General features: G+C 40.4%; 52 protein-coding genes (1 of these 52 running past the window's edge). 30 read left to right on the top strand and 22 right to left on the bottom strand.

The features are described 5' to 3' along the window. The 7 genes from GARC_RS10920 to GARC_RS10890 all read right to left on the bottom strand — a co-directional run. Positions 1–1,795: the 5' portion of a tetratricopeptide repeat protein gene (locus tag GARC_RS10920; protein WP_007619859.1), read on the bottom strand. The gene continues 359 nt to the left of window position 1, outside the view; the window shows 1,795 of its 2,154 coding nt (coding positions 1–1,795); the start codon lies at positions 1,793–1,795; its stop codon lies beyond the left edge, outside the window. 365 nt (positions 1,796–2,160) lie between these two features. Continuing rightward, the gene (gene purD / locus GARC_RS10915; RefSeq protein WP_007619857.1) at positions 2,161–3,450 is read right to left on the bottom strand and encodes a phosphoribosylamine--glycine ligase; all 1,290 of its coding nucleotides are present in this window, start codon (positions 3,448–3,450) and stop codon (positions 2,161–2,163) included. Between the two features lie 27 nt (positions 3,451–3,477). Next, positions 3,478–4,287 (bottom strand): class I SAM-dependent methyltransferase, encoded by an 810-nt coding sequence (locus tag GARC_RS10910; RefSeq protein ID WP_007619855.1) that lies wholly within the window; start codon positions 4,285–4,287, stop codon positions 3,478–3,480. Between the two features lie 119 nt (positions 4,288–4,406). Continuing rightward, the gene (gene purH / locus GARC_RS10905) at positions 4,407–6,014 is read right to left on the bottom strand and encodes a bifunctional phosphoribosylaminoimidazolecarboxamide formyltransferase/IMP cyclohydrolase (protein ID WP_007619853.1); all 1,608 of its coding nucleotides are present in this window, start codon (positions 6,012–6,014) and stop codon (positions 4,407–4,409) included. Positions 6,015–6,141: 127 nt separating this feature from the next. Next, positions 6,142–6,435 (bottom strand): DNA-binding transcriptional regulator Fis, encoded by a 294-nt coding sequence (fis, locus tag GARC_RS10900; RefSeq protein WP_007619851.1) that lies wholly within the window; start codon positions 6,433–6,435, stop codon positions 6,142–6,144. A gap of 29 nt (positions 6,436–6,464) precedes the next feature. Beyond that, on the bottom strand, positions 6,465–7,478 hold the full coding sequence (gene dusB, locus GARC_RS10895) for a tRNA dihydrouridine synthase DusB (protein WP_007619846.1): 1,014 nt from the start codon (positions 7,476–7,478) through the stop codon (positions 6,465–6,467). Between the two features lie 230 nt (positions 7,479–7,708). After that, positions 7,709–8,026, bottom strand: a complete 318-nt coding sequence (locus GARC_RS10890) for a DUF962 domain-containing protein (protein WP_007619844.1) — start codon at positions 8,024–8,026, stop codon at positions 7,709–7,711. A 166-nt stretch (positions 8,027–8,192) separates the two neighbouring features. On the opposite strand from GARC_RS10890, the gene GARC_RS10885 reads away from it, so the two are divergent. Beyond that, positions 8,193–9,038 carry a thioredoxin family protein gene (locus GARC_RS10885; RefSeq protein WP_007619842.1) on the top strand — a complete coding sequence of 282 codons (846 nt, stop codon included), beginning with the start codon at positions 8,193–8,195 and terminating at the stop codon, positions 9,036–9,038. Between the two features lie 237 nt (positions 9,039–9,275). Here the strand turns inward: GARC_RS10885 and GARC_RS10880 are convergent, their stop codons facing one another. Beyond that, a complete protein-coding gene (locus tag GARC_RS10880; RefSeq protein WP_007619840.1) occupies positions 9,276–9,671 on the bottom strand; it encodes a PaaI family thioesterase in 396 nt (131 codons plus the stop codon). Positions 9,672–10,197: 526 nt separating this feature from the next. Here GARC_RS10880 and GARC_RS10875 point away from each other — a divergent pair. Continuing rightward, on the top strand, positions 10,198–10,386 hold the full coding sequence (locus GARC_RS10875) for a hypothetical protein (RefSeq protein WP_007619836.1): 189 nt from the start codon (positions 10,198–10,200) through the stop codon (positions 10,384–10,386). Between the two features lie 141 nt (positions 10,387–10,527). On the opposite strand, the gene GARC_RS26740 is transcribed toward GARC_RS10875, so the two are convergent. Together GARC_RS26740 and GARC_RS10870 are read right to left on the bottom strand one after the other, a co-directional pair. Continuing rightward, the gene (locus GARC_RS26740; RefSeq protein WP_153810913.1) at positions 10,528–10,728 is read right to left on the bottom strand and encodes a hypothetical protein; all 201 of its coding nucleotides are present in this window, start codon (positions 10,726–10,728) and stop codon (positions 10,528–10,530) included. A 352-nt stretch (positions 10,729–11,080) separates the two neighbouring features. After that, complete coding sequence (locus GARC_RS10870) at positions 11,081–11,296, bottom strand: hypothetical protein (protein WP_007619830.1); 216 nt, start codon at positions 11,294–11,296, stop codon at positions 11,081–11,083. A gap of 503 nt (positions 11,297–11,799) precedes the next feature. Here GARC_RS10870 and dauA point away from each other — a divergent pair. The 5 genes from dauA to GARC_RS10845 all read left to right on the top strand — a co-directional run bounded on the left by dauA (position 11,800) and on the right by GARC_RS10845 (position 16,897). After that, positions 11,800–13,491, top strand: a complete 1,692-nt coding sequence (dauA, locus tag GARC_RS10865) for a C4-dicarboxylic acid transporter DauA (protein WP_007619828.1) — start codon at positions 11,800–11,802, stop codon at positions 13,489–13,491. A gap of 135 nt (positions 13,492–13,626) precedes the next feature. Then, positions 13,627–14,397: an EAL domain-containing protein gene (locus tag GARC_RS10860; RefSeq protein ID WP_007619826.1), complete on the top strand. Its 771-nt coding sequence runs from the start codon at positions 13,627–13,629 to the stop codon at positions 14,395–14,397. Positions 14,398–14,561: 164 nt separating this feature from the next. Then, positions 14,562–15,545: an HPP family protein gene (locus GARC_RS10855; protein ID WP_007619824.1), complete on the top strand. Its 984-nt coding sequence runs from the start codon at positions 14,562–14,564 to the stop codon at positions 15,543–15,545. A 237-nt stretch (positions 15,546–15,782) separates the two neighbouring features. Beyond that, positions 15,783–16,184 carry a Dabb family protein gene (locus GARC_RS10850; protein ID WP_007619822.1) on the top strand — a complete coding sequence of 134 codons (402 nt, stop codon included), beginning with the start codon at positions 15,783–15,785 and terminating at the stop codon, positions 16,182–16,184. A 182-nt stretch (positions 16,185–16,366) separates the two neighbouring features. Then, a complete protein-coding gene (locus GARC_RS10845) occupies positions 16,367–16,897 on the top strand; it encodes a DUF3750 domain-containing protein (protein ID WP_007619820.1) in 531 nt (176 codons plus the stop codon). 2 nt (positions 16,898–16,899) lie between these two features. On the opposite strand, the gene agaR is transcribed toward GARC_RS10845, so the two are convergent. Beyond that, positions 16,900–17,676, bottom strand: a complete 777-nt coding sequence (agaR, locus tag GARC_RS10840; RefSeq protein WP_007619818.1) for a transcriptional repressor AgaR — start codon at positions 17,674–17,676, stop codon at positions 16,900–16,902. A 359-nt stretch (positions 17,677–18,035) separates the two neighbouring features. Between agaR and GARC_RS10835 the strand changes: the two genes are divergently transcribed. Further along, positions 18,036–19,313, top strand: a complete 1,278-nt coding sequence (locus GARC_RS10835) for a D-tagatose-bisphosphate aldolase, class II, non-catalytic subunit (protein WP_039989361.1) — start codon at positions 18,036–18,038, stop codon at positions 19,311–19,313. A gap of 28 nt (positions 19,314–19,341) precedes the next feature. Next, on the top strand, positions 19,342–20,493 hold the full coding sequence (locus GARC_RS10830; protein ID WP_007619814.1) for an SIS domain-containing protein: 1,152 nt from the start codon (positions 19,342–19,344) through the stop codon (positions 20,491–20,493). A gap of 67 nt (positions 20,494–20,560) precedes the next feature. Here GARC_RS10830 and GARC_RS10825 read toward each other — a convergent pair whose 3' ends face one another. Beyond that, positions 20,561–20,782 carry a hypothetical protein gene (locus GARC_RS10825; protein WP_007619812.1) on the bottom strand — a complete coding sequence of 74 codons (222 nt, stop codon included), beginning with the start codon at positions 20,780–20,782 and terminating at the stop codon, positions 20,561–20,563. 47 nt (positions 20,783–20,829) lie between these two features. On the opposite strand from GARC_RS10825, the gene GARC_RS10820 reads away from it, so the two are divergent. The 5 genes from GARC_RS10820 (at position 20,830) to GARC_RS10800 (ending at position 24,803) form a co-directional block, all read left to right on the top strand. Beyond that, the gene (locus tag GARC_RS10820; RefSeq protein ID WP_007619806.1) at positions 20,830–21,528 is read left to right on the top strand and encodes a spondin domain-containing protein; all 699 of its coding nucleotides are present in this window, start codon (positions 20,830–20,832) and stop codon (positions 21,526–21,528) included. 13 nt (positions 21,529–21,541) lie between these two features. After that, positions 21,542–22,276, top strand: a complete 735-nt coding sequence (locus GARC_RS10815; RefSeq protein ID WP_007619796.1) for a spondin domain-containing protein — start codon at positions 21,542–21,544, stop codon at positions 22,274–22,276. A 100-nt stretch (positions 22,277–22,376) separates the two neighbouring features. Next, positions 22,377–23,099: a response regulator transcription factor gene (locus GARC_RS10810; protein WP_007619794.1), complete on the top strand. Its 723-nt coding sequence runs from the start codon at positions 22,377–22,379 to the stop codon at positions 23,097–23,099. Between the two features lie 329 nt (positions 23,100–23,428). Continuing rightward, a complete protein-coding gene (locus GARC_RS10805; RefSeq protein WP_039989360.1) occupies positions 23,429–24,010 on the top strand; it encodes a hypothetical protein in 582 nt (193 codons plus the stop codon). A 139-nt stretch (positions 24,011–24,149) separates the two neighbouring features. Further along, entirely contained in the window at positions 24,150–24,803 is a 654-nt protein-coding gene (locus GARC_RS10800) for a response regulator (RefSeq protein WP_007619792.1), read from the top strand. A 27-nt stretch (positions 24,804–24,830) separates the two neighbouring features. Here the strand turns inward: GARC_RS10800 and GARC_RS10795 are convergent, their stop codons facing one another. Continuing rightward, entirely contained in the window at positions 24,831–27,398 is a 2,568-nt protein-coding gene (locus tag GARC_RS10795) for an ATP-binding response regulator (protein WP_007619791.1), read from the bottom strand. 115 nt (positions 27,399–27,513) lie between these two features. Between GARC_RS10795 and GARC_RS10790 the strand changes: the two genes are divergently transcribed. After that, entirely contained in the window at positions 27,514–27,699 is a 186-nt protein-coding gene (locus tag GARC_RS10790; RefSeq protein ID WP_039989371.1) for a DUF2065 domain-containing protein, read from the top strand. Between the two features lie 120 nt (positions 27,700–27,819). After that, the gene (locus tag GARC_RS10785) at positions 27,820–29,118 is read left to right on the top strand and encodes an adenylosuccinate synthase (RefSeq protein ID WP_007619788.1); all 1,299 of its coding nucleotides are present in this window, start codon (positions 27,820–27,822) and stop codon (positions 29,116–29,118) included. A 129-nt stretch (positions 29,119–29,247) separates the two neighbouring features. Here GARC_RS10785 and GARC_RS10780 read toward each other — a convergent pair whose 3' ends face one another. Further along, complete coding sequence (locus GARC_RS10780) at positions 29,248–30,888, bottom strand: methyl-accepting chemotaxis protein (RefSeq protein ID WP_007619786.1); 1,641 nt, start codon at positions 30,886–30,888, stop codon at positions 29,248–29,250. A 238-nt stretch (positions 30,889–31,126) separates the two neighbouring features. Between GARC_RS10780 and GARC_RS10775 the strand changes: the two genes are divergently transcribed. The 3 genes from GARC_RS10775 (at position 31,127) to GARC_RS10765 (ending at position 33,571) form a co-directional block, all read left to right on the top strand. Continuing rightward, on the top strand, positions 31,127–32,539 hold the full coding sequence (locus GARC_RS10775; protein ID WP_007619784.1) for an aldehyde dehydrogenase family protein: 1,413 nt from the start codon (positions 31,127–31,129) through the stop codon (positions 32,537–32,539). Between the two features lie 12 nt (positions 32,540–32,551). Next, positions 32,552–32,971: a VOC family protein gene (locus tag GARC_RS10770; RefSeq protein ID WP_007619782.1), complete on the top strand. Its 420-nt coding sequence runs from the start codon at positions 32,552–32,554 to the stop codon at positions 32,969–32,971. Positions 32,972–33,103: 132 nt separating this feature from the next. Then, positions 33,104–33,571, top strand: coding sequence for a Dps family protein (locus tag GARC_RS10765; protein ID WP_007619780.1), 468 nt, complete (start codon positions 33,104–33,106; stop codon positions 33,569–33,571). An 81-nt stretch (positions 33,572–33,652) separates the two neighbouring features. Here the strand turns inward: GARC_RS10765 and GARC_RS10760 are convergent, their stop codons facing one another. Then, positions 33,653–34,315: a YitT family protein gene (locus GARC_RS10760; RefSeq protein ID WP_007619778.1), complete on the bottom strand. Its 663-nt coding sequence runs from the start codon at positions 34,313–34,315 to the stop codon at positions 33,653–33,655. A gap of 340 nt (positions 34,316–34,655) precedes the next feature. Between GARC_RS10760 and GARC_RS10755 the strand changes: the two genes are divergently transcribed. The 3 genes from GARC_RS10755 (at position 34,656) to GARC_RS10745 (ending at position 36,456) form a co-directional block, all read left to right on the top strand. Continuing rightward, entirely contained in the window at positions 34,656–35,546 is an 891-nt protein-coding gene (locus GARC_RS10755) for a dienelactone hydrolase family protein (protein ID WP_007619776.1), read from the top strand. 114 nt (positions 35,547–35,660) lie between these two features. After that, positions 35,661–35,882 carry a hypothetical protein gene (locus GARC_RS10750; RefSeq protein ID WP_007619774.1) on the top strand — a complete coding sequence of 74 codons (222 nt, stop codon included), beginning with the start codon at positions 35,661–35,663 and terminating at the stop codon, positions 35,880–35,882. Between the two features lie 112 nt (positions 35,883–35,994). Further along, a complete protein-coding gene (locus GARC_RS10745; protein WP_007619773.1) occupies positions 35,995–36,456 on the top strand; it encodes an LEA type 2 family protein in 462 nt (153 codons plus the stop codon). A 90-nt stretch (positions 36,457–36,546) separates the two neighbouring features. On the opposite strand, the gene fadA is transcribed toward GARC_RS10745, so the two are convergent. Together fadA and fadB are read right to left on the bottom strand one after the other, a co-directional pair. Then, positions 36,547–37,710, bottom strand: a complete 1,164-nt coding sequence (fadA, locus tag GARC_RS10740) for an acetyl-CoA C-acyltransferase FadA (protein WP_007619771.1) — start codon at positions 37,708–37,710, stop codon at positions 36,547–36,549. 20 nt (positions 37,711–37,730) lie between these two features. Then, the gene (fadB, locus tag GARC_RS10735; RefSeq protein ID WP_007619770.1) at positions 37,731–39,890 is read right to left on the bottom strand and encodes a fatty acid oxidation complex subunit alpha FadB; all 2,160 of its coding nucleotides are present in this window, start codon (positions 39,888–39,890) and stop codon (positions 37,731–37,733) included. Positions 39,891–40,177: 287 nt separating this feature from the next. Between fadB and GARC_RS27290 the strand changes: the two genes are divergently transcribed. From GARC_RS27290 to GARC_RS10705, 7 genes are all read left to right on the top strand, one after another. Continuing rightward, on the top strand, positions 40,178–41,098 hold the full coding sequence (locus GARC_RS27290; RefSeq protein ID WP_226989123.1) for a hypothetical protein: 921 nt from the start codon (positions 40,178–40,180) through the stop codon (positions 41,096–41,098). Then, positions 41,028–42,107, top strand: coding sequence for a transglycosylase SLT domain-containing protein (locus tag GARC_RS27285; RefSeq protein WP_226989121.1), 1,080 nt, complete (start codon positions 41,028–41,030; stop codon positions 42,105–42,107). The genes GARC_RS27290 and GARC_RS27285 overlap by 71 nt, the downstream gene beginning before the upstream one ends. Positions 42,108–42,212: 105 nt before the next feature. Next, on the top strand, positions 42,213–43,532 hold the full coding sequence (pepQ, locus tag GARC_RS10725) for a Xaa-Pro dipeptidase (protein WP_039989370.1): 1,320 nt from the start codon (positions 42,213–42,215) through the stop codon (positions 43,530–43,532). A gap of 41 nt (positions 43,533–43,573) precedes the next feature. Further along, complete coding sequence (locus tag GARC_RS10720; RefSeq protein ID WP_007619768.1) at positions 43,574–44,647, top strand: GGDEF domain-containing protein; 1,074 nt, start codon at positions 43,574–43,576, stop codon at positions 44,645–44,647. A gap of 66 nt (positions 44,648–44,713) precedes the next feature. Then, on the top strand, positions 44,714–45,103 hold the full coding sequence (locus GARC_RS10715) for a hypothetical protein (RefSeq protein WP_039989354.1): 390 nt from the start codon (positions 44,714–44,716) through the stop codon (positions 45,101–45,103). A gap of 87 nt (positions 45,104–45,190) precedes the next feature. Further along, the gene (locus GARC_RS10710; RefSeq protein WP_007619766.1) at positions 45,191–46,126 is read left to right on the top strand and encodes an SPFH domain-containing protein; all 936 of its coding nucleotides are present in this window, start codon (positions 45,191–45,193) and stop codon (positions 46,124–46,126) included. 3 nt (positions 46,127–46,129) lie between these two features. After that, positions 46,130–46,582 carry an NfeD family protein gene (locus GARC_RS10705; RefSeq protein WP_007619763.1) on the top strand — a complete coding sequence of 151 codons (453 nt, stop codon included), beginning with the start codon at positions 46,130–46,132 and terminating at the stop codon, positions 46,580–46,582. A 279-nt stretch (positions 46,583–46,861) separates the two neighbouring features. On the opposite strand, the gene GARC_RS10700 is transcribed toward GARC_RS10705, so the two are convergent. From GARC_RS10700 to GARC_RS10680, 5 genes are read right to left on the bottom strand one after another with little or no spacing between them, the layout of a single operon-like run. Next, positions 46,862–48,187 (bottom strand): MFS transporter, encoded by a 1,326-nt coding sequence (locus GARC_RS10700; protein ID WP_039989352.1) that lies wholly within the window; start codon positions 48,185–48,187, stop codon positions 46,862–46,864. Between the two features lie 50 nt (positions 48,188–48,237). Beyond that, positions 48,238–48,807: a peptidylprolyl isomerase gene (locus tag GARC_RS10695; RefSeq protein WP_052151491.1), complete on the bottom strand. Its 570-nt coding sequence runs from the start codon at positions 48,805–48,807 to the stop codon at positions 48,238–48,240. Continuing rightward, entirely contained in the window at positions 48,758–50,416 is a 1,659-nt protein-coding gene (locus GARC_RS10690; protein WP_007619758.1) for a hydantoinase B/oxoprolinase family protein, read from the bottom strand. The genes GARC_RS10695 and GARC_RS10690 overlap by 50 nt, the downstream gene beginning before the upstream one ends. Continuing rightward, positions 50,409–52,490, bottom strand: coding sequence for a hydantoinase/oxoprolinase family protein (locus GARC_RS10685; protein ID WP_007619757.1), 2,082 nt, complete (start codon positions 52,488–52,490; stop codon positions 50,409–50,411). Before GARC_RS10685 ends, GARC_RS10690 begins: the two co-directional genes overlap by 8 nt. A 59-nt stretch (positions 52,491–52,549) precedes the next feature. Further along, on the bottom strand, positions 52,550–54,820 hold the full coding sequence (locus tag GARC_RS10680) for a TonB-dependent receptor (RefSeq protein ID WP_007619756.1): 2,271 nt from the start codon (positions 54,818–54,820) through the stop codon (positions 52,550–52,552). Between the two features lie 314 nt (positions 54,821–55,134). Between GARC_RS10680 and GARC_RS10675 the strand changes: the two genes are divergently transcribed. After that, a partial coding sequence (locus tag GARC_RS10675) for a LuxR C-terminal-related transcriptional regulator (RefSeq protein ID WP_039989351.1) occupies positions 55,135–57,671 on the top strand: 2,537 nt, incomplete at its 3' end.

Below are 57,671 nucleotides of genomic sequence, written 5' to 3'. Positions count from 1 at the left end.
GATATATACTGGCTACATTTGACCATAACTGATATAAGCCTGGACCACCTGATTGCTGTAACTGTTTGATCTGTGGTTCATAAATTGCTAAAGCCTGTTCGTTTTCTTCTAAATAGAAATGTAGAGTCGCAATATTAGAAAGTAATACGGCATATTCGGGTCGCAAGGCAAACGCTTGCTGGTAGTTTGATTTAGCGCTGAGCAAATCACCAACGCAAAACTGCAATGTGCCTAAGTTATTTAGTGTCTGAAAATTGACTGACAAACGGGCTGCATATTCAAATTGTTCAATAGCAGCGTATTGATCACCTGAAAAATAATATGCTCTGCCTAAGGTAAAGGGTAATTTCCAGTTATCTGGTTCTATTTTATTGGCAAAAGTCAGTCTATTTTTAATATCTTCCATTACGGCAGGATCATGACTTTTTAAAAACTCTCGCAGCTGATTTTCTGAGTATTTTTGTATTGCTGGTATACTATTTGGTTCAATGTCCAGTGCCTGCAGGTAGTGTTCGCGAGCTTCAGAAAACTCCCCTTTTGCACGCGCCAGATTTCCTAGTGCTACATTAATAAAAAGTGAGTTTGGTGCAATTTCGGCACCCTTGTCACAGTAGCGAGCTGCTTCTTCTAAATAGCTCTTACTGCTTGTTTCTATGCTTTGTTCTACGGATGCGAAACACATGCCGGCATATCCATAAACTAAGTTTGGCGCGCTACCAATTACTCCTTGAAATTCAGCCATACCCCGCAAAATAGCTTGTTCTGATCGCTCTCCTCCAAAATGCCTCATGCCACGTAAAAAACGCTGCAAAATCTGCCAATCGGCACTTTCAGTCTGAGGGGATTCGTTAACTAGTGTATTAATGCCACCTTCGAGTTGATCCTGTATATATTTTTCTGACGCTGATTTAGCAACAATAGCTGACAATAATTGTCGCTTGTTTTGATCTTGAGATAAAAATAAGCGCACGGCAAGATAGCGACCCACTTCAACTATTTCACCACTAATAACCAAATCAGCTTTTTTGCCACTGAGCAATTCTTGGGGGTTCCCAATACTGGCGTGCAACGCTGAACTGCCTGCAATATATTGAGTTTTGTTAGCTAATAGTTGCTCAACGTGGCGAGTTATGTCGACTCCACGGGGGCCTTTTATCGGGATCACAGCCACGACTTTATTTCTAAAATCGATAATGCCAGCAGGTAAAGGGTTATCTTCGAGACCGACGTTGGAAGACCAAAAACGGTCAATGACAATACTCCCTAGCACTACAAGTAAGACAACAACTAATGTGGTTTTAGATTTTTTAATTTTTAGGCCAAATATAGTGAACTCAGCATTCGATATTTTAGACGTAGGATAGGTGGGAGACTGTGTTGCAGGCTGCAAGGCTTGTGAGTGAGCAGTTAGCGTGGAGTTTGTATTAGGCGTGTGGTTATTATCTGGCTTTGGGTTATCAATCAGTTCGCCGCTGTCTTTGGGAACACTGCTATTATTGGGATAGTATTCCTCCAATTCCGCAGAGTCTAGATACAGTGTCCAGGCTTCTTTGTTCAATGCTTTGGCTACCCGCTCGATACTCAAAGGGTCGACAGAATCACCATGAAATACACGTCTGACTAATGAGCGAGGAGGTTTTTTTAAACCCTCTATTTTTTGAATTTTATCACTCACTTCCGTTTGCGACTTAAATCCTGCAGCTAATAGCGCTGCACGCAATTTTTTCTGTGACGCTCGGATACCTCTGGAGCGGGGATTATTGTTTGAAGTATCTGAGTCTTGTCCTTTAGTCACAAGATTATCCATTCTAATTGTATTAAACAAACATAACACAACCATTATTAAATTCACGTGCGAGAAATTTAACTACTTTTGACGTTTTTCTAACACCGTTAAATTTAACTAGCTTGAGTGTATTAAAGCCAATTAATATTACGGCTATTGTATTGATGTAACAATGACACCTATTTTTTATTCTAGAGTCATTTACCAAGGTTGGAAAAGTGAAAAGATAATCAGAATGAATTATCAGGATACGCAGGAAATTTGAGCAAGCATAAAAAATAGTCTGATCATTAGATCTTACAAGGCTAATGTATTTAAGTTTTAGCGGCTAACTACTATAAGGCTATAGTAGTTAGCCTATTAGCTTAGAGGGTTTAGCTAACTAACTTCTCACGAGCAATCGCACGATAAGCAATATCATCACGATAAAACATGCCGTTGCAGTTAATAGTTTTAGCCAACTTATAAGCATTTTGTTGGGCTTCGGTAACAGTATTACCTAAAGCAGTTGCGCAAAGTACACGGCCGCCATTGGTTGTCACTTTGCCATCAATATTCTTAGTGCCGGCATGAAAGATTTTACTATTGGCATCACCAAGTTCTAAACCGTTAATCACGTCACCTTTGTTGTAACTGCCAGGATAACCGCCTGCAGCAAGTACCACACCTACAGCCGCTCTGGTGTCAAAGGCAGCTCGAATATGGTCAAGTTTGCCGTCTAGGGCTGCTTCGATCAATTCGACTAAGTCAGACTGCAAACGCATCATGATAGGTTGGGTTTCTGGATCACCAAAACGACAATTGTATTCAATTACTTTTGGTGTGCCGTCGGCCATAATCATTAAACCCGCGTACAAAAAGCCTACGTAAGTATTACCTTCAGCAGCCATGCCTTCTACTGTGGGGTAAATGACTTCTTCCATTACACGTTGGTGAATATCGGGTGTGACTACCGGTGCCGGTGAATAAGCACCCATACCACCAGTGTTAGGCCCAGTATCACCATTACCTACACGTTTATGATCTTGGCTGGTTGCAAAAGGTAAAACATTTTTGCCATCGACCATAACTATAAAGCTAGCTTCTTCACCATCGAGGAATTCTTCGATAACTACGCGACTGCCTGCTTCACCAAAGGCGTTACCGGCTAACATGTCACGGATCGCATCTTCTGCTTCGGTTAATGTCATGGCAACAATGACACCTTTACCTGCGGCAAGGCCATCGGCTTTGACCACAATAGGTGCGCCTTTTTGTTGCACATAGGCAAGAGCAGGCTCAATTTCGGTAAAGTTTTGGTATTCACCTGTTGGGATATTGTGACGCTCTAAAAAGTCTTTAGTAAAAGCTTTTGAGCCTTCTAACTGAGCTGCCGCTTGAGAAGGGCCAAAGATGCTTAACCCTTTAGCTTGAAACGCATCCACTACGCCAAGAACAAGCGGCACTTCTGGACCTACTATGGTCAAGTCGATTTGGTTTTGTTCTGCAAAGGCTACCAAAGCAGGCACGTCTTCTGCGCCTACATCAACATTGGTGAGTTTGTCTTCAAGGGCAGTTCCAGCATTACCTGGTGCCAAAAATACCTGAGTTACTTTTGCCGATTGCGCTACTTTCCAAGCTAACGCATGTTCGCGACCACCGCCGCCAATAATTAATACATTCATAGGGATAGTTATTCTTTAGTGTTTTATTTAAGGCTTAACAAATTTAAGTGTCATACGTGAGCTTTCACCGATAGCTAGATATTTAGCTTGGTCTTTGTCACCCAAACGTAAACTAGGAGGAAGTGTCCATACGCCTTTTTCATGATCAGTAGTATCCAGTGAGTTATGATTAACATCACTCTGGGCAACTAACTTAAAGCCTGCTTTTTCAGCAGCAGCAACCACATAAGACTGTTTCATATAACCTGATTTTTTCTGCACTTCGTCAGCAAAACTTTCTGGTAGTTGGTGTTCAACCACACCTAATACGCCACCTTTTTTAAGGGCTTTAAAAAAGCTTGAGAACGCGCTATCAATACCTTCTTGTCCCGTTTGCATATACCAATTGTGTACGTTACGAAAGGTTAGCACTCGATCCAGTGAATTTGCAGGAGCAAAATCTGTCGCTTTGGTTGGGTGAAACGCTGTTACCTTAGTATTTTTGTAGTTAGCATCTTGACTAACTTTCTGCATAAAACTATCAACAGATTTTTTGTAGAAAGAGCTGCCGCCTTCTTCAATATAAAAATGCGCGGCATAAAACTGACCTTTCTCCTTTAAAAGAGGCGCAAGAATATTACTGTACCAACCGCCACCAGGGGAAATTTCCGCCACGGCCATATCTGGCTGCACATCGAAGAAGCGTAAGGTTTGTTGAGGATGACGGTATTCATCTCTAGAGCGTTCTGTAATTGAACGGTTTTCATGGTTAACGGCATCGCTAAGGGCGTCAGCAAATACTAGAGGTGAACTGAGTAAAGATAAGGCAATAGCAACTTTTAAGGTTCGTTTAAACATATTATTCTCTCATTTAGGTAAAAATGGATTTGAATAGATTGTAACGGTATTGCGCGTGATAGGTAACTAAAACCGGAGTCAATATTTCGCGCTATGACTCCGGTTTTTAATTCACAATATTAGTGTTTAAAGTGACGCATACCAGTAAAGACCATGGCAATACCATGTTCGTCAGCAGCGTCTATCACTTCTTGGTCACGCATTGAGCCGCCTGGTTGAATAATCGCACTGATACCAGCAGCAGCTGCTGCGTCAATGCCATCACGGAATGGGAAGAATGCATCAGACGCCATTACCGAACCTTCAACCTGCAAGCCTTCATCAGCTGCTTTTATTCCAGCGATTTTAGCTGAGTAAACACGGCTCATTTGCCCTGCGCCTACGCCGATAGTCATGCTGTCGTTGCAATACACAATCGCGTTAGATTTAACGTATTTGGCTACTTTCCAAGTGAACATCAAGTCTTTTAACTGTTGTTCAGTGGGTTGTACTTTAGTAACTACTTGTAGTTCGTCTTCTTCGACCATACCAAAATCGCGATCTTGGACTAATAAACCGCCATTAACACGCTTGAAGTCATGACCTTCAGTTAACTGACCTTGCCAATCGCCGCAGGCTAACAAACGTACATTTTTCTTGGCAGACACAACTTTAACGGCTTCATCACTAATAGTTGGGGCAATAATCACTTCAACAAATTGACGATCAACTATAGCTTGCGCTGTGGCTGCATCAAGTTCGCGGTTAAAGGCGATAATACCGCCAAAAGCCGAAGTTGGGTCAGTTTGATAGGCACGATTGTACGCACTTAAAATGTCATCACCTAAAGCAACACCACAAGGGTTGGCATGTTTAACAATAACGCAGGCGGGTACATCAAATTCTTTAACACACTCTAAGGCTGCATCGGTATCGGCAATATTGTTAAAAGACAATTCTTTACCTTGCAACTGAGTCGCTGTGGCAACCGATGCTTCTTGAATAGTATTTTCAACATAAAAAGCGGCACTTTGATGACTGTTTTCACCATAGCGCAAATCTTGTTTTTTAGTGAATTGCATATTGTAAGTGCGTGGAAATTCGCTGTGCTGATGACCACAGTTTGTTTCACATTCACTTGATTCAATCATGGCGCCAAAATAGTTAGCAATCATGCCGTCGTATTCAGCTGTGTGTTCAAATGCGGCAATGGCTAAGTCAAAACGTGTGGTTTTGGTAACTGAATTGTTGTTAGCCTGCATTTCTGTGATGACACGAGCATAATCTTTAGTGTTAACCACAATAGTGACATCGTTATGGTTTTTAGCAGCAGCACGCACCATAGTGGGGCCACCGATATCAATGTTTTCAATGGCGTCTTCTAAGCTGCAATCGTCATTAGCAACAGTGGCTGCGAAGGGGTACAAGTTCACTACTACTAAATCGATAGGTTGAATGTTGTTATCAGCCATAACTTGTTCGTCTTGTCCACGGCGAGCCAGAATGCCGCCATGGATTTTCGGATGCAAGGTTTTAACCCGGCCATCCATTATTTCTGGGTGACCTGTGTAATCCGATGCTTCAATTACAGTTAGGCCATTGTCACTTAATAATTTTGCTGTGCCACCGGTAGATAATAGCTCGATACCTTGGCTAGCCAAAAATTGGGCAAACTCAAGTAGTCCGGATTTATCAGATACGCTTAACAGGGCGCGACGAATAGGTGTTGCTGGTAAGTCTTGTTGCATGTTTGTTCCACTATAAAGGGCAAAGATAAAGGCAAAGATTTTGTATGCTTGTTTGTGGACTATTTGGTCATGCTTGTCACAAACAAAAAGAGCACCATAAGGTGCTCTTTAAATAAGACAAAACGTTTTAGTTCATGCCGTATTGTTTAAGCTTCTTACGCAAAGTGCCACGGTTGATACCTAACATAGTTGACGCTTTAGTTTGGTTGCCACGTGTGAAAGTCATTATTTCTTCTAACATTGGCGCTTCTACTTCGGCCATGACTAGCTCATATAAATTTTCGATGTTGGTGTTATCAAGTTGTTTAAGATACTTGTTTACCGCTTGTTTAACAGAATCACGAAGAGGTTTTTGAGCCTGTGTTTGCGAAGGAGTTGTTACCGTAGTGGTAAATGGAGAAGTTACATTTTGTTCGAACATATACAATCGAGCTCTTTAAGTTAGTCATATTAAGCAGCAGGTGAAACGAGTTCAGACACCGATGAAAGTGCTGGTTCACCTGCCAATTTATCAAAGTACATAGTTAACGCATCAAGTTGCTGCCTTGCATCTTCAATGGCGTTGAACTTTGCACGGAACAGCCTTTGCTGGTCGTGTTCGGCCAAATACCAGCCCACATGTTTGCGGGCAATTCTGCATCCCGTAAACTCACCATAAAACTGGTGAACATTGGCGACGTGTTCAAGCAAAACGCTGCTCACTTCTTCAATGCTAGGGGCAGCCAGTACTTGGCCTGTTTGCAAATAGTGTAAGATCTCGCGGAATATCCAAGGGTGACCCTGTGCTCCGCGACCGATCATCAGCGCATCTGCTCCGGTGTATTCCAATACGTGCTTAGCTTTTAGCGCGCTGGTTATATCACCGTTGGCAACAACAGGTATGGACACGGCTTGTTTAATTGCCTTAATGGTGTCGTATTCTGCGTCGCCTTTGTACATACAGGCTTTGGTGCGACCATGCACCGCTAATGATTGAATACCGTTGTCTTGCGCAATTTTGGCTATTAATAAGCCATTGCGGTTTTCAACATTCCAACCTGTGCGTATTTTTAAGGTAACAGGCACATCGACTGCTTTAACTACCGCCTGAATGATTTTCTCAACCAGTGGTGGATCTTGCAGCAATGCCGAGCCTGCTAACTTTTTATTCACTTTTTTAGCCGGACAACCCATATTGATATCAACAATTTGCGCGCCGTTACTTACATTAAATTGTGCCGCTTGTGCCATTAATTCAGGATCAGACCCTGCAATTTGCACCGAACGCACCCCCTCTTCACCTTCATGATCCATCCGTTGCTTGGATTTATCTGAATTCCATACCCTAGGGTTGGAAGAGAGCATCTCTGATACCACCAACCCAGCCCCTAGACGTTTACATAATTGTCTAAAAGGTCGGTCGGTAACTCCCGCCATGGGAGCCAGTATCAAATTGTTTTCTAAAGCATATGGACCAATCTGCATAATATAGAATGATTATCCTTCACATTTAATTGTGCAAAAATCGACCGTGCTCTAAAAAGGGGCGCAAGTTTAAGGGTTTTTTGTTGGCTTGGAAAGGCTAGTAATCAAACAATTTTGTACTTTTTTTAAGCAAATCATATTGACATTATAAAAAGAAGCTATTTATAACTGGTTAACCAGTAGTTGAAATAAAATCGTTATCAATTTGTAAATTATTAGGTTAAAAAATGCTAACGCTTGATGTTACCTAATAAGATATCTTTAAACATGACCCAATCACCTAATAAGCTGTAAAGGGGATATTTGAAGGTGGCGGGTTTGTTATGTTCAAAAAAGAAATGCCCTGTCCAAGCAAAGCCATATCCCAAAACAGGTAATAACCATAACAATGCCCATTGCTCTGTAAGTGCAACGTATGCGATTAAAACTAAAATCAAAGTTGAGCCAATAAAATGCAAACGTCGGCAGGTTAAGTTTTGATGTTCGGCTAGGTAATAAGGATAAAATTCAGCAAAACTGTTAAATTGTAGAGGCGCTTGTTGGGTCATGGCGGTTAACTTTTAGCTTGTTATTTAATTATAAAGTTAGCATAGCGAATCTCCGCAAAATGTCTACTAGGCGACATTTTAACATTTGCATCTAAATCAACGAATTGCTTGAGTTTCAATGATTTGACCCCATCCAAAGTTCAAGCAAAAGTATACGGACTCTATTATGAATAATGTGGTTGATATTACCCCAGAAAATTTCCAGCAAGTTATTTTGCAGGACTCGCAAACTCAAGTAGTGATGGTGGAGTTTTGGGCCGAAGGTTATGAACCAAGCCAACAATTGGCTCCAGTGCTAGCCAATGTAGCCGCTAAATTCAGTGGCAACCTGCTGCACGCTCGAGTGGACTGTCAACAACAGCAAGAAATCGCCGGGCAATTTGGTGTGCAAAATTTACCTACGGTGATTTTGGTAAAAGAAGGTCAACCCATAGACGGCTTTGCCGGTGTGCAAACCGAAGCAGAAATTATTGCCATCTTTGAAAAACATTTACCCAAGCCAGAAGACGCCTTATATGAACAAGCGGTTGAGCTAGTTAGCGCAGGCGATTACCAGCAAGCTTATACTGTGCTAAAACAAGCCCATGATATGAATGCGCAGCGCGCTGATATCAAGTTGTTACTTGCCGACTGCCAAGTTGAGCTAGGTCAAATAAAACAAGCCAAAGCTATATTAGAAACCATTGGTTTGGTTGACCAAGACGCCTTATACAATAGTATTTTGGGTAAAATTGAATTGGCCGAACAAGCTGCAGATTCACCTGAAATCAAAGCCTTACAAGAGCAATTGACGGCAAATCCTGATGATCTGGAACTTAAAGTGAAACTTGCGGTGCAATTGCATCAAGCCAATCAAATAGAAGAAGCCTTAGAGCTGATTTTGTCGGTTTTATATAAAGACCTTAATTTTGGTGAAGCTAAGAAGCTGACTTTGGATATGATTAATGCTTTACCTGATGGGGATCCTTTGAAGTCGAAGTATCGTCGCAAGGTTTATGGGCTGTTGTATTAGAAGTTGTGGGCTTAGGCTTAGGCTTTAGCTACGAGCTACGAGCGGAGAGTAAGCTCGCTTCGAGATTTGATTTTTATATGGAGACCGGCAGAAGCCGGTTTTTTTTGTAATGCCAGTTTAAGTTTGGGAGTAAGAGCAAATATTTTGGTGATGGAGATATTTAGGTCAATTCTCAAGTTGATATTTTCGATGTATTGGTAAGTCTGCGGTTAGAATTTTACTGCTTACCTTAAGCTGTCAATTTTCTAGAGTAGAACTGGGGTTAAAAATAGAGAAACTACCACTTGCTTTAGCTACTATTATACCATTTTCACGCAAAACACTTTCTGTATAACCAAGACGTTTGCCGCACTTTATTACTTCTGATTCACACACTAATAATCCTTTATACAAAGGGTTTAAATAGGATATTTTAATTTCTATTGTTGCACAGTACTGGTCTTTATTTAGTAGTGAAAATAATGCGGCTCCCATACCTGTATCTGCTAAAGCATAAGCTACCGCGCCATGTACGGCTTTCTGCGGGTTCATATGTTGAGCTTTGATCTCGAGGCTACATATACTTTTGCCATCCTCCATTTTATCCATGTTAAAACCAATTAAATCTGCGAATGGAAAATCAACTTTGTTCATAAAATTTCCTAGTTATTGAAAGATACTTAATAGGACAGACAAACCTACAACTCTGCAAGTGCGTATGCCCAACGGCAAAGTCCCTGCCCTATATTCAATTATTCGGCTGGAATACACAAAGTGATTTATATCATTTATACGAATGTAGGCCCCTAAACAATGTTAATTCGAAGATGCTTAACAGACGTAAGCTATTTTCAGAGAACTGACATTTCCTTAGATTAATACCCATTCCAATAAAGAAGTGTTCACTCAGAACACCCTGGCCATTTTTGTACTGCGCTGTCACTACTTGAAAGGTGATTGCTATTGTAAGCAAGGTCAACGAAGATAGGCGCAATAATAGTAGTGCTGGACTGTATGTATTAGCCCGAGCTCAAGTTATTTTACTTATTACTAAGGTTCATTATCGCTAAAGGCATGATGTTCGTTTTTCTGGCTTTTAGGTAAAGTGTTATGTGTCGCTGTATTTCGACAGCATATAAATAGCTATAATATTTTAATTTACAAATCATAAGGTTCAACAATGACCAAGATTAATGGAAAGGTCGAAGAGTTACTCGCCAAACATCCTAACTTATCACAAGAAGAAGCAATCAAGATCGTAACTGATAAAAATGAGCGCAAGAAGAAAAGGAGAATCGAAAAATCAGCTAGGAGCAACACCAAAAAACTTAAAAAGGAGACAACAACCCCTAACGAGGATGAGGCTTGATCATCAAAGTATCACTCAATGCTCGCCTGCAACTGAGCAGTGCAAAATGAATTTATGATAATAAGGTGAATGATACAAAAGTAAAAATTACTCGCGTATTCTGATATGTTTTAAGGGGGGGTATTGGTATTGGAATTGGGATTACTCAGGTTCACACTTTAATTTATCATTAATATAATGTGCAAAAGCTTTATCGATGAATTTATCATCAATAAGTGTTTGCATGGTATTTTCCATCTTTTTTATTGTTTCCTTGGCTATTTTAGAAGGGATATTTGGCGCTGTAGAAATCATCAAATGTGCAGTTTGATTATTCAATACTAATGGCTCTGCTGATGGCAATTATTTTTGTTTAGCCAGTACATATGAAATATTGCCGGCGCTAAATAACCATCTATGCGTTTAAAAAATAGCATTTTAATACCTTGGTCAGCCCTATTAACAGGTATAAAAGCCAGCACATCATCGTCTAACATTTATGCGAAATGTTCACCAAAGCTGAGTTTTGTTCCTCGTATACCCCCTATTTTTTTTCCTTGTAAATTTGACCAATTTAGTGGCGTTTGTTTTAAACTGATAATCGTATTTTTGAATGTCATGACTGGCAAGGATTGGATTACAAAAGGTGTAATTTGGGGGTTAGGAAAAAGAATAGTAACTGCAAACCCTTCTTGATTATTACTGAGGTTTTTTATTAATCTCTTGAAGGGGACAATATTAATATTAGTACTTTTCCGAGCTCCATCCGCCGCCCCAACTCTTTTAAAATATCAACATAAATCCCTTTCTGAGTATCATCTTCATAATAAGCAATTGGCTCAGAAGCAAAGGCAAATAATTGGATGTTGGGAGAGGCAAACAAATTGCTTGATGCCAATAAACAATAGAAAGCAACAAAGGTGTATTTCAAGTTGATAATCTTACTTTGTATTCCATTCGTAAATGAAACTATAGCTGATCTACCAACAAAGGTGGCAGATTTATACCTTAAATGATCTGGTGCAAAAAACACTCCTAAATGACATATGTTTTCTTAGTTTGCTGTGCCTAAAACACCTTAATCACTCGTTACCTAGATACCCATATCGGCATTAAAACTTTTTTTATTTACTAATACCGCAATCAAATGGCACCTTTCTTTAATCTAAGTCAATAAAACCAACATCAGTTCATTTTATTACTTTTTAAAATTGCTGGGATTAGTTAATCTTTAGCTCTTGAATTAAAATGGTTTTCACCATCTGACCTGAAAAATTCGGAAACTGTTTTGAATAAGGTCTTAGGCTTTAGTCGTTGTTTTCACCTCATTTAATATTAACCCCACTATCTCATTATTCTATTGAACTTTTAGACAGTGCGGCTGTATAGGGCAGCTATTTCAATTTTAGTTAGAAATCAATAAAGGAGTACAAATTGTTTTCCGCGTTAACAAAGTCTTTAGCTAGCAAAACTACATTTTCAGAAATTCAAACTAATGTTCTTGCAGGTTTAACTGTTGGGGTAATTGCACTGCCTCTTTCTATGGCTCTCGCCATTGCAAGTGGTGTTCCTCCACAGCATGGTTTATACACAGCTATAGTTGCTGGTATTATTATCGCCATTGGCGGTGGCTCGAAAGTTAATGTATCTGGTCCCACCGCTGCGTTTGTAGTGGTGTTGTTGCCGATTGTGCATCAGTTTGGCATTGGCGGTCTGTTAGTGAGTGGTTTTATGGCCGGTATCATTTTGATAATGATGGGCTTAGGTAAGTTCGGCAAGCTTATTGAAATTGTTCCTTATCCTGTCATTATCGGATTTACAGCAGGTATAGGTGTGGTTATTGGCACCATTCAAATAAAAGACTTTCTAGGTCTGGATATCGAATCTTTGGATGGCGATTATCTCGAAAAACTTATATTGATAGTGAATTCACTGCCGAGTATTGACTGGCAGGAGTTACTAATTGGTGGTCTAACTATTGTCACATTATTACTGTGGCCACGAATACGCTCAAAAATACCAGGTCATCTGATCGCTCTGCTTTTAGGCTCAGTCACTGCATGGTTACTAAGTTATTTTAGTCAGGATTTTTCTATAGCGACAATTGGTAGTCGATTTCACTATGAGATTAATGGCATAACTGGTAACGGTATTCCGGCAATATTACCAAGTTTCGAGTGGCCATGGAATTTACCGGGTGCCGACGGTACACCCATTGGTCTAAGTTTTGAACTTATCAAGCTGCTATTACCATCAGCCATCACAATTGCGATACTCGGATCCCTTGAATCGCTGTTATGTGCTGTGGTTGCCGATGGTATGACAGGCAAGAAACATAATTCGAATGATGAGCTTATTGGTCAGGGGATAGGGAACCTTATCGCGCCGCTATTCGGAGGAATACCAGCAACTGCAGCCATTGCACGTACCGCAGCCAGTATTAAGGCCGGCAGTACTTCACCATTAGCGTCGGTGGTACATGGTTTGTTTATTCTTGGGTCAATACTGGCGCTTACACCTTTGCTAGCTTATATACCTATGGCGTCGATGGCAGCACTGTTATTAGTGGTTGCCTGGAATATGAGTGAACCAAAACATTTTATACGCACAATTAAAATTGCTCCTAGAGATGATGTCATTGTTCTTATCTTGTGTTTTTTACTAACAGTCTTATTCGATATGACTGTTGCCGTTGCGGTAGGCATAGGATTGGCATCCATGTTGTTTATTCGCAGAAGCATAACCATAACCAATACAACTAAGATTGAGAAAAACCATGCAAGTTATGGTGAGATGCCTGATAGCATTGCTATTTATGACATTAACGGTTCATTGTTTTTTGGCTCTGCACAAAAAGCACTACAAGCCATTTCTACAGTTACGCCAAATCTCCGGGTTGTGATACTCGATATGACAGAAGTCAACATGCTTGATATGAGCGCTATTGTTACAATGGAGTCAATAAAAGAAAGCCTCGCTAAACAGCATATATACTTAATTATCAGTAATTTACATGAGCGGATGGCAGCGAAATTACGTCGCGCAGGCATCAGTGATAAACCAGATGAAATACAGTTTTCAGGGACTGTAGCTGAGGCTGTTGTTATGGCCAATAAAATGCTCTAATCGGGTAGCTATCTCTCTCCTCCAGTCCCAGCATACCCGATCAGCGAAGCACTATCTTAATGATAAGATTAAGATATGATATTGTACTTAAGCTGATCTTAACATTAAGGTTTGATTACTTAGGGAGGAATCAAAATGAGTAAAGAGTCCATCATTTACGACAGGTTTTCATGTAACAAATGTGCTGATAAAGGCAGTCTCGACTTTGATTTTACCATGGCTTTTCAGCCCATTGTTAACTGCTATAAAAATGAAATATTTGGCTATGAAGCGCTGGTTCGTGGGTTAAATCAAGAGTCCGCTTATTCGATTATATCCAAAGTGAACGATGATAACCGCTACCTGTTTGATCAGTTATGCCGAGTTAAGGCCATTTCATTGGCAGCAGAACTAAAACTTCAGTCTATGCTGAGCATAAATTTCTTGCCAAAAGCAATTTATCAACCCGAACGATGTATTCGTACAACATTAGACGCGGCCAAAAAATATAACTTTCCAACAGATAAAATCATGTTTGAGTTTACAGAAGTTGAAAAGATTGAGGATGTTAATGTTGTTAAGAAAATAGTGAAATTTTATGAAAAATTGGGTTTCATTACTGCAATTGATGATTTTGGGGCAGGTTATGCAGGTTTGGGATTATTAGCCGATTTTCAGACTTGTATTATAAAGTTTGATATGGGACTAATTCGTAATATCAACCAAGATAAACCACGGCAATTTATTATTAAAAACTGTTTGAATATGTTGCGTGACCTAGATGTTATCCCCTTAGCAGAAGGTGTTGAGACGCTAGATGAAATGCAATGGTTGAGAGGTGCGGGCATAGAATTGATGCAGGGTTACTTCTTTGCTAAACCTGGTTTCGAAAGTCTTCCTGAGGTTAATTTTGACGAATTAGTTTAGTTATTTATTGCTTTGTAATATTTCTATTTAGTTTGAAGCGCATTCAGAAATTTGTGTGTACATAAAGGTCGCGCTTTTTTGCACAGACAATAGGTGAATCACTTGCAAAGACGGCTATTTTTCTTTTAGTATCCAGCACCAATTTGGTGCGAAATTATTAAAAAATGACATTAAAACACTTAGTTAAAGAGTTGTTATTACTCAGTGGCTTTACGGCTAACTCTACAAGCCACTCAGAAAAAATCATTTCAGCCTTTGGCGGTTTAATCAGTATTACTGGTATTATCTGGTTAACTAATATTTTGATCGAAGCGGGTACTTTAGACCCAAGCAGTGGAATTTTGGTGATTGCTTCTATGGGGGCCAGTGCGGTGTTGCTTTTTGCAGTGCCTCATGGAGCTTTATCGCAACCTTGGGCTGTAGTTGGTGGGCACCTTATCTCAGGTGTGATCGGCATCACTTGTTTTAAATTGTTTGGTAATACTTTTGTTATTGCTGGCTTGGCTGTAGGTATGGCAATTGGGGCTATGTATTATCTACGCTGTATTCACCCTCCAGGTGGAGCCACTGCGTTAACTGTGGTAATTGGTGGTTCGGTTATCACAGAGCTTGGATATCAATATTTACTGGTGCCTGTTGCGGTTAATCTTGTGATTATCCTAGTACTCAGTGTTGCCTATAATGGCCTATTTAAGTGGCGTCGTTATCCAGCACATTTAGCCCATAAATTGAAAAAAACGGTGATTACTAAACCCAAAGATAGGCAATTTGAGTTAACTCATGAAGACTTTGCTGCTGCTATGCAGGAATTAGACTCCTACGTAGATATTACCCCTGAAGGACTTGCTGATTTGTTAGAATTAGCCAAACAACACGCCGAGAAGAATATTACTCATCCTTCTGAAATTATTGCTGGGCACTTCTACAGTAATGGTAAAATCGGTAGTTTATGGAGTATTCGGCAAATTGTTGATGCGGCTCCTATAAACAGTCGGCCTCATTTGGATCAAGTTATATACAAAGTGTTGGCCGGTGATGGTGGTTATGAGACTAATATTTGTTTACGTTCAGAGTTTCATCAATGGGCTAGGTTTGAAGTGGTAAAACATCAACAGCAATGGATTAAAGTGGAAGCGGATGACTTGTAACAGCAAACATTATCATGACAAAGTACAGCATCCGATAAGCGGGTATACGCCCACAAACAGGGCAACTCATTAAGCAGTCTTAGGATACAGTTGAATTGCTAGAACTCGAAGATGCTAAGGTTGCAGTTATTCGAAAATACAACGTTTATTACAGCCTTAGCTAGACGCTAAGTTGAGGTTCCATCTCAAAGCCAGATAAGTAACAATCAGTCTATTAGGCAATAAAGGCTGGATATAATGAATAAATTAAGCAGAAGGCAATTTATCGCGATTACCGCTGCAAGCTTTGTTGCTAGTGTCGCAAAAGGAGAGCAATTAATGACAACAAAAACACAATTGATCCATACCGCCTATTTTTGGCTCAAAAATTCAGACTCTACAGCTGACCGCGATCAATTGATTGCGGGTTTACAAACTCTAAGACAAATCCCTACGGTAAAAACCTTACATATAGGTTTGCCAGCTACTACTGAAAAACGTGATGTGGTTGACAATAGTTTCGATGTTTCCGAATTAATGATGTTCGATGACTTAGCTGCACAGAGTGAATATCAAGCTCATCTCATTCATCTAGCCTTTGTTAAAAACTGCTCCCATTTGTGGTCAAAAGTAGCAGTAAAAGACTCTATTACAGTTTAAGTTTCCATTAGCAGTGGTTGTTTATCTGATAAATATTAGGGTTAATAGACAATCAATGCAAAGTGATAAATCAATAGAAGATCGAGGCTCAGTCAGTCCCAGGTGAGAGTTTTCTACTTGGTAATAAGTTTTTGCTATTTCTGCTATCGATGTGTAGAAAATTGCGTTGTTTGAGGTGAATTTTGAATAAATATATTTTAGTTCTGCTATTTTTTGGATTATTGGCGGGCTGTACCAATACTAATTGGCGTGAAGCAAGTCGAGAGCCTGCTGGTATAGCAGCGGATCCTACAACCGAAAAACATGCAGTTATTGAGGTATATGCAGCTGATGCTTTTAGTTGGCGAGGTTGGTTTGCGGTACATACTTGGATAGCTGTGAAGCCCCAAGATGCGAACCAGTATACTGTTTACGAAGTGGTGGGATGGAGGGTTAGGAGTGGTTTGCCGGCGCTGCGGGAGTATCAAACGGCGACACCTGATCGTTATTGGTACGGAGCTAAACCGGAAAAACTTTTGTCCATAAAAGGCGATAAAGCTAACCAGTTGATCCCTCAAATTTCTGAAGCCATTGCGCGTTATCCTTGGGCCAATGAATACACTCTGTTCCCCGGCCCCAATAGCAACACTTTTCCACAATGGATTGGGCAACAGATACCTGAACTTGGTTTAAAGCTACCCTTTCGTGCTATTGGCAGTGGTTATGCGGATTAGCATTAAATCTCTACGATAATGACTTCAATACCCAGTCGTTGCAGACCTTCCTGATATTCATTAGAAATGTTTTGGTCGGTGACTATTTTTCTAACGCCCATTGGTTCAAGTATTTTATGCAAACATACACGGCCAAATTTGGATGAGTCTGTGACTACTATGACTTCGCTAGCGACTTTACACATTAACTTGTTGAGTAAGGCTTCAGCTTCGAAATGCGTGGTGATGCCGCGTTCCATGTGAAAGCCATCCACACCTAAAAACAGCTTGTCTACATGCAATTCCTTGAGGGTATTTTCTGCCAAACTACCAAAAAACGACTGGCTCTTACGTCTTAGGGTGCCACCTAATAATATAACTTCAAGATTTTCGTGGTGGGCTAGTTCGTTGACTATATTTAGGCCATTAGTGACTATTGTGAGATTTTCTTTGCCTTTTAAATGGGAGGCAATTTGCAATGTAGTAGAGCCTGAATCAAGAATAATGGAGTCGCCATTGGTGACCAAATTGGCAGCTACCATGCCGATACTGGATTTTACTTCGGCGTGCAAAACTTGTTTGTCGCCTACTGTGACTTCCATTTCGATTAAAGTGTTGTCTTTTAACATTGCCCCACCATAAGAGCGAGTCGCAAGACCTTGTTTTTCTAAAAATCTTAGATCTTTTCTGATAGTGACAGTTGATACTTTAAACATTTCAGACAGGTTGGGTACTTGAACACTGCCTTTATCTTTTAGCATTCGAGATATTTCTACTCGTCTTCGACTAGTATCGCGCATTGCTGTTCCTTTGTTGTAGCTTTCAGTCTGTATGATTTTTAGAGCATGATAGTCACAGTGAAACATTTTAACAACAGTTGGTTTCAATTGTTGGGTTGTAAATAATGGGTTGTGACTCACATCTATATTGGCAGTGAAGCTAATTGAAACATGTCTTTCGGTGATTGGTAATTAAATGAACGTAAATGAGTCTTTTTATATACATATTTATCTCTTTAGTGATATTTTTTGTCGTTTTTTTCATGTTTGATAACGATATGAAGCATTTGTTAGCTTTATTATGTTACGTTTTGTATTTATTTGCGCTAGGATACCAACAAGAATTACGACTCATGATAAATATTTAAGGGGGGGGGGATTTGAAAGCGTTGTTAGATATGGTCCAACGACATAAGAGTGGAGAAGTGACTGGTGTATATTCTGTATGTTCCTCTCACCCACTCGTAATTGAAGCGGCGATGCTGCATTCGTTAAAGAATAAAGAGTGTTTGGTGTTGGAAGCAACTTCCAACCAAGTGAACCAAGATGGTGGATACACTGGTCTGTTGCCAAAAGACTTTTGTGCACTTGTCTATTCTATTGCCGATAAAGTAGGCTTGCCTCATCAGCAGATTATTCTTGGTGGAGATCACTTAGGTCCTAACTGTTGGCAAGATCTTACTTCAGATGAAGCCATGGCTAAGTCAGATGTGCTAATTGCAGAATATGTTAACGCCGGTTTCAGAAAAATTCATTTAGATTGTTCTATGTCGTGTTCTGATGATCCCGTGCCTTTAGGTGATGATCTCGTGGCACAGCGAGCTGCAAGATTATGTTCTATTGCTGAAAATGCTTGGCATACTTGTGGTGGAGAAGCGCCAGTTTATATTATAGGAACTGAAGTGCCTGTTCCTGGAGGAGCCCAAGAAGGGCTTGATGAACTGACTCCCACATCTGTTGAGGCGGCGACACAGACTATTGCCATCCATAAAAAGGCATTTTTTAAAGCAGGATTAGAGGGGACTTGGCCGAGGATCATCGGTTTGGTTGTGCAGCCTGGAGTTGAGTTTGATCATCATAAAGTGATGGCATTCAAACCTGAAAAGGCCGAGGCGTTGAGTCAATATATTGAGCATGATCCATTAATGGTTTACGAGGCTCATTCAACCGATTACCAAACGGCACAACATTTGTCTGATTTGGTAAAAGGCCATTTTGCGATACTCAAAGTAGGACCTTGGTTAACTTATGCTTTGCGTGAGGCGTGTTGGGCTCTCGACTTGATTGAACAAGAATGGATCGAGCCAGCCAGTCGTGCAAATCTTAAGCAAACTTTGTTGCAAGCAATGCAAGACAATCCTATTTATTGGAAAAAGTATTATTCAGATGATGTTAAAACTCAGATGTTAGATTGTCAGTACAGTTTGAGTGACCGCATTCGTTATTATTGGCCTCAACCAGAAGTATCGGCGAGCTTAGATAAGTTGATTAAGAACTTGGACAATAATAAGCCACCTCTTACTTTAATCAGTCAATACATGCCCAATCAATATCGCGCTATTGTAGATGGTGAAATTGGTAGGGGCATTGAGGAATTGATTTTCCATAAAATTTCTGAAGTATTGGCACAATATTCGGCTGCTTGTTTCGGCAACTAGTACGTATTTCGAAGGAAAAATATAGACAATGACCTACTTAGATTATCCAGAATCAACATTACGTGAGATGGATGCTTATTGGACTGCAAAGGAAATAGCGCAGCAACCAGAAACCTGGGCCAAAACCCTAAAGATGTTAGTGGAAAATAAAGAGCAAATTGATGCATTTTTACAACCCATTTTAGCAAAAAAAGACATTCGTATTATTTTTACAGGGGCAGGTACTTCTGCATTTGTTGGTTCGAGTATTGTGCCTACTATTTTGAAAAAATTCGGTGGGCGAGTTGAAGCAATTCCAACTACAGATTTAGTTTCTAACCCACATGAATTTTTTCAGACTGACGTACCAACCTTATTAGTGTCATTCGCTCGGTCAGGAAATAGTCCTGAGAGTGTGGCAGCGTTTGAGTGTGCCGAAAAGTTAGTTAAAGATTGCTCTCAGCTAGCCATTACATGTAATGCAGAGGGGGCGTTATTTAAACGCTGTGTTGGTGACAATAAATTTGCTTTATTGATGCCAGAAGAAACTAACGATAAAAGTTTTGCGATGACATCTAGCTTTAGTAGCATGATGTTGAGTGCTTTATACGTATTTTGTGCATCAGATACATTTAGTAAACAAATGGCATCGGCTATTAAGGCTACATCATCTTTGTTGAATACTTATAACTTGATGTTGAAAAGCGTAGCGATGAAGAAATATTCGCGTGTTGTATTTCTTGGTAGTGGTGGATTCAGAGGGCTTGCACAGGAAGGTGCACTTAAGTTGCTTGAATTGACCGATGGTCAAGCTATGTCTTGTTTTGATTCACCTTTAGGTTTCCGTCATGGTCCCAAAGCGGTAGTGAATAGTGAAACCTTGGTCATAATTTTTATCTCTAATGACCCTTATACTCGGCAGTATGATTTAGAGTTATTGGCAGAGTTACAAAAAGATCAAGAAGTTGCTCAAATTCTATCTATTTCCGCTAAAGATGACCCGACCTTCAAACAAGGTGAATGTATTATGTTGGACAATGTTGCTGACGTAGAAGACGCCTTTTTATTGTTCCCATTTATTGCCTGTGCTCAGGTTTACGGACTTCAGCATGCCCTAGCTATAGGGAATACTCCTGACAATCCAAGTTCATCGGGAACCATTAATCGTGTGGTTCAAGGTGTGAAAATTCACGCTTTGTGATGGTTTAGTTTTTGTTGTTGAGCTTCAAATTTGATATTTTTAGGTGTTGATGGTGGCAGTACAAAGATCACTTTTGTACTGCTTGACTCCTAAGGAAACATACCTGCTGAACATAAAAAACTGCCTGCTCCCACTTAGAAGTTGATTTTGAAGGAGCGAGGAAAAAAAATAAAAAGGCCTGCTTGAAACTATGTATAAAGCGCACAAGTGCTTTGCTGATTTGAGTTATGCCTTTTTTAACTTTGATAATTTCGTTTTCTTTTTGTGATACTTTCGCGACAATTTCCATTCAAACTCTTTCTCGTAACGTCAACTTAATATACTGCGAGGAATAATATGAACAAACTTACTAAAATTTGCGCCGCTAGCGCATTGGCTTTTGCGAGCAGCCAGTCTTTTGCTGCGGATGTGACAATCAAAATTCAAAACCTTACCCAAGGAATGTACTTCACTCCTATTGCTGCTGTAGCCCATACGACTGACACCAGTTTATTTGAAGTGGGTGAAGAAGCTAGCCCAGAGATCCAAGAAATGGCAGAAGGTGGCAGTTTGGCCGGGCTGACAACTATTGCAACTGCAATTAGTGCTGATGTATTAGCTGAGCCTACAGCAGGACCTTTAGGGCCAACAGAATCTGTTTCGGGTACTTTTACAACGGCAGATGGTAATACTGTGTTGTCTGTTGTTGCGATGATTTTACCCTCAAACGATGGCTTTATTGGTCTAGATAACTGGACTATCCCCACAGAAGCAGGCACTTATACTGTTTATCTAAATGCATATGATGCGGGTACCGAAGCAAACGATGAAATAGTCGGTAGTGGTGCTCCGGGAATGCCGGGAATGCCAGCTCCACCTTTCTTAACACTAGGTACTGGCGGCAGTGGAGTGACGGCTGTTAGCAGTAATACAAATGTACATATTCACCCTGGCAATATTGGTGATGATGATGCATCTGGTGGTGCAAGTGACGTGACCAACTCTATCCATCGCTGGTTAAACCCTGTAGCTAAAGTCACAGTTACCGTTAACTAAGGAGACTGTCATGATGAACCCTTTAAAATTAAACAAAATGCGCCTCGCTCTAATAGTTGCTTTACCTGTTTTATTCAGCGCTTGTAGTGACGACGAAGTTGAAGTTATCAAAGAAGTCGAAGTTATAGTTGAAGTGCCAGCTACAGTGCCTGACCCAGTTGATGTGAGTTATGAAGTGACCGTCACCAACTTAACGAATTCTCAACCTTTGTCTCCGGCTGCAGTTGTTTTGCATGCCGACGGACATTTGTTTTCGGTAGGCGAAGTGCCTTCAGTCGCCTTGGAACAAATGGCTGAGGGTGGTATGAATAGTGGTTTATTGGCCCTCGGAATGGCTTCGGCTTCAGGTGCAGGGGCCATTGGTCCAGGTGGTAGCGAGACTATTAGTGTGACTATTCAAGATGTTACTAATGCCAAATTGTCAGTTGCCACTATGTTAGTGAATACAAATGACGCCTTTAGCGGTCTTGATGCGTTAGACTTAAGTACTTTTGCTGTAGGTGACAGTTGGACAGCTACTGCGGGAGTCTACGATGCGGGTACTGAAGTGAATTCTGAAACCGCAGGTACTATGCCAGGTCCTGCTGATGGCGGTGAAGGGTTTAACACTACCAGAACAGATACAGGTTATGTTGCTATGCACCCTGGTGTTGTTACTGTAGATGACGGATTGAGTAATTCAGTCTTAACAGTACAGCATAAGTTCGACAACCCAGCAGTACGTATTATGGTCACTCGTATTGAGTAAGTTTTGACTCCAAAAGTTTGAACTTTAAAACGCTCAATAAACAATGTATTGAGCGTTTTTTGCTTTCACCTTTGATTCAACCTAACTAGGAAAAAACAACATGTCTGACAGTGTTTTATTGGTCGAAGATGACCGAGATATAGCCGAACTTATTCGTGTTAATTTACTTGAGTTAGGTGTCGAAACCATAGTGCAAGATCAGGGTGACAAAGCATTAAAAATGGCTTTAGAGAATGATTACTCATTGCTCATCTTAGACGTTATGTTGCCAGAAGTAAGTGGCTTAGATATTTGCCGCCAAGTGCGAGAGCAAAAACCATCCCAAGCGATCATCATGCTCACTGCAAAAAGCTCAGAGACAGACAGAGTGCTAGGGTTAGAGTTAGGTGCAGATGATTACATAACTAAACCCTTTAGCGTGCGGGAGTTGCAAGCGAGAGTGCGTTCACAATTGCGTAAAGTGCATGTATTACAAGCAGCCAATAGTGCTGATGTTGTAGATAATAATGGACCATTAGTGATTGGTGACTTACATATCAATCAAAAAAACCATCAAGTGGTCTTTCAAGATAATGAACTTGAACTGACAGCCACAGAATTTGAATTACTGCATCATTTAGCTAGCCATCCCAATCAAGTTTTTAGTCGTAGTCAGTTATTAGAATCGGTTTGGGGTTATCATCACAGTGGCTATGAGCATACAGTGAATTCCCATATCAATAGATTACGAGCTAAAATCGAAATCGACGCCACATCACCACAAATTGTGCAGACTGTTTGGGGGGTTGGTTATAAGTTTAACCCTCAGGGGGTTGAGTTTTAACCTAAGAACAATCAAATGACCGAACCATTTAAGTTAGATTTATTTAATCATCAACAAAACAGTTCCCACATTTACAGGCTTCCTTCCAGAGGCTGCTTTGTAACAGTTTGATTTTTATCCCGTATACCCGATTAATTCTAGCGAAATAAAATACAATTCATCTAGTGGAAATCTTGTCAAAAAACACAAATTATTTGATTCTGACTCGGAGGGATCTTTCATACTTTTGAGTGATTTCTTTTGTAACAAATGCACTTACTATGCGCCACAGGTTAAAGCAAATTACTGCAGATAATGAGATTCTGCAATCAATGTTGAAGGATATAGTAATGGCAATTGAAGAATTTGAGGGGAGACGCAAGGCAATACTTCTAGGAGAACACAGGTATCTCTCTCCTCCGGATAGGGGTTATAAAAAGCTTGGTTTCACATATTCGTCGAAACCACATTACACTATCTACGGAAAGTATGAGGGCTTTAGTGGTCTTAAAGAAGGGATGTGGGCGTCACAAATAGTAAATTACTTTTTTGAGAAAAAAGATGTCGTAGTTGAATGTCCGGCCGGCAACTGGTTGCGAGTTTATTGGGAAATAAAAACAAGCCAGTCAAAGAATTTAGTTACCTTTGGAGCACCTGTAGGTGCATTTGGAGGCATTGCTAAAGCCGCAACGACTGTGATGCACACTTTTCACAATAATTTTTCTGAACGCAAACGTTTTGTGGCATTGGGTTCTGTCGCCACAGATGATAGTCATTATAAAAACTCAATTGATTTGGGACGAAAGTCAACATACGGTGATATAGCTGTGGCTTTGATTAATGCAAATGGCTTTTTAAGTAAGGGCCTCGATGCCCAGAATGTGCTTTTTGCAGCAAAAAGTGCTGCTGGTGACGTCATAGGTAATCTTTGACTAAAAATGAGCCTGCTATTTTCATGCAAGCGCCAGCGATTCATTGGCAACGTTCTTAGCATTAACCTGAATAACTTTCGTTATCATAAAAAACGCCTGTTATTATAAAATGATGAAAACGACATGCAGGGTGTCAGAATTGAACGTACTAGTAATTGACGATCACCCCTTGTTTATTGATGGGGTAAGTCTGGTGTTAAAGCAACTTGCAAATAACGTTGAGGTGTTTAAGGCGACTTCTATCCAAGAGGCTTTGACTCTACTTGAATCACAAAGTGACTTTGACTTGATATTGTTAGATTTGAGTTTGCCAGGTATGGATGGTTTCTCTTTTTTACAACGCTTTTCTGCTGCTGAATTTTGTATTCCTGTTGTTGTAGTCTCAGCTGAAGAACAATTAAGTTTGATTCGTCGTGCACTGAAAGCCAATGTTATGGGATTTGTGCCCAAATCTTTGTGTGCCTCTGACATGTTATTCGCCTTTAAGTCGGTGCTTGAAGGCAATCAATTTTTACCTGATCGTATTACCCAAATGTTAACGCGTACAACTGACCCTGCAGTATCTTTTGAATTACCCCCACACGCACAACATGCAGGTATCAGTACCAAACAATATGCGGTGTTAGTCTTAATAGCCAAAGGTTACTCAAACCAAACAATAGCTAAGCAACTCAACCGCACAGAGCATACGGTCAAGTCTCATACAGCTGCTTTATTTCAAATTTTAGGGGTTTCAAATCGCACTGAGTGTGTGGAAGTGGCAAGAAAAAGAGGGTTAATTAATAATCTATAAATTTAGATGACAAATGTTGATGAACGATTACTCCTTTAACATATGATTGAGCATCAAACGGATTTTAGCTTGCTGTACCGGTTTGTGTAACACTCTGATTCCTGAGTCTTTAAACAGTTTGACCTTTTCTTGAGAAGTATCTCCTGTGACCATTAACGCCGGTATTGATTGAGAAATGTACTCCTTTATATATTGAATAATATCTAATCCGGTATGAAGGTCATTAAATTGATAATCGGTAATTAACATATCTGGCAATTTTTCAGCGCACTCTATAATAGCTTTTACTTCAGTTAATGATTTAGCGCATAGTGTTTCACAGCCCCATTTTTGTAACATGAGACGCATGGCATTAAGAATTTGCTTGTCGTCGTCAGCCACCAAAATCAATTTACCCTTTAATGAGTTAGGGTCTTGAAATAATTGAGATGATGCAGAAGGTTGAGGGAGGGTTTGAGCAATTTGGGCTTCAATGGTAAATACAGAACCCTTTCCAAGTGTTGAACGAACTGTTATTTGATGACCTAACAACACGCTTAACTTTTGTACAATTGACAAACCCAGTCCTAAGCCTAATCTACCGGTGGGTTGTGAGCATTTTAACTGGGTAAACTCTTCAAAAATATGACTTTGCTGAGCATTTGGAATACCTATGCCTGTATCCCATACTTGAATGATGACCATATTCTTACTGCGCCTAAGCGCTAGTAGTACTCCACCTTGATGAGTATATCGCAGAGCATTGCTCAGCAGGTTTCGCACTATCCTTTCTAACCACAAGGGATCAGACATCACATATTGTTCTTTACCATGTAGCCTTAGTTGAATGCCTTTTTTTGCGGCAGTGACTTCAAATTCTTGTAATATTTTTTGTAACAAGGGCGTAACCGCTACAGCTTGAATTTCGGTTTCGATTGTTGCCGCATCAATTTTTGAAATGTCTAATAAGCCATCAAACAACTCGGTCAAAGACCCGTGTGTGGTTTCTAATTTATCTTGGAGCTCTACTTTTTCTTGATCACTATGTGAAAACTTTAATGAACCAATAAACAAACCTAGGGCATGTAAAGGTTGTCTTAAGTCATGGCTTGCAATGGCTAAAAACTTTGATTTAGCCGAGTTTGCATGCTCAGCAATGTGTCTTTGTTTATCAAGTTCTTGTACTTTATGCGCTAATTGTTCGGTGCGCTGCTCTACTGTTTTTTGTAGCCCAGTGTTTAGTTGACGTATTTGATTCGACAGCTGAACTTCTCGATTAGCGCTTCTAATCATTCGAGTGGTTAATATTGAAGCGTTACCAAGTAGTAAAGACAGGTAAGTCAGGTTAATTAAATTACCACCAGAAAAAATATTAAACCAAAGAAAAAGGTCATTTGAAGTGGTTAGGATGACTGCAAGCGCAATAAAACCGACTATGTAGGAATCTGTTTGTTTTTGTTTTATGGCCTGCAAAATACAATAAAAACAATAAGCCATAGTCAAAATATACATCCCTACCCAAGGGTCACGTATCCAAGCATAAATTTCGGTAGGAAACACACTAATACAAACAAACGAAATTAATCCTAGTAGGAGTAAACCTCTGCAAAGTTGTTTATTAACATTGTTGGGGAACAAATAGTGCAAAAAATAAAGAAAGGCAGGTAAGGCAAGTACTAAACCATAATATTCAAACCTTAAGGTCCATACGGCGGGCATGGTAGGCAGCATAAACAACCAAATCTGTTCTATACCGATAATACGTAATGTGTAGGTGAAGATAGCGGCGGCACCGACTAAATATATAAAATCTTTGCGGCGAGCAGGCCCTAGCCCTATAAAAAAGAAATACGTAGCAAAACTTAAAGATGAACCCACCAAAAAAATTGAAGTAAATGAGCGAATACGTTCTTCATTTTCTAATTGCGCAAGTGGTGCAATTTCAAGAGGATTATTTAAACCGCCATCAATATGATGAAAACTTGAAACATGGATCACTAAATTAAGAGTCTGCTCACCTTGAGGTAAAGCAATAATCGAACGTTTGTCTCGCGGTATTTCTGTTTCTTTATATTGAGATGCATGGCCAACTTTTAGAACCGAACGACCATTTATAAAAAACTCCCCTGCTCGATAAAAAACGGGTACATACAAACCAAAGGGGGCTGTGTTTTTTGGTAAAATAATAGTAGTGCTATAACTAGCGTACCCTTGTCTTGGGTAACTAGTTTGTGGTGACGGCAAGTTATTCCATTTAGACGGAAGTGTTATAGCTTGACTATTGGCAGGGCAGGATTTTTCAGGGGAAATAAATTCAGACCAATTAAAACACCACTCTCCAGATAAACTTATACGTTTATGGGTTTTAGAATTTTGGTCTTCAAAATGAAATATTGAATCTGGTTTGGTTAGTGTTTTGTCGACTACAGGTTCAGCTAAAATGTTAAATGATAGCCAAGTACATATAAATAAGCTTTTTAATATAATATTGATAAACAAACATTTGTACGTTAATCGATAGTTATTAAAAGATAGCATCATAATAGATAAGGAGGATTTTTTATTAATAGCATACTTTAACTCAGAAAAAAAATCTATCAGGATGCCAATTTTCATCTATAAAACAATGCCTTAGTCTATTGATATAGCATGCCTCACTATGAATGAGTTAAGCATAATGTCACTTGATGTTATTATTGTTGCCGTTTTAGCGGAAAAGCCATCTCAATATATGATCCAAACAATTTTAATTGCCATCGCTTTAGTCCTAATTGTCGAAGGTCTAGGTCCAATGTTATTTGCGAATAAATGGCAACGATTTTTGCATCAGGTGTCACAACAACCAGTCAATCAATTACGCACTATGGGAGGGATTTTGGTCACTATAGGCGTGGTCAGCTTGATTTATTTACTTTGATAATTGGCCAGTATTTTAGAGCTGCAACACAATTGATTATAAGCTGCGCAATTTTGCTATTTAGATGCCGATTGTTTTTTGTTAGAATCCCCGCCTAATTTTACGACTCCCGTCTTATTCATGGCTAAAAATGTTGTTGTACTCGGCACCCAATGGGGTGATGAGGGTAAAGGTAAGGTTGTTGATTTACTCACAGATCAAGCGACTTATGTAGTACGTTATCAAGGTGGCCACAATGCTGGTCATACACTTGTCATAGACGGCGAAAAAACCGTCTTGCACCTTATTCCTTCTGGGATCTTACGTGAAAACGTGACTTGTGTTATTGGTAATGGCGTAGTGCTGAGCCCTGAAGCGCTGCTCGAAGAAACGGCTATGCTAGAAGCCCGCGGTGTTCCGGTTAAGGAACGCTTGGTTATCAGTGAAGCTTGTCCACTTATTCTGCCGTATCACGTCGAGCTAGATATGGCTCGTGAAAAAGCTCTAGGCAAAAAAGCCATAGGCACTACTGGTCGTGGTATTGGCCCCGCTTATGAAGATAAAGTATCTCGCCGTGGTTTACGCGTAGGTGACTTATTTAATCCTAAAGACTTTGCTATTAAATTAAAAGAAGTCCTTGAATACCATAACTTTATGCTCACTAACTACTATAAAGTTGAACCAGTTAGTTACGAAAAAGTATTGGCTGATGCACTGGCTGTGGCTGATATATTAAAGGCTATGGTTGTAGATGTTACCGACGTATTAGACAAAGCCCGCTTGCGTGGCGATGCCATTATGTTTGAAGGCGCTCAAGGTACATTGCTTGATATTGACCACGGCACTTATCCTTATGTGACATCATCTAATACCACAGTTGGCGGTGTTGCTACTGGTGCTGGTTTTGGACCTCTTAATTTGGATTATGTGTTAGGTATTGTTAAAGCCTATACCACCCGCGTTGGCTCAGGCCCCTTCCCAACAGAATTAGATTGTGAAGTCGGTCAGCATCTTGGCGTAAAAGGTCATGAATTTGGTGCCACTACAGGTCGTAAACGCCGTACCGGTTGGTTTGACGCTGTTGCCATGAAACGTGCAGTACAGATTAATTCTATTACAGGTTTTTGTTTAACTAAGTTAGATGTACTTGATGGCTTAGAAAGTTTAAGTATCTGTATTGGCTATAAAGATGCCCAAGGTAACGTCAGTGATGTACCTCCTATGGCAGCTGACGGATATGACTTGATTACACCTGTATATGAAAGCATGCCTGGTTGGAGTGAAAATTCCTTTGGTGTGACTGATTATGCTGATTTGCCTCAAGCGGCTAAAAATTATATAAAGCGCATCGAAGAACTTTTAGGTGTGCCTATTGATATTATTTCAACGGGCCCTGAGAGAAATGAAACCATAGTGTTAAGGCACCCTTTCGAGGTGTAATACTTAAATTCATTATCATCTGATTGATTAGGCTGCTTTTTGCGGCCTTTTTATTGCGTAGTTATATTCACCCCTTAGCCGCGCTACCCCTTTAAATAATCACTAGCCGAATGATATTGTTCAGACTAATTACTCAGCTCTAATCTTTAACTCTTTTGTCGATGTATCAATGTGTCTATAAATATCGGCAAGTTTATTTGAAGTTTGCTGCATTATTTCGGCCTCTTGCTGCGACTCTTCACTTTGCTGTTCAATATTGGTAAGTGCTTGATTAATTGTATTTGTTTGTTCTAATTGTTGCTCCATTTCTTTTTCGATAATGCCGTGTAAACTACTAATTTTCATAATGGAATTGTGTAGTGAGTCAATAAATTCCTGAGATTTTTTTGATTGTGACAAGCTAACTTCTGCCTGATCTTTACCTTCGGTCATCGCTTGTACTGCACTATCGGATTCCTTTTGTAGTTTGACGATGTTGTCCGATATTTGTTTTGTCGATTCTTGCGTTTTAGTCGCTAGGCTTCTCACCTCGTCAGCAACTACAGCAAATCCTCTGCCATACTCGCCTGCTCGTGCTGCTTCAATTGCAGCATTGAGTGCCAATAAGTTTGTTTGATCTGCAATACCATTAATAACATTGATAACGTTTCCTATGTTATCTGAGTCTGTTTTCAAGGCTGCAATTATGTTTGATGCATGATTAGTCGCATTGAGCATATTATGACTAGTCGCAAGATTTTCTTTAAACATAGCCTGCCCTGCGTCAGTTAGGTCAGCACAGTCAGCTACCAGAGAGTTTGCCTCAGAAATTGCATTACTCACAGAGTTATTAGAATCGGATAGTTCTTGCATATTCTCGGCAAGTCTTGAGGTTTCTTGAGATTGTTTTGCTAAACCTAATTTTACTTTTTTGAAGGCCACTACCATGTTTTCAATAATGCCCCCCAAACCTTTTATATCATTAAAAATTAGCCTTAGTACCTTACTTAAACCCATCTGAATTTGCATAAAGTTTCTAGCAACTTGCCCGATTTCATCAAGATTTGTACTACTGATTTCGCCACTAAAGTCGCCTTTTGCAATTTTTTTAGAAGCCAAGGTAATTACCTTTAGCGGAGCGATTATTTTAATGTTTATAAACCAGCTGACTCCTAACAATATCAGGATAATCACAATTACGGAGCTAATGTTGGTGAATAAAAATGTCGATTGCGTTCGAGATTCATTTTTGGCTTTGAGACTTAAAATATTTTTATTTACAGCATCTACGGCTAGAGTGAGGCTTTCTGTAGGCGCCCTATCAATGCCCGATACGCGACTATCTGCTTTTGAAATATTTTTGTTGGATCCAATAAACACATCATAACCAGCGCGATACGTGTTTAGCATATCCGGATAACTTTGGGCGAATTTTTGAACATGTTGCTTAGCTGAGTTGTTGTTTGGCATCGTCTGTAATAAATGTTGGTAGCGCTTTTGGATCTCTGTGGCTGCTGTGTTAAAGCGGCCCCAATATTTACTAAGTTGTTGTGGATCGTTACCTCTAATTAAAGTGTTTTTCCATTCTTGAACTTGAGTCTTAAACCTTATATTTAAATCAGCGACTTCTAACATGATTATCGCCTCTTCATTAACACTCTCTCCATAGTCAGACGTCGCGTCTTTTATCGACGTAAATCCAATAAACACTGTAATCAGAATGACCGACATCGCACCAAGCAATAGCAATAAAACTTTATTTTTTACCTGCGAGCGAATTATTTGCATCATATATTTCCTGATAACGTCTGACTTTTATAACGGCTGAAAGTTGTAGAATGTTAATAGATTCTTTTTTTGTGGTAGCACTAATTTATTGAACATAATGGGTTTTTGCTAGTGAATCAAACAAATATTCTAGTGGTGGACGACCTTGAGGGTTTGTATAAAATTAATTCGACCCTAGAGTGATCCTCATGGCTTTTTATAGGATAAGCTATTGTATGCATAAAATGACCAAAGGTATCCAATGCAAACTAACACTCAAACCACAGAATTTACTCCTACTTTAGTCGCAGATATTGCACCTAAAATTCAATCACTTAAAAACACCTTTAGCAGTGGCAGCACTAAAGCATTGGCTTGGCGTATCGAGCAGCTCCAACAAATAAAAAAAATGGTACTCGAGCAACAAGATAATATTTTTACAGCTATGCAAAAAGACTTAGGTCGCTGTGATATGGAGTCTTGGACCGCTGAGTTAGGTGGAGTGGTAAGCGAGGTTGACCATTCAATTAAACATCTCAAAAAATGGATGAAGCCACGTAAGGTCTCAACACCCATTATCGCCCAGCCTGGTAAGAGTTATATATTACCTGAGCCTCTAGGTACCATTTTGATCATTGGCGCTTGGAATTACCCGTTGTTGCTGGTGTTATCTCCACTTGTAGCGGCTGTTTCTGCAGGAAATTGTGCTCTTATTAAACCTTCGGAACTATCGGCCAATATGTCTAAATTGGTGGCAAAAATGGTCTCATTATATTTGGACAATGACGCTATTGATGTGGTGGAAGGGGCAGTTAAAGAAACTACTGAACTACTAAAACATCAATTTGACCATATTATTTATACGGGTGGAGAAGTAGTCGGAAAAATAGTGATGCGTGCTGCCGCTGAGTTTCTCACGCCTGTCACTCTGGAGCTTGGAGGAAAAAGTCCTTGTATCGTTGATAGTTCGACCGACTTAGATGTCACTGCTGCCAGAATAGTCTGGAGTAAGTGGATGAATGCAGGGCAGACCTGTGTTGCCCCTGATTATGTGTTAGTTGAAAAGTCATTTGCACCGCAGCTTATAGATGCGATTAAAAATAAAATCGCCGAATTTTATGGTGCTGATGTAGTGACGTCTAAAGATTATGGACGGATAGTGAGTGAGCGTCATTGCTCGCGTATTATCAAGTATTTGGAAGATCAAAATGTTGTGTTTGGTGGTACTCACGACTTAGCCAACAAGTACATCGAACCTACCATAGTGCTTGACCCCAGCTCCGACAGTCCTCTTATGCAAGAAGAAATTTTTGGTCCTATATTGCCGATAATCACAATGGATAATATTAGTCAGGCAATACCCTATGTAAACGCGCGAGAAAAACCATTAGCTTTGTATCTATTCAGTAAAAACTCCAGCTTCGAACAGCAAGTGTTAACCTCAACCAGTGCGGGCATGGTGTGTATTAACGATGGATTTATGTTTGCTGCCAATCCTAATTTACCTTTCGGCGGTGTAGGTAGCAGCGGTACTGGTGCTTATCATGGGAAAATAGGTTTTGATAATTTTAGTCACTTAAAAACAGTGATGAAACGCAGTTTTTGGTTTGATGTGCCGTTACGGTATCCTCCTTTTACGAGTAAGAAATTTAAGCTTTTGAAAAAACTTATATAGGAATATCTAAAAATGTCGCTCACTGCCTTCCATTTAGCTATACCCGTAATAAATTTAGAACAAGCCGAAATCTTTTATGGAGGCTTGTTGGGTTGCCAAAAAGGCCGCAGTTGTGCGCAGTGGATTGACTGGAATTTTTTTGGACATCAGTTGGTGACTCATCTAGTGAGCGAGATGCCAAGTTTGCCTAAACATAATCAAGTGGATAATCATGCCGTGCCAGTACCACACTTTGGCATGGTACTGATTTGGCAAGATTGGCAACAATTAGCAAAAAATCTTGAAGCTAAGGGTATAAATTTTGTTATTAAACCGCATATACGATTTGAGGGGCAAGTTGGTGAGCAAGCGACTATGTTTTTTCTTGATCCTAGTGGCAATGCTTTAGAATTTAAGGCGTTTCAAGATATTCATCAGTTGTTTGCGAGTTAATATGAATAATCTGTTAGGTTGATCTATATCAATTAGTTAAATCGATTATGTTGTTTAATAAACTTCATTAGCCATCAAGCCTCATTAGGCCTATTCTTTATCAACATTCTCAATATAACAAGGGAACAAATAATGAGTAATATTAATATTGGTATTAACGAACAAGACAGAGAAGTAATCGCTCAAGGGTTAAAGTGTCTGTTAGCCGATTCTTACACTTTGTATCTGCAAACCCATAATTTTCATTGGAATGTCACAGGTGCCCAATTCAGAGAATTGCACTTAATGTTCGAAGAACACTATACCGAGTTGGCTTTGGCGGTTGATGATATCGCTGAGCGTATCCGAACTCTAGATGTGGCAGCACCGGGTACTTATAAAGAATTTGCTAAACTGAGTTCAATTCAAGAAGTAGATGGTGTGCCTACTGGCAAAGAAATGGTCAAAATATTATTAACTGGCCATGAAGCAGTAGTAAAAACCTGCCGCAAAGTGTTATCTAGCGCCCAGAAAGCAGATGATGAATCTACTGCAGCCTTGGTATCTGACAGAATGCGGATCCACGAAAAAACGGCTTGGATGTTACGTGCTTTAGGATAAGACTTAATTTTTAGCGTGCATTAAAGTCGAAGGCTCAAAACATATTAAAGTGTTTTGGGCCTTTTTTATTTAGGGTATAACTCAGCTACTTTTAATAACCTTTAATGTCGCGTCTTTATTTTTGGACTTTTTAGGCTCTAAATAGGCTTGATACCTACCTGGTTTATGATTGACAGCTATTAATAAATTTAAAGTGATAGCACCGATCACAGACAAAATCACAATATCGAAACTGAAAATAAATAACGACGAAACTAAAATTATTGAGTCGACTAATAACCCAAAATTACCAGCGCGAATGTTAAATTTGTTCTGTAGATACAAGGCTAAAATTCCTAAACCACCAAGGCTAGATTTATGCCTAAACATGATCAATAAACCCACACCAATCAACATGCCGCCAGCTACTGTCGCAAATATCGGGTGAATGCTTTCAATCTTAATCAAATGCCCTATTTGCTCAGTCATGATGGACACCATAGAGACTGAAATAAATGTATTGATAGTGAATCGTTTACTCAATTGTGTCCAAGCAATGAAATAAAAGGGTATATTAACCAAGAAAAATAACACTCCGAAGTTCATATCAACGAGGTGGGTGCCAATAATAGCTATACCGGCTGTGCCGCCAGTCAATAGGTTATGTGTGCCAAATAACACCACACCGAAGGACACTAATACCCCTGCACAAAAAAGTGCTAATACGTCTTCATAAAACCTGTGTTTAGGAAAATTCACTGCCATACCTCTATATAAATAATTGGCTAAAAATTACTCTGATAAGGAGAGGCGCGGATTCTACAGATTTAGGCTTATATTGTTAGAGCAGTAGACAGATCACTTCGAAGGCGACTAAGGTGCTTAAGTAGCATAATCTTTACGACTTGAGTTGGTTATGTAAACAGGCTGTAGGCGAGATGTTTCCTAGGCGTTTGAACAGTTTGGTAGGTAATCAAAAATTGCTTAACAATGATTATAATTAAGAGACTTTTGTCCAAAAAAATTCTTTGGATAAGCGATCTTTGTTATAACTTTTATACTAAGATAGTTAAGACTCAATTCATTGCCTGCCAGAGAGTGCCTTATGTCACATATTTCACCAGAAAAAATTCCCCAACAAGCCTTTGACTGGTATGACGATTATGCTCATGGTGATATCGACCGCCGCACTTTTTTAAGCCGTTTAGGCTCTCTTTCGGTTGCGGGTTTAACCTTAGGAGCGGTAAGCAGTGCACTGACTCCAGATTATGCATTGGCAGAACAAGTGTCTTTTAATGATCAAGATATTAAAGCCACTTATCAAGAGTTTGACTCACCAAAAGGCTATGCCAAAGGACAGGGATATTTAGTGGTTCCAAACAACATCAGCGGCACCGCCCCTATGGTCTTGGTGGTGCACGAAAACCGCGGTCTTAATCCCTATGTGAAAGACGTAGCAAGACGATTAGCGAAACAAGGCTTTATTGCCTTTGCACCGGATGCCTTATTCCCACTCGGTGGCTACCCTGGTAATGACGATGAAGGGCGAACCATGCAACGCAGTATGGACAGAGAAAAAATTGACCAAGACTTTATAGCTGCAGCCAGTTATTTGAAAAAACATGCTCTAGGAAATGGCAAACTAGGTGTAGTAGGTTTTTGTTTTGGCGGTTATGTAAGCAATATGCTCGCTGCTACGGCGCCAGAACTTATCGATGCCGCAGTACCTTTTTACGGTACACCTGCAGGTGGTGATTTAGTTAAAAATGTTAAAGCGCCAATTATGCTGCAATTCGCTGAAAACGATAAACGTGTTAACGCTACTTGGCCTGATTACGAAGCTACGTTAAAAGCTAATAAGGTTAATTACACTGCACATGTATATCCCAACACTCAGCATGGTTTCCATAATGATTCCACTAGTCGTTATGATCCTAAAGCCGCTGAACTTGCTTGGACCAGAACCTTGGCGTTTTTTAAACAGCATTTAGCCTGATTGTAAATAATGAGCCAACTAATTCAGTTGGCTGTTGATAAATCCAGTTACATTTTAATTAATGATCTATCTATGTGAGTAAGCCATGATTGATTATTAACAGAGGGGATAATTGTGAACAAAGATTTAAAAGGCTTGTGTCTGTTTTTAGGGATGATTGGTTTAGCTTATGCTGCGATTTTGGTATTAACTATGTTGTTCACTGGTGTGAAAATCCTCAAGAGTATTATATTTATCTCTGCGTTTTCATCATTTTTAATCAGTCTTGGCCTTACACCTCATGTTAAGCAACGCTTAGTTCAAGTGATTAAACAAAAAGCTTCGCTCTACAAATAGAATATTTAAACGGGTGTGTTAAGACATGCCAGTTTGTTATGAATTATTAATGTATGCTTGGTGCCATCCAGCTTTAACGTTAAATTTTTTAAAATGTTAAAGGAGAAACACCATGAAACTCATTACAAAACCACTGATAGCGTTCATCGCTACTATTATCTTATCGGCATGCGCGGCCTTAACTCCTAATTTTGAAGAGCCTCAGGTGAGTGTTCATTCTTTCAAAATTCTGCCAGGTGGTAGTATAAACCCCACTTTTGAAATCGGTTTGCGAGTGCTTAATCCAAATAGTTTCTCACTGAATTTAAAAGGACTGTCATACACTGCCAGTATTGAGGGCAATCAAATATTGTCTGGTGTGGCTAGTCAACTTCCCATAGTGCCAGCTTATGGCGAAGAAGACATAAAACTAAAGGCACAAGCAGATTTGTTTGGGAGTATGAGATTAATTGCTGATCTAATGAAACCTCGGGAAACACCTGTAGGCTACACACTAAAAGTTAAATTAGATGTGGGTACTTTTGCACTGCCGATTTATATCACTAGGAAAGGTAATTTGAGCATTCCTAATTAGTTCTACTGGTGATTGATATAAAAAATGGCACAAAAAAAAGCACTGCTTTTATTAGAAGCAGTGCTTTATTTAACTAGAATTTTGAATTAGTTAAACACGTTCAAATATAGTTGCTATACCTTGACCTAACCCAATACACATAGTGGCAAGACCGACAGATTTGTTATTGTCTTCCATTAAGTTAATCAAAGTAGTTGAGATCCGCGAACCAGAACAACCTAGTGGGTGACCAAGTGCAATTGCACCACCATTCAAATTGACTTTGTCGTCGTAACTATCAATCCAACCTAGCTGTTTGATACAAGATAAGGCTTGTGCAGCAAAGGCTTCGTTGAATTCAGCTAGTTCGATATCGGCCATAGTCATGCCAGCACGTTTCAGTGCTTTTTGAGTGGCTGGTACTGGACCAAAGCCCATAATAGCTGCATCACAACCTGCCACTGCCATAGCGCGAATTTTAGCTCGTGGCGTTAACCCGAGAGCCTTGGCTTTATCAGCAGACATAATCAACATAGCAGATGCGCCATCTGATAAGGCAGAGGATGTGCCTGCTGTGACGGTGCCATTGACTGGGTCAAATACTGGCCTAAGGGCTGCCATAGACTCTGCTGTAGAGTCTGGACGGATAGTTTCATCAACACTGATAGATTTTAAAATACCGTCTACGTCATGACCTTGTGTGGCGACAATCTCGCTTGCCCAGCGGCCTTCGAGTGTTGCTTTGTTAGCTCGTTGGTGTGAGCGTGCGCCAAAGGCATCTTGCATTTCACGGGTGATACCATTTTGACGACCTAACAATTCAGCTGTCATACCCATACTGCCTGATGCTCTAGCTGTGTGTTTAGCTATGCCTGGATGGAAGTCTATATTAAAATCCATAGGCACATGGCCCATATGTTCAACACCACCAATCATATACACATCCCCACGACCCGACATAATTCCGCTGGTGGCGTCATGTAAAGCTTGCATAGATGAGCCACATAAACGGTTTACTGTTACCGCACCTGTTGAGCGAGGGATATCAGTTAACAGTTGAGCATTACGGGCAATATTAAACCCTTGTTCTTTGGTTTGTTGTACACAGCCCCAAATGATGTCTTCTATATCATTAGGATCAAGGTTTGGGTTACGTTCAACCAATTTTGACATTAAGTGTGCAGATAAGGTTTCTGCGCGCACATTGCGAAAAATACCGCCTTTAGAGCGACCCATAGGTGTGCGTATACAATCTACTACTACGACTTCTTTCATGATCTTCTCCTAATGAATTGTTATAAAGACAGCGCAAAATATGATTTGTTTGATGCGGCCATTTCGCGCACACCATCAGAAATCTGATAAACCGGACCTAGGTCAGCGTATTTATCGGCTAATGCTACAAAGTTGGCTAAGCCCATTGTCTCTATATAGCGGAATATGCCGCCTTTAAAGGGAGGAAAACCTAGGCCATAAAGTAGTGCCATATCGGCTTCTGCTGCACTGGCAACAATACCTTCTTCTAAACAACGAATGGCTTCATTGGCCATAGGGATCATTACCCGGGCAATGATTTCATCTTTATCAAAGTCACGCTTTTCTGCGCAATGCGGTGCAAATAATTCATAGGCTTCTGGCGCAGCCACTTTAGCTGGGCGTCCACGTTTGTCTAAACTGAAATTATAGAAACCTTTGGCATTTTTCTGACCTAAACGGTTAGCTTTGTATAATAAAGTAACAGGATCATTAGCAATTTTTTGCATGCGTTCTGGAATGCCGTCAGACATTACGCTAGACGCATGGTCAGCTGTATCCATACCCACTACATCAAGCAAAAACGCAGGACCCATTGGCCAGCCAAAGATTTTCTCCATGACTTTATCAACGGCAACAAAGTCAGCACCATCCATGATTAATCTGCTGAAACCAGCAAAGTATGGGAACAATACACGGTTAACTAAAAAGCCTGGGCAGTCGTTCACAACAATGGGTGTTTTGCCCATTTTTAAGGTGGCTGCTACTACTGCTGAGATAGTGTCTTCTGAGGTCTTTTCGCCACGAATAATTTCAACTAAAGGCATCTTGTGCACTGGGTTAAAGAAGTGCATGCCACAGAAACGTTCTGGTTTCTTTAAGCTTTTGGCTAAATGGTTAATAGAAATGGTCGAGGTGTTAGAACAAATAATAGTGTCATCAGATACATGCTGTTCTGTTTCGGCTAAAACGATACCTTTGACCTTAGGATTTTCGACTACCGCTTCAATTACTAAGTCGACGTCTTTAATGGCTGAATATTCTAAGGTAGGCACAATGTTATTTAATGTTGAAGCCATTGTGGCTGCATTAACTTTACCGCGCTGCATGCCTTTGCCCAAAATAGTTGCGGCTTCTTTTAAACCCAAGTCCAATGCGGCTTGGTTAATGTCTTTCATTATTACTGGTGTGCCTTTCACCGCAGACTGGTAGGCGATACCACCACCCATAATGCCTGCACCTAACACAGCTGTTTGTTTAATGGTTTTCTTAGCGGCTTTGGCTTGTTTTTTACCTTTGCTTTTAACTAACTGATCAGCCAAAAATATGCCCACTTGAGCTTTGGCAGCATCGGTTTTCGCTAATTTAGCAAAACCTTGGTTTTCTAGTTTTAGTGCGCCGTCTCTATCAAGACCTGCTGCTTTTGATATTGTCTCTACCATCATATGGGGCGCTGGGTAATGTTTGCCAGCCTGTGCAAAAACCATAGCTTTGGCAGTTGAGAAGCTCATCATGGCTTCGTTTTGATTGAGTTGCAGTGGGGCTTTTTTCTCTGCTCGGCGAGCTTGCCAATCAAAGTCGCCTGCGATTGCATCTTTAAGCATGCTCATGGCTGCTTCAGTTAGCTTTTCTGGTGCAACTACTGCATCAACAGCACCTTCAGCTAAGGCTTTTGCTGCTTTACGGTCGCGGCCAGTGGTCATCCACTCTAGTGCGTTATCGGCACCAATTAGTCGAGGTAGGCGGACTGTGCCACCAAAGCCTGGCATTAAGCCTAGCTTCACTTCAGGCAAACCTATGCTAGCAGTGGTATCAGCCACTCGAAAATCACAAGCTAAGGTCATTTCACAACCGCCACCTAGTGCAAAACCATTGACGGCCGCGATAGTGGGAAAAGGCAAGTCTTCAAAACGGTCAAATACTTGGGAGGTTTTGCCGACCCAAGCCAACACTTCTTCATCTGGCATATCAAACAAACCAGTAAATTCGGTGATATCAGCACCTACAATAAAAGTAGATTTTGCTGAGCGGACCAATACACCTTTTACATCAGCATTGGCAGCAAGTACCTGAGTTGCAGCATCTAAGTCTGCAACAGTTTGTTGGTCGAATTTATTTACCGAACCTTGGGCATCAAATACTAATTCTGCAATGCCATCTTGCAGCAAATTAACCGTGAGGCTTTTACCTTCGTATATCATTATCATCTCCTGTGGCTATCGCCAAAGCGTGGGTTGGGAGGAGGCCATGGCCCTCCGAATACAGATCCATATGAATTGTTGTTAAAACTATTTGAAAGAGCAACCTAAGTTTTAACAACTTTCAACAAAATAGGTCATAGTCTTAACATGCGGGTAAATATTATCAATTCAACTGGTCATGCCAGTTAAAATAATAATTATTTAAAATACACGCATTTATCCGCAAACAAGTTTGTTAGTATCGGGTCTACACTTTAGTTGGCCCTTCATTATATATTTTGGAATTTGTGAGCATTCGATATTTTTTTTGTTTCCTAATCGCTAGTAGTTTGTTTACTCAGGCTGTACTGGCAACGCCTACACTTGATCGTGAGCAGCAACGTGCGCTTTTTATTAAAGCTGAGCGGCTCGCACACAACCCAAATAGCGGTGCCTTTAAGAAATTGATGGAACAATTAGAGGGTTATCCTCTAAAGCCCTACGTTGAATTAAGAACCCTAACTAAGTTTCCTTTTATGGCAAATAAGAAACAAATAGAAAGTTTTTTAGCCAAATATGAATCTTCTCCCCTTGATAGACCTTTACGCAAAAAGTGGTTAGTTTATTTGGCTAAACAAAATCAACCTGAATTGTTTAGCCATTTTTATCGGGATATGGGTAACACCCCATTGAATTGTACGTATGCAGAAATATTACTGCAGAAAGATCTGACTAATGCACAAGCATTTGAGCTGGCAGAAAACCTGTGGGTGGTAGGTAAATCACAGCCTAATGAATGTGACGGATTATTTAAGCAATGGCAAAAAGCTGGTAAGCGCACACCAGAGCTCGTATGGAAAAGGTTATCTTTAGCGGCTGATGGTGGCAATCACACGCTTATCCCCTATTTGAAAACCTTGCTGCCCAAAGAACAACAATATTTGGCTGATCTTTGGTTAGAGGTGCGTCGTTTGCCCAGCCAAGTATCTCGCTTATCTAAATTTCCGGCTAAATATCCAGAGAAAGAAACTGAGATACTGGTCTACGGGTTAAAGCGGTTAATCAGTAATGACCGAGATTTAGCCTTACGTAGTTGGGAAAAACTGTCGAATAAATTTACGTTTTCAGCTCCCCAACTAAAACAAATATCTCACCGATTTGCGATTTTTTTTAGCGTTAGCAGATCACCAACAAGCCGATGTTTGGTTGGAAAAAGCGGCAAATTTTGAGCCTGATGCAGAATTACTACGATGGCATTTAGCCCATGTGTTAAGGCAACGAAACTGGCAGCAGGCGTTAGATGTCATAAACTTTGTGCCTGACAAAATAGCCGATGGCAATGTGTTTCAATATTGGAAAGCTCGGGCTTATGAGAAAGTAGGTGCCGATGAATTAGCTGATAAGGGTTTGCATAAATTAGCCAAACAACGCCACTATTATGGTTTTTTGGCCAGCGGACAACTATCTGAAATGGCGAGTTTAAATGATAATCCACTGCTGATCGCGCAAGGCGATTTGGATGAACTAGCGGCACTGCCTGCTGCACAAAGAGCATTTGAGTTCCGAGCGTTGGGCCGTAACCTTAGTGCAAGGCGAGAGTGGATATTTTTACAAAGCCAATTAACAAAACAGCAAAAGATAACTGCAGCTGTAGTGGCTAGTCAGCATAATTGGCATGATCAAGCTATTTTTGGTTTTTCCAGATCTGGTTATCTGGATGATTTGAGCCGACGTTTCCCCATGCCATTTGATAGCCAACTACAAAGTAATGCTAAGAAAAATAATATTGATGTTGCGTGGGCATATGCAATTGTCAGACGTGAAAGTTCTTTTATGCCTGATGCCGCTTCTCATGCAGGGGCGTTGGGTTTGATGCAAGTCATGCCGGGTACCGCACGTTATCTTTCTAAAGAAAAAGTTAAAAGAAACAGCCTATTTAATCCTAATAGAAATGTTGAATTAGGTACTCAGTATATGCGTTACCTAATGGACAAAATGGATAATAATCCTATTCTAGCCACCGCGTCTTATAATGCCGGTTGGCGCAGGGTACAGCAGTGGTTACCTGAAAAAGGAAATATTCCCTTGGACTTATGGATTGAAACTATTCCCTATAAAGAAACCCGTAATTACGTTAAGGCAGTGCTGGCTTATCAACAAATATATCGCCAACATTTAGGAAGCAGCGAGAATTTGTTTAAGGATCTGGCTACTATGCAAATACAACCCAAAAGTTAGGTAGACCTCCAACACAATAGGTCAACAACCGCTAACCTTATGTTATTCTATGGTTATATTATTTGATAAGAGCCTGGTATGTCACTTCTAGCCCCGTTAGCCCAAATAGAACAATTAGCCCAAACCTACCCACAACATATTTCTGAGTTACAAAGCCGAACCCGTGAAGCCATTCAGCGGGAGAGCATTGACGGTTTGATCATCCATTCGGGACAAGGTAAACGGTTATTTTTAGACGATAATAATTACCCTTTTAAAGTGAATCCACAGTTTAAGGCGTGGTTGCCAGTTATCGATAATCCGAATTGTTGGCTGATTGTAAACGGCATTGATAAACCTAAACTGGTATTTTATAGGCCCAAAGACTTCTGGCATAAAGTACCTGATGAGCCAAACGATTTTTGGGCACAGCAGTTCGATATAGTATTACTCACTCAAGCGGATGCGGTGGAAAAACACCTTCCTTTTGATAAAAGTAAATATGCCTATATAGGCGAATATATAGAAGTAGCAAAGGCTTTGGGTTTTGACTTAGTTAATCCAGATAGAGTGATGCATTATCTTCATTATCAACGTGCCTATAAAACCGATTATGAATTAGTGTGTATGCGCGGGGCGAATCGAATAGCCGTTGATGGACATCGCGCAGCAAAAATTGCGTTTGAACAGGGTCTAAGTGAATTTGATATTAATTTGGCCTATCTTTGTGCCGTTAGGCAAAGTGATAACCAAGTCCCCTATAATAATATTGTTGCGTTAAATGAAAACGCATCAATATTGCATTACACCGATGTAGCGACTGAAGTGCCTGAGCATTCACGTTCATTCTTAATTGATGCTGGGGCAAGTTTTAATGGTTATGCCGCTGATATTACTCGCACTTATGCTCGAGAAAATGGAGTGTTTGCAGACTTGATCGAGTCTATGCATAAAATTACTCAACAATGTGTGCAAGAGTTAAAACCAGGCGTGTCTTATGTGCAGATCCAAAACAGTGCTTACCACCAAGTCGCAGCACTTTTATGTGACACTGGGATTGTGAATTTAGCCACTAATGATGTAGTTGAATCGGGTATTGTTAGTACGTTTTTCCCTCATGGTATTGGTCATTTCTTGGGCTTGCAAGTTCACGATATGGGCGGATATGTTTCTGATGACAGGGGTACGCCTCATCCAGCTCCACAAGCTCATCCATTTCTGCGAAATACCCGTACCGTAGAAGCACGACAAGTCTTTACCATTGAGCCGGGTTTATATTTTATTAACAGTTTATTGGCAGATTTAAAAAGCAGCGAACAATCCAAATATATTAATTGGAATGTAGTCGATAGTTTGCGCCCTTTTGGTGGAATTAGAATTGAAGACAACATCATTGTGCATCGCGATAAAAACGAAAACATGACTCGTGAGTTAAATTTGAACTAACCTTTGAAAAGTTGAGTTTTCTTGGCTACGGAGGTAGATGCTTGATTTTACGAAAACTAAAGACGCTAGTTAATAACAGTGACAAAATTTTTAACTTAGTGTTATTGGTCGTGATGGTTGCCATATGTTTTGTCTGGGCTATAGAGGAAAGCCTAGATGTGATTTTTGATTACGATCGTTATGGTTATATAATTAGTCTTGTAGTATTGCCTATTTGTTTTTGGCTGAGTTATTTTGCTAAAAACCCCCATATTGCTCGTGTTTTTACTTTTATCTATTTAACCTTGTATCTGCTTTCTCTTACCGTTATCACTTTTTTACAAGCTGCTAATTCTGGCACCATTTACAGCATAGCCTCAACGCTGCAGTGGGTGCCCATTATTTATATAGTGTCGTTTTTATTTTTGTCTAACAAACAAGCGATTTTGAGTGCTATAGGTATTTATTGCTTAATGTTGTTAATGTTATTTTTGGCTCATGCCGATGTATTTGAGCTTGAAAATACTGTATTGCAAGCTTTACTGCTCAATGCCGCATTTTCACAGGGAGTTTGCATTTTTTGTCTGTTTGGCATAGTCAAACTTAAAATGACCAAAGACGCATCAAACCTACGTGCAGAAAAAATGGAAAAAGCAGCCAACATTGACGGTTTGTTGGGCATAGGTAACAGGCGTATGTTGCAACGCAAGTTAAATACTATGGCTACAGATTACTCGGCGTTTTCATTGCTGTTGATAGATGTTGACCACTTTAAGGCAATAAATGATACCCACGGGCATTTAGTGGGTGATGACATATTGCGCGAACTGACTCAATGTATAGAAAATAGTTTACGGCCCGACGATACTATTGGTAGGTGGGGCGGTGAAGAATTTTTAGCCATAGCTAATGGCACTGAATTAGCAGTTGCTGAAGTATTGGCGCAAAGGATAAGGGAGGGGGTAGCGCAGCATGATTTTGCAACTGTTGGTCGCGTGACTGTTAGTATTGGTGTGGCACAATTTCACCCTGATAGATCCATTAGCCACACGTTCTCCAGCGCTGACAAAGCTCTATATGAAGCTAAACATGCTGGACGTAATAAGGTTGTGGTTGCCACGCAAGATTCAGATTGATATGAAACTTAGGAGTAAATGTAACTCGTCGAAGTGACTGGGTGAATTGATCAACATACTTTCGGTTTGTTTATTGCCAATGATGGATCTACAACTTTTTGGGCCCCCGGTAACTTGGGCTCTAGTGTTGCTAATGTTGAACAGCAGTCAATCAACTTAGCGCTACGTTATCGTTATGATTTATCTGAGCAATTGTCAATTGGCTGGACCGAGACTGTGCGTGATGCAGAAGGTTATTACAACTACATTAATGGCATTGATACTAAATATCAGCTAACGGATAAAGTCACCTTTCGAGCGCAAATATTGCGCTCTGATACTCTATATCCAATTGACTTATATAAAGAGTTTTGTGACGACAATTCAGACTCTGCCTATCAAGATGATGTGCAAACCACTTTAACCAAAAATGAACGTTCAGTATTTATGAAATTCAGTTATGCTTGGCTAAACTAGTGGCTCAACAAAGCTTGAAAATGGCCTAGTTTGGCCATATATCTTAAATTGCGGCGATTATAGCCGTGTCGAATAAGGAAGTCAGTTATGGAAGTATTACTCGATTATATTTTTACCGCACAAACTCTCGTTTTAGTGTTTGTGGTGGTGCTCCTCAAAACCTCCATTAAGTTTGTTCCACAAAACCGTGCTTATCTGATTGAGCGTTTTGGTAAATTTCAGTCAACTAAAGAAGCTGGCTTAAATTTTATTATACCTTTTATCGACCGTATTTCTGCGGATCGCTCGTTAAAAGAAAAAGCCGTAGACGTACCTGAACAAAGCGCCATTACTAAAGATAATATCTCTCTGTCAGTGGACGGTGTTTTGTATTTTCGAGTGCTTGATCCCTATAAAGCAACCTATGGAATAGACGATTACGAATTTGCAGTCACTCAATTAGCGCAAACTACTATGCGTTCTGAGTTAGGTAAAATGGAATTGGATAAAACCTTCGAAGAGCGTGATGTGCTAAATACTAATATTGTTTCGGCCATTAATGAAGCGGCTGGCCCTTGGGGTATTCAGGTACTTCGTTATGAGATCAAAGATATTGTGCCGCCGCAATCTGTGATGGAAGCCATGGAAGCGCAAATGAAAGCCGAAAGGGTGAAACGAGCACAAATTTTAGAATCTGAAGGTGACAGACAAGCGGCAATTAACCGTGCAGAGGGTGAAAAAGCCTCAGTTGTTTTGGCCGCTGAAGCCGACAAAGAAGAACAAGTTCTGCGAGCTGAAGGCGAAGCAAAAGCAATAGTTGCAGTGGCCACCGCACAAGCAGAAGCATTGCGTCAAGTGGGTGAAGCTGCAGCTACAGAAGAAGGGCAAAAAGCCATTCAGCTTGATTTGGCCACTAAAGCCATTGAAGCAAAACATGCCATTGCCAAAGAGTCTTCAGTTGTATTGTTACCTGATAGCTCCACAGAAGCAGCAGGTGTAGTGGCACAAGCCATGACCATTATTAATCAGTTAAATAAGGGGTAATCTATGGATTGGGCATTCAATAATTTAGCTGAAAGTTTGCTCATTCTCGGCATTCTTCTGTTAGCAATTGAAATTGCGGTACTGGGTTTCTCAACCTTTGTACTGTTTTTTGTCGGTTGCGCCGCAGTGGTAACCTCAGGTTTATTATATGTGGGTATTATCCCAGATACTTTGTTATCGGCAATGCTTAGCACTGGTGTTCTAACGGCATTATCAGCTGTTTTGTTATGGAAACCTTTAAAAAATATGCAAGCTAAGGTGGACACAACAAAAGCTAAAAGTGATTTAGTAGGTCATAGCTTTGTATTAGTAGAAGATGTCGCCCCTGAATTGACACCTGTATATCGCTATTCAGGTATCGACTGGAAACTAATTGCCAGTGAACATTTGGTCTCTGGTACTAAGGTGGAAGTGATAGAAGCTGATGTGGGGGTCTTTCACATTAAATCGATTTAACTAATTGATAAACAGCGATGTTAAGCTGGTTTTCCCAGCTTTTTCATTAATAATTATCAATAGTTGTGAAGACTTAACTTCTGACTACTTTAGGCTGAAGTTTAAAGCAAAAGCTTCTATTCTAAGGCGGACTTCTGTTGGTCCTGGTTCTTCGGCAGAGCAGTTTGTTAAACGCAGGCCTTCAAACCATAGTAGCTATCAATTACCCATTCGCGTGGCATGATTGATTCTCCTATTATTAACATCTTTGTGTGTCATCACGATTAAAACTGTGGGTACTTATTTTAAGGAAACACCCTCTGTTTCCTTTAAAAATAAGGTCGCGATTAACGTTAATATAAAAAACATCGAAATAAAGGCTACGGTGAAATTAAAGCTACTGCTGGCTAAAATCGAGCCAATGACTATCGGTGCAATAGAATTAGCAACCCGCTGAGATACCACACCTACGGCGGTACCATTTCCTCTATTTCGAGTATCGTACACTTCGCCTAACCATGTATTCCATACACCCCAAGCGCCGAGGCTGAAGAACGATAAAGTAAAATTCCAAAAATATAGTTCATTAACATTGGTTGATTTAGCCAAGGCAAATCCTGCAATAGCGGCCATAAACACGTAAATCACCATTATTTTTTTTCTTCCAAATTTCCCAGTTAAATAACTGGCGGATATATATCCGGGGAACATAAATAACGCAGATATGGCCAAAAATCCCAAACCTTCAGGTGTGCTGAGTCCTTTTTTACTGAGTAATAGTGGCATCCAACTGGCCATGGCCCAGTAGCCCCAAGAAAAGCAAAAGTTGATGGTTATTTGTAAAAATGTGGTTTTAGCTACAGCTCCTTTAAATAAATCTAATAAGTTGCCAGATGGAGATGAATGCTGTGTTTCTAATATCACTTGAGGGTTATTGAATTGCCCGTTACAAAGAATGGTTATGGATTGTGCAGCACCATCAGCATCATTTTTTTCTGCTAACCAATAAGGTGATTCTGGGACAAATTTCCAGATGATTATGGCCCACAGTGATGTGAATGCACCCATGCCAACTATAACGCGCCACCCCATTGGTTCTAGGGCAAAGGTAATACCGATAGCGATTAACACACCTACAGGCCAACCAGACGACAGATAAACCGTGGCTTTGCCTCTTGATGCAACAGGAACTATTTCTTCGAAATACGGAAATGTGACCACTAGGCTGCCGACTAATACCACACCACATAAGAAACGAGTCGCCCATAACATTTCATAAGAGGTTGAAAATGCACTGATGAGAGGGAATATCCCGTACAGAGCAAGACTTAATATTAAGGTTTTTTTACGCCCTATCTGCCCCATTAACCTGCCCCAAAACAAAGCGCCGGGGATCATGCCTAAAAATAAGGCAGAAATAAGGGAGCCCACTTGAGTAGTCGAAAGCTCAAATTCTTGTGCTATCGCGCCACTGTTGTAAATTAGGATCATCATTTCCCATGACTCGATGGCAAAAGCCATAAATAGGCACATACCTATCAACAAATGCTTGCGGTTGAAGTGTATTTTTGTGAACCATTCTCCAACGGTATGCTGCATTTTATCGGATACTAAATTTTGTGACATATTATTTTCTTATTTAAGGAGTTATAACAGGTGTGCACATCGAGTTTTATTTAGTTAACCAAATGGTACGAGTCGATATTAATCGCTGGTTCAAGCATCTCTTGATGTCCGGCTATTTTGTATAGTTTTTCTACTACTTCATATCCTTTAACTACTCCGCCAAAACAAGCAAATCCCTGTCCATCTGGGTGCCTGGTTCCTCCGAAATTGAGCGCGGGTTCGTCGCGCATACAAACGAAAAAGCTCTGATATGCCTCTCCCGGGTTGAACCTAGCTAATGATACACACCACTTCTTATGGGATAACCCACTAATCGATGTGCTTTCATGTTCAATAGTGGTGCGTAACTCGTCTAACTTTTTGTCACTACCCAGTTGCACGACATTAATGCGAGGTGCCGCTTGTTGATTTTTGTCTGTTAGCACACGAAATAAAGTGCCATTTGTTAATGTTCCACTCGACAGAAGTTGAATAAAGTAGGCGCACGTTATTGGCGCCTGCTTTACTTTTAACTCGATGACAAAATTACCAACAGAGGTCTCTACCGCGAAGTGTTGGTTAAATGACATGTCAGCTAACCCCATATACTTCTTTTGCTCGTTCAGGGGTAATGTAACCATTTTTTATATCCTGCAACACAGCTTGTTTAGGGCGTTCAGAAGGTTTTCCATAACCGCCACCGTTTGCAGTAAATACTTCAATCACATCTCCCTTATTTAAAGTTAATGCGGTACAAATTCTAAACCGTGTTTTTTTACCGTCCTTTTTTACTACATTGATGTAATTATGGGAGCCTCTTAGCCCGCCTTCCATGCCCCATGGTCCCACGCAAGATCTAACGTAAGCCATAGTAATCCACCAATTGTCCGCGAGGATTTTATAATATAATTTGATGCCTTTACCGCCGATAAATTTTCCTTCGCCTCCTGGCTCATCGTTCAGTTCAAGGCGTTCAATCATGATGCCATTTCTTTGTTCCGATACTTCAGCGGGCACGTTAAATGTATCGCCGTGGTAACCGGTATAAAGTGCATTCACGCCGTTTCTACTATTGCTTGCTCCCCAACCACCTATTTGAGGTTCGACAATTCCTAGGGCGGCACCTGTGTCTGGGTGTGGTCCACCCAAAAATGTCCCACAGATCGAAGCGTAGTGACCCGCTGGAAGTGATTCAGGTACTGCTGTGGCTAAGGCTTTCCATAATAAATCAAAGACCATGATGCTTGTTTCATAATAAACGCTCATAGCTGAAGGATATTTAGCCGCGAACATAGAATCGTCGTCTACCAATAAGCGAACTGGTTTAAAACTACCAGAGTTGGCAAATGTTTGTGGGCTGGCGATAGCTTTAAATATCATTTGCACATCAACCATAGTGGCATCAAATGATGCGTTGAGTGCATTGGCTTGTTGCGGCGGATTACCGGTCAAATCAACCAGAAATTCGTCTTTAGAGATAGTGATAGTGACTTGAATATCTAATTCGTCGTCGGTGACTTCACTGGCATGATAAACGCCTTCAGGGAGTTTATTTAAGGCTTTCCTAGATATTTTTTCAGCCAGCTGTATATAGTCTGCAATGGCATAATCTAATATGTCGGCACCATATTTTTCGGCTAAACCAAGAAATCTTTTTTCGCCTGCACGCATCGAGGCGATACCGGCCCAAAAATCACCAACAGTGGTTTCCGGTTGACGACTGTTGATCTCCATTATGTCAACTACTGCCTGATTTACGTTGCCTTTTTCTATGACTTTTATGCAAGGTAGTTGTAATCCTTCTTGATAAATCTCCGTGGCTTCTGCACTGATACTGCCGGGGAATGCTCCACCTACATCGACCCAATGGGCTTTGTTGGCTAACCATCCGATACGGGCACCTTCAAAAAATACCGGTAATATTAACACCACATCATTTAAATGGCTGACGCCGCCGTTATGGGGGATGTTGGTGATAAAAATATCGCCAGGATGAATAGATGTGTCGTCAAATTTAGCTCTGACTGATTGCACCCCGGGTTCAAGCATCCCAATAAATCCGGGAATGCCAGATCCTGAACTGGCAAGTTGACCATGTTTATCGAACATAGCCACACCAAAGTCTAGTACTTCGTAAATGACTGAGCTCATCGCCGTCTTTCTCATGGTGATAAACATTTCATCGGTAATAGCTTTCATTGAACTTTGGATTATTTCAATGGTAATAGGGTCAATATTTGGCTTAGTCATGGTTAGTCGCCTCCGTCTCTATATGCAGATTTCCGTAGTCATCAACAAGCACTTGCTGATTAGGTAACACAACAGTGGTGCTACCGGACTCTTCAATTATCGCTGGACCCGAAAAAGTCGCTCCGGCGAAGAATAAATCTCGATTGTAAATAGGTGTAACGAGTATGCCGGCACGATCAAAGTCAACCTGACGGGTTTCTTTTAGTGCATCTTCGATCAGACCTGATGAAGTGATTTTGGCCAACGAAGGGCGATCAACTTTTGCATAGGCGGTGACTTTATAGCTGACTAATTCTATGGCGTTAGTGAGTTCATAGGTGAACTTTTTCTTGTACTCATAATTAAAATTCGCTTTCAGTTTGATTATATATTCGCTAGATATATCGCTCCCCTCAACGTTCACTTGCACGGTATGTTCTTGACCGGTATAACGCATTTCTAGGAGTTGTTCGAAATATATATCCTGTTTTTGCACACCTTCTTTCTCATATGCTTCTATCGCCTCAGATTGCATGGCGCTTAGCGTATTCGAAATAGCGTTTGCATGTTCAACACCGAAAGTAACAGGCTGAGTACGAATGTAATCTCGGCGTAAGTCGGACATCAACATACCCCAAGCAGAAAAAACCGACGCATTAGCGGGAATGATGACCTTAGGAATATTGAGCTCAGCTGCCAACGTGCAGGCATGCATAGACCCTCCACCGCCAAAAGCGAGTAGAGCAAAATCTCTAGGATCATAGCCTTTATTGATTGAAATCAATTTTAGAGCGTTGCTCATATTATGGTTAGCAAGCTGAATGACGCCTCTTGCTGCTTCTATTGCAGTTAAACCTAACTTATTGCCCAAATTTTCAAATGCCTTGCGAACAGCTTCCATATCAGCAGTAATTTCACCACCAATAAAATAATTGGGGTTGATCCTACCCAGCATTAAGTTGGCATCTGTGGTTGTCGGCTCGGTGCCTCCATTGCCATACGCAACTGGGCCTGGGAATGCACCGGCACTCTGGGGGCCGACATGCATTTTATCGTATTCATCAACCCAGCCAATGGAGCCGCCGCCATTACCTATTTCAACAATATCGACCACTGGTGTCATCACCGGGTACCCCGCCGACAAGTCATCTTTTTCGATCATATATTGGTTGGTAATATTGACCCTTCCTTGGTCGATTAGTGAACATTTAGCAGTAGTACCGCCTATATCAAAGGCAATGATATTGTTTTCATTTATCAGTTTGCCCAGCGCAGCAGCACCTAACACACCACTGGCTGGCCCAGATTCGACAATAGATATAGGTGTTTTTTTCACCGCGTCTACTGTGTCGATCCCGCCGTTTGATTGCATTACGTAAAACGAACCATCAAATTCACGTTCTTTTAGTGCAGCTTGCATTTTTGTTAAATACTTTTCGGCAATGGGCTGCACGTAAGCACAAAGAGCAGCAGTGTTGGTACGTTCGTATTCTCGCCACTCTCTGGATATTTGATGAGATGCAACTAACGCCACCTCTGGCCATTCTTTGTTGATAAATGTTGCTACCAACTCTTCATGTAGAGGGTTTATATAACTATGCAAAAAGCATACGGCAATAGCCTCAACACCTTCTTCTTTAAACGCTTTGAGTATGGGGAGCAAATCTTGTGTATCAATCGGGGTTAGTATATTTCCCTTATGATCCATACGCTCTTGGATTTCGTGACGTAAATATCTGGGAATAAAAGGCTCGGGCTTTTGATATTGTAAGTTGAAAAAATCCGGTCTATTGCCTCGGGCTATTTCTAGTATGTCTCTAAACCCTTGTGTGGTAATTAAACCCGTCTTAACACCTTTTCTTTCCGTTAGGGCGTTAATCACTACGGTTGAACCATGAGCGAAAAATTTTACTTCATTGAGGTTTACTTTGGCTTTGTCAAAAGAGTCCATGACCCCCTGCTGAAATTCAGCAGGGGTGGTATGAGTTTTGACTGCTTTGATGTCAGTAGCGAGACCACTTTTCACGTCTACTGTGTAGTAGACAAGATCTGTAAAGGTTCCACCAATGTCACTTGCTGCACGTATCAACTTCATATATTTACCTATTTTTAAAATCTATATTTAAGTGTTTATTTTTCAGACTCTATAACGGATTAATCTATGAAGTTATATCTGAAATCTAGACGCCATATTGCTGGAGGCGCAGAAAAAGCAAAGCCTCCAGTGACATATTCAGCGTTATACTCTTCATCAAAAAGGTTATTAACTGACGCTGTTAAAGCCCAGGTGCCCTCGACATCTTCGAGTCCGAGCCCAAAATTAACTAAGTTGACTGTGTCTCTTTCAGTCAAGTTGGCAGGATCCCAGAATTGCTTACCACGTGATTCATAATCAGCTCGAGCAAATATGTCTAGGTTAGTGGTTAGGTTGGTACGATATTGTAATCCTGCATTGATGGTTGATTTCGGAACATATGGGGCATTATTACCCACGGCGGTTGGGTCAAGTTGATACTCTTTAACTTCACTGTCTGCATAGGCATAACCAAGATAACCTGTAAGTTCATCTGTGAATGCGTAGGCGGCTTCAAGTTCACCACCAGTAATATCGACTTCTTCAATACCCACTAATACTTGAGCACCCAAAACCCCAACAAATACGTAGAATGGCGCATTTTCAACATTCGTATTAAATAGTGCGCCAGCAGTCTTTAGATCACCGCCTAAGAAATCAGCTTTAAAACCAATTTCGAAAGTTTCAGTTACTTCCTTGTCTAATACATCAGGTATGCCTGTTAAGCCCAGTGCTTCTGCTGAAACACCAACACCGTTTTGATTGAATTGACCACTTCTGAAACCCTCACCCCAAGAGGTGTAGATAGATGCATCATTACTTAACAAGTAACGTAGGCTGACTTTAGGTTGGAAGTGAGAAAAGGTGGCTTTATTGACTGCTCCGGCTTCGCCGATTGCAAAAGCCAGGTTACCGTCAGCGTCATAACCACCCTGCTGAGGATCCACTATCTGCTCTCTTTCATCACGGTCATATCGACCTGCAAAAGAGAACTCAAGCTCTTCGGTTATGTCATATGCGAAGTTGAAATATCCTGCATAGGCGGTATTTTCATTATCATCTGCAGCATAAGTGCCTGTTGGATTAATTGCTCCGCCTAAAACAGGTGTACTAGTAATAGCAATGATACCGTTACCAAAATCAAGGCCAGTAGTAGAAGCAATAAAACGATCGGTAGATAAATAGTAAGCCCCAACCATCCATCTGAATGTTTGGTCATCATTGGACACAAAACGAATATCTTGGCTCAAGGTTGATATATCTACACTTTGTGTTTGAGTACCATCGGCAAAAGATAAACCTGGGTTGGCCGTGGTATTAGCGGTGTAAGGGAATTGATCACCACCACTTGATTGGTCGATAGTATCGTAGGCAGTCACGGCTTTTAAAGTGCCGAAGTCTGTCTCATAGTTTACTCGCAATGATAATTGGCTAACTTCACGCTCATCAAAGCCAAGGTTATTGGCAGACAGTCTTCTTTGTACAACATTTGAATCATTTATGTTGGTAAAACCATCCACTTCACCTGTAGTTGGGTCAGTGGTCACACCTTGAAAGGAAAATTGTAAGGCGTCGGCTGTGGTATCTGTGTAGCTGGCTCGAAGATCGATTTGTAGCTCATCACTGACAATAAAATTGAGATGACCCCGTAAGTTTAACTCTTCCTTAAAACCCACGTTTTGGCCTGTGGCGACATTCTCAAAAATACCATCACTGTCGGTATAATTTCCTGATACTCTGAATCGCACACTTTCACTGATGGGGCCAGTTATCGAGCCTTCAATTTTATATTCATCACCTCGGCCTATACCAGCTTCTACATAACCTTCTAAATAATCGGTTGGTTTCTGGGTATTAATTATGATGGCACCTTGTGTGGCATTTCGGCCGTATAGTGCTCCTTGTGGTCCCCGTAAAACCTCGATACTTTCAAGGTCGAATAATCCTTGGTCGAAGCTTCGAGCATTCGTCTGTAATACACCATCGACTATAACGGCTACAGGTGGTTCACCATTTCGTACTTGTGATACACCACGAATGGTAATGAAGTTTGTCCCCGCATCTTGTGAGTTAGCCATAGTGATACCTGGCGTTAGGCCAATAAAGTCATCTACGGCTTTAATTCTTGCGTCAGAAATTTCTTGAGCTGAAAAGTATTTTTCAGAGAGTGGCACTTCGATAATGGTTTCTTTTCTACCTCTAGATTCAACCACAATACGTTCTATCTCAGCGTTTTCTGTTTGTGGGCTTTGCTCTTGTGCCATCAAGCTCTGGGGGATCGTTAAAAGTGCAGCAGTGACGGAAAGCGATATTAACGTTTTGCGTTTGTGGAAACTTGAATTATTAAGCATGCCTTTTCTCTCTTTTTATTTATTGGTGAGAATTCTTTGTGTGTATCAGCCACTTAGGAATGTGTCAGACACCTAGAGTATTACAATCTAGGTCATAATCTTACAACTACCCTTATGGGGGGGCGGGGTAGGTAGGATGACTTTAGAAGTGACAAATGGTTTGCTAAAAAAAACTGATTGAGGTGTAATTAACACATAAAAAATAGGGGCTTTACGTTAAATCAATCATGGTTAAAAAGACCAACTCAATTTCTAGTCCAACCCCTTGGTTCTTTGGGACAAAGCTGTCACCGCCAAAGACAAAAAACTCTCTTATGCACAGAGGTTCTGCGTTGTCTTGTGTGGAAGAAGCGAGTCAATATCCCTTAGGCCTGATCACTGCCCCTGCGGGGTTTGGCAAGTCTTCAGTCCTGACACAATGGTACCAAACGTCATTAAAAAAAGGCAATGTTGTCGGTTGGGTATCACTGGATTACTCCGATTCAGATGTTAGGCGGTTTGCCAGCTACGTGATTATGGCTTTGGATAGAGCGGGTGTGGATATGGGGCAGTTAACTTTTGCTGCGGAACAATGTCTGGTTGAACTCTCAATAAATTCAATTGTGTCAAAAATAATTCATGCGTTGGTTAACACTAATGAAAGTGTTTTCTTGATCTTAGATGATTATTACCAAGCTGAGAGTACCGAAGTAAACCACTTCGTATCCATACTACTAGAACACGCCCCTGCTAATCTGCATATTATTCTAAGTTCTCGTTCACAGCCAGATATGCAAGTTGGCACTAAAGTGGTTAATGGCACAGCATTTGAAGTTGAAAAGCAGTCTTTATATTTTAGTTTAGAAGAAATAAAAGACTATGTGGGCGATGAGTACGGCGAAGACTGCGCTGAAATGTTATTGGATCAGACTGAAGGTTGGGCGGTAGCAATCCAGCTAGCGATAGTGGCAAATAAAGGCAACAAGGAAATCGTCAACCTTTTCAGTGGTAAGCAACAATATATTGTAAGCTACTTTACCGAGCAAATCCTCGATCGATCAACCCCGTTAGAAAAGAAGTTTTTACTTTGCACCTCTATTTTAGACAAATTTAATGTGGGCTTAGCCAAAGCGGTTTCTGGTATCGATGATGTACCTAAACTTATTTATGATTCAAAAAACATCCAATCCCTTATTGTCACTCTTGATAGAGAAGAAACATGGTTTAGATATCATCATTTATTTTCTGATTTACTGTTAAATAACTTAAAAAGAGACAGTGAGGAAACGGTTTACGACCTGCATGGCAAAGCGTCGTTATGGTTTGAACAATCCAACCAAATTGATGAAGCTGTCAAACATGCAAAACTATCTGGTGATGTAGACAGAGCAGTGTCCCTATTCCTGAAAGCTGGTGGTTGGGAGCTCGTTCTTTATGGCGGTGTCGGCCTGATGCGCAATTTGTTGCGTAACTTTTCAATGAAAGATTTTGAGCGCCATCCACAAGTGAGGCTGGCCTACATTTATCTAATGATGAAAGATGGGAATATTCAAGAGGCAGATGCACAGCTGAAAAAAATTCAGATAATTGACGAAGAAGTCGGTTTAGCTGCAGCACCGAAAAGAGATTTTTATGTACTTCATTCGCTTTTAAGCCTGTATAAAGATGATTACAGATCACCTGACTCAATATCCAAACTAGAAAGTGTTGCTAGTAAGCTGAATAGAAAAGATACCCTAGGACTAGCTATATTAAGGGCTTCCCTCACTCTATGCGCCCTTGCTTGCGGTAAATTTTTAATTGCAAAAAAAGCAGCACAAGCGGGGATTCAGGAGATGCGCCAAGCCGAATCTATTCTTGGTGTGAACTATCTTTGTATTCATTTAGGTCAAATTGAATTGCACCAAGCCAATCTAGATAAAGCGCAAGCGTATTTAATAGAAGCTGGCAACATGGCTGAAATCAATTTTGGTATTGATAGCCGTCTAAAAACAAATTGTGATATTAATATACAGGCATTAAATTTTTGGCAAGAACCGAGTCAGTTGGATCCAGTCAAAATGTTAGAATTGTTATCTAATGCCTGTGATACCGATGGGTGGTTTGAAATATACGCTTCAGGTTTTACATCAATAATCGAGAATTTGAGGATTTACGAAAACAAAGAACTCGCTTGGGAAGTCATTAATTTAATTACTTTGACGGCACGCAGCAGGCAAATTAAAAGATTAGCCGAACTAGAATTATCGCTTCGCTTGACCGCAGCACTTATTAGTCATGATGCCAATTTAATAATACCTCTAATTGAAGATGTTTCTAAAGAGGGGCTATGTTTGAATAGAGAGGATTATCGGTATAATTGGTTACCTTTTTGTGAAACTACGCTTTCCTTAGGGTCGGCTTATTTAGACGGTTATAAGACTGAAAATTTAGAAAGTCGCTTAGATATTGGGTTAGAAATAGTTCGCAGTATTGGGGCAACTTTATATTTAATTCGATTACTTGTTTTAAAAGGGATGTTGGATTTTTCCCAAAACGCCGTTGAAGCAGGTGTTGAACATATACTCGAAGCTGCGCAGTTAGCTGCGAGTGAGTCGATCAAAACCCCTTTTCTCATGTCTTCTCTCACCATGGATTTAATGCGTACTGCCATTGAGTCAAACGCTGGAAATTCAGGCAGATTGCTTGAAGTTAATTTTTTACGTTCATGTGTTGAACTCAATAAAAATCTCGAGTTGATACCTATGGGTGAGTTTCATACTATGGCGTTAAGCAAAAGGGAAATGGATGTGTTGAAAGATCTGGCTATGGGAAAAGCTAATAAAGAAATCGCCAGAAATCTAGGTATGACTGGTAATACAGTGAAATTTCA

Origin of the sequence: Paraglaciecola arctica BSs20135, from assembly GCF_000314995.1 — a bacterium.
In the GTDB taxonomy this organism is placed as follows: Bacteria; Pseudomonadota; Gammaproteobacteria; order Enterobacterales; family Alteromonadaceae; genus Paraglaciecola; species Paraglaciecola arctica.
The sequence above is the reverse complement of the archived record's forward strand: the minus strand, read 5'-3'. Positions and strand labels throughout refer to the sequence as shown.

Excerpts from the sequence above, each read along its gene's own strand:
- GARC_RS10760 (WP_007619778.1), bottom strand. The coding sequence starts at position 34,315 with ATGGCAGTGAATTTTCCTAAACACAGGTTTTATGAAGACGTATTAGCA.
- GARC_RS10860 (WP_007619826.1), top strand. The coding sequence starts at position 13,627 with ATGAGTAAAGAGTCCATCATTTACGACAGGTTTTCATGTAACAAATGT.
- fis (WP_007619851.1), bottom strand. The coding sequence starts at position 6,435 with ATGTTCGAACAAAATGTAACTTCTCCATTTACCACTACGGTAACAACT.
- GARC_RS10825 (WP_007619812.1), bottom strand. The coding sequence starts at position 20,782 with ATGGAAATTGTCGCGAAAGTATCACAAAAAGAAAACGAAATTATCAAA.
- GARC_RS10785 (WP_007619788.1), top strand. The coding sequence starts at position 27,820 with ATGGCTAAAAATGTTGTTGTACTCGGCACCCAATGGGGTGATGAGGGT.
- GARC_RS10685 (WP_007619757.1), bottom strand. The coding sequence starts at position 52,490 with ATGAAGTTGATACGTGCAGCAAGTGACATTGGTGGAACCTTTACAGAT.
- purH (WP_007619853.1), bottom strand. The coding sequence starts at position 6,014 with ATGCAACAAGACTTACCAGCAACACCTATTCGTCGCGCCCTGTTAAGC.
- GARC_RS10890 (WP_007619844.1), bottom strand. The coding sequence starts at position 8,026 with ATGACCCAACAAGCGCCTCTACAATTTAACAGTTTTGCTGAATTTTAT.
- GARC_RS10680 (WP_007619756.1), bottom strand. The coding sequence starts at position 54,820 with ATGCTTAATAATTCAAGTTTCCACAAACGCAAAACGTTAATATCGCTT.
- GARC_RS10830 (WP_007619814.1), top strand. The coding sequence starts at position 19,342 with ATGACCTACTTAGATTATCCAGAATCAACATTACGTGAGATGGATGCT.
- dusB (WP_007619846.1), bottom strand. The coding sequence starts at position 7,478 with ATGCAGATTGGTCCATATGCTTTAGAAAACAATTTGATACTGGCTCCC.
- fadB (WP_007619770.1), bottom strand. The coding sequence starts at position 39,890 with ATGATATACGAAGGTAAAAGCCTCACGGTTAATTTGCTGCAAGATGGC.
- GARC_RS10855 (WP_007619824.1), top strand. The coding sequence starts at position 14,562 with ATGACATTAAAACACTTAGTTAAAGAGTTGTTATTACTCAGTGGCTTT.
- GARC_RS10790 (WP_039989371.1), top strand. The coding sequence starts at position 27,514 with ATGATCCAAACAATTTTAATTGCCATCGCTTTAGTCCTAATTGTCGAA.
- agaR (WP_007619818.1), bottom strand. The coding sequence starts at position 17,676 with ATGCGCGATACTAGTCGAAGACGAGTAGAAATATCTCGAATGCTAAAA.
- GARC_RS10820 (WP_007619806.1), top strand. The coding sequence starts at position 20,830 with ATGAACAAACTTACTAAAATTTGCGCCGCTAGCGCATTGGCTTTTGCG.
- GARC_RS10795 (WP_007619791.1), bottom strand. The coding sequence starts at position 27,398 with ATGAAAATTGGCATCCTGATAGATTTTTTTTCTGAGTTAAAGTATGCT.
- purD (WP_007619857.1), bottom strand. The coding sequence starts at position 3,450 with ATGAATGTATTAATTATTGGCGGCGGTGGTCGCGAACATGCGTTAGCT.
- GARC_RS10885 (WP_007619842.1), top strand. The coding sequence starts at position 8,193 with ATGAATAATGTGGTTGATATTACCCCAGAAAATTTCCAGCAAGTTATT.
- GARC_RS10810 (WP_007619794.1), top strand. The coding sequence starts at position 22,377 with ATGTCTGACAGTGTTTTATTGGTCGAAGATGACCGAGATATAGCCGAA.
- GARC_RS10745 (WP_007619773.1), top strand. The coding sequence starts at position 35,995 with ATGAAACTCATTACAAAACCACTGATAGCGTTCATCGCTACTATTATC.
- GARC_RS10755 (WP_007619776.1), top strand. The coding sequence starts at position 34,656 with ATGTCACATATTTCACCAGAAAAAATTCCCCAACAAGCCTTTGACTGG.
- GARC_RS10880 (WP_007619840.1), bottom strand. The coding sequence starts at position 9,671 with ATGAACAAAGTTGATTTTCCATTCGCAGATTTAATTGGTTTTAACATG.
- GARC_RS10815 (WP_007619796.1), top strand. The coding sequence starts at position 21,542 with ATGAACCCTTTAAAATTAAACAAAATGCGCCTCGCTCTAATAGTTGCT.
- GARC_RS10910 (WP_007619855.1), bottom strand. The coding sequence starts at position 4,287 with ATGTTTAAACGAACCTTAAAAGTTGCTATTGCCTTATCTTTACTCAGT.
- GARC_RS10875 (WP_007619836.1), top strand. The coding sequence starts at position 10,198 with ATGACCAAGATTAATGGAAAGGTCGAAGAGTTACTCGCCAAACATCCT.
- GARC_RS10710 (WP_007619766.1), top strand. The coding sequence starts at position 45,191 with ATGGAAGTATTACTCGATTATATTTTTACCGCACAAACTCTCGTTTTA.
- GARC_RS10705 (WP_007619763.1), top strand. The coding sequence starts at position 46,130 with ATGGATTGGGCATTCAATAATTTAGCTGAAAGTTTGCTCATTCTCGGC.
- fadA (WP_007619771.1), bottom strand. The coding sequence starts at position 37,710 with ATGAAAGAAGTCGTAGTAGTAGATTGTATACGCACACCTATGGGTCGC.
- GARC_RS10770 (WP_007619782.1), top strand. The coding sequence starts at position 32,552 with ATGTCGCTCACTGCCTTCCATTTAGCTATACCCGTAATAAATTTAGAA.
- GARC_RS10690 (WP_007619758.1), bottom strand. The coding sequence starts at position 50,416 with ATGACTAAGCCAAATATTGACCCTATTACCATTGAAATAATCCAAAGT.
- GARC_RS10700 (WP_039989352.1), bottom strand. The coding sequence starts at position 48,187 with ATGTCACAAAATTTAGTATCCGATAAAATGCAGCATACCGTTGGAGAA.
- GARC_RS10780 (WP_007619786.1), bottom strand. The coding sequence starts at position 30,888 with ATGATGCAAATAATTCGCTCGCAGGTAAAAAATAAAGTTTTATTGCTA.
- GARC_RS10775 (WP_007619784.1), top strand. The coding sequence starts at position 31,127 with ATGCAAACTAACACTCAAACCACAGAATTTACTCCTACTTTAGTCGCA.
- GARC_RS10805 (WP_039989360.1), top strand. The coding sequence starts at position 23,429 with ATGGCAATTGAAGAATTTGAGGGGAGACGCAAGGCAATACTTCTAGGA.
- GARC_RS10850 (WP_007619822.1), top strand. The coding sequence starts at position 15,783 with ATGAATAAATTAAGCAGAAGGCAATTTATCGCGATTACCGCTGCAAGC.
- GARC_RS10695 (WP_052151491.1), bottom strand. The coding sequence starts at position 48,807 with ATGGTTACATTACCCCTGAACGAGCAAAAGAAGTATATGGGGTTAGCT.
- GARC_RS10765 (WP_007619780.1), top strand. The coding sequence starts at position 33,104 with ATGAGTAATATTAATATTGGTATTAACGAACAAGACAGAGAAGTAATC.